Below are 49496 nucleotides of genomic sequence, written 5' to 3' on the forward strand. Positions count from 1 at the left end.
GGCATTGCGCATGACGTGTACCAATATCACGCGGCGCGGCGATAGGCCTTTGGCGCGCGCTGTACGCACGTAGTCCTCATCTAACACCTCTAGCATCGCCGAGCGTGTCATCCGTGCAATCATCGCGAGTGGTATGGTCGATAAGGCAATAGACGGTAGGATAAAGTGTTTGACCACATCCCAAAATGCGCCAGGTTCTCCTGATGTTAAAGAGCCCAATAACCATGATCCATATAAAGGTTTGACGTCTAAAAACTGCGCGACAGATATGACACCAGCGACAGGCAACAGACCGAGATAATGGGCGAATATACCAGTCAGGATAGGCCCCAATAAATAGATGGGCATAGAGTAGCCAGCCAGTGCCCCTGACATTAGAGTATAGTCAATCCATGTACCACGTCGTAGCGCGGCAAAGATACCTAAGCTCACACCGACAACACTGGCAATGACAATGGCACACAAAGCCAGCTCTAAGGTTGGTACAAAATGCGCAAAGAAGTCTTGTAATACCGGAGTACGGGTACGAAAGGATTGACCAAAATCACCGGTCAATATTCCGGTTAAGTAATCCCAATATTGGACAATTAGGGGTTTGTCTAAGCCAAGTCTTTCTAACGCTCGAGCATGTAGCTCCGGATCGACCATACGCTCACCCATCATAATCTCGACGGCATCTCCAGGGACGAGCCGAATTAGGGTGAATGTCGATAGCGTTAAGCCAAGATAGACAGGAATTAGAATGGCAATGCGACGCAATATATAAAGTAGCATGGGCTGCTCAATTCAATAGTTGTGGTTCAATCGTTTTAGATCGATGAGTAGAATGTTGGCAGAGATGAGAGAGTCGGTGACAAAATGCTTAAAAAGTGCTTAATAAGGCGCTTAACTCATATAAATACGGCTGGAGCAGAGTGTCTGACCCAGCCGAATATAAATTAAACAATCATGCATGTCTTACCGGACGTCATCAGCTCAGGTTATTCAACCTTTACACCATCGAAGCGTATTGAGCCAAGCGGACTAATTTTATAATCGACGACGTTTGGTGCGGTGAATACCGTGACCACCGAATGCGCCATTGTCGTCCAAGGCAATTGCTCTTTGAATATCTGCTGAGCTTGTACATAGTCGTTGACGCGCTCATCTTGATTGGTAATCTGACGGGCGTTAGTCACCAAAGTGTCAAAGTCTTTATTACACCAGCGTGAGTAGTTATTGCCACCGACCGCATCACAAGATAGCAACGTACCTAGCCAGTTGTCAGGATCCCCATTATCACCAGTCCAGCCTGCTAGAATGACATCAGGCTCACCTTTAGCAGCGCGGTTTAGATACTCGCCCCATTCATACGTCACAAGCTTGGTATCGACACCAATTTTTGCCCAATCTGCTTGTAGCATTTCAGCCATGAGTTTGGCATTAGGATTGTATGGGCGTTGAACGGGCATATACCATAGATTAATGGCAAGTTTGTCCGCGCCTGCTTCTTTTATAAGGGACTTGGCCTTTTCCACATCATAAGGCGCATCTTTGATAGATTTATCGTAGCCCCATTGTGTGGGCGGCATTGGATTGGTGGCTTTTAATCCTTCGCTTTGATAAACCGCATTGATAATAGCGTCTTTATTAATGGCCATGTCTAATGCTTGGCGAACTTTAAGGTCGCTAAGCTTCGGTTTTTCAACGTTATAGCCGACATAGCCGACATTAAAGCCGGGTTGATCGAGAACGGTGGCCTTACCAGATTTTTTGACAGAGTCAATTTCGGCCGGTTTTGGATAAGCGGACACATGACATTCACCTGCTTGCACTTTTTGCGCACGCACTGCTGAATCTTTGGTGATGACAAACACGAGATTATCGATATGAATATCGTCTTTGTTCCAGTAGTCTGGATTTTTGGTATAACGAATTTGCGCGTCTTTTTGATAAGAAGTAAAGACGAAAGGTCCTGTACCAACGGGTTTGGTGTTGATATCAGCAGCATTACCAGAAGCCATTAACTTTTCTGCATACTCAGCAGAATCGATGTAAGCGAAGGGCATCGCTAGGTTCTGTAAAAATGGCGCATTGGTCTCGCTGAGTGTGATTTTGACGGTAGAGTCATCAACCTTTTCGATATTGGAGATAATATCAGGTAGCCCCATGCCGACCGAATAGGGGAACTCAGCAGGATAGGCTTTATTAAATTCAAACTCTGGATTGGTGATACGCTCCAGGGTAAAGACAATGTCATCTGCGTTGAAATCACGGGTTGGGGTAAAGTAATCGGTCTTACCATATTTAACCCCTTTACGTAGGTTAAAGGTATAAGTCTTGCCGTCTTCACTAATATCCCAGCTTTCGGCTAAGGCTGGCTGAATCTCAGTACCATCTCTTTTGAACTCTACTAAGCCGTTGTAGATGGGAAAGGCGCTCGCATCAAAATCGGTACCTGCAGTGTATTGTGCTGGATCGAATCCAGCCGGACTACCTTCTGAGCAATAAAGTAAGGTTTTGGCTGCTTTAGCATCTGAGCTGGCAGCAGATTCATCGGTGGTTTTGTTGTCGCCGCTACAGGCACTGATGCCTAGAATAACTGTCGCCAACATCGTCAGTTTGAAGAGTGATTTTTGCATTATTACATCCTATGTAATGATAAATAGTCGCCAATAGATTTATAAGATCGTTTTTGACCTATAAATACAATGAGCGTGCTTTTAATTCCCTTTAAAGCAATTGTTTATATCGTGTTTTTGATATGCAAAATAAAAAATATTTCAGGTTGTATTAACCATTATTCAGATTTGCAAAAAATACCGATATAAATAAGTGGTTTAAATATACTCTGTTCAACAGTGGTAATGCAAGACATCCGTAAGCTAATTTGATAGAAAACGTTCTGTTTTAATATCTTCATTGCCGAATTGGTTAGAGTTCCTCCTTATTTTAGAAATGCTGATAAAATAATCACGAAAAAACAAAGGTTAAAATTTTATATAATTCGCTTATTTCCATTTTATTGAATATAAAGTTTTAGTATATAAGCCTCTTAAATAAAAATACTAATTATAAGAGGCATATTTTCCCATGTTTTATGGCGTGACTGGTTCGATATGACCGTAATTTGCTTTGATAAGATCTGCGAGTTTTTCAGCAATCATAATCGTTGGCGCATTGGTGTTACCGCTGATGAGAGTCGGCATGATTGAGGCATCGATGACCCTTAATCCCTTTACACCGCGTACTTTTAATTGCAAATCAACCACGGACTGGTCATCTGAACCCATACGGCAAGTGCCGACAGGATGATAAATGGTATCTGACTTGTTGCGAATATAGCCGAGCATACCGTCTTTTTCGATATAGGGGGCAGGGTAGTCTTCAGTAATATATTTGGCGATGGGTGATTCTTGCATGATGGCGCGCGTACGCTCCGCGCCTGCAATCATATATTCCACATCTTTTGGGTGCGAGAGGTAGTTTGGATCAATCAATACCGCGTCTGAGGGGTCGGCGGAGTCCAGTCTGACCGTACCGCGGCTTTCAGGGCGTAGGTAGCAACTGTGACAAGAGACCGCAAAGCCACGTCTGAGATCACGACCATGCTCAATCACGCGGGATATGACAAAGTGCAGTTGGGTATTTGGCCACTCTTTTGGATCATCACCGACACTAAAGAACGCGCCCGCTTCAGCATAGTTGGTAGACAAGAGGCCTGTACCATCCTTTCTCCACTGCCGAATACTTTTGGTCAATGTCGAAATCGTCGCCATACCAATACCGATGACGTCAGTGGTATTGACCTCGTAATCAAAAACGACGTCCAAATGATCTTGTAGATTACCACCAACATCGGGCGCATCTACCATGACGTCTATGCCATGCGATTGTAGATGCTCAGCAGGTCCAATACCTGACAACATCAGGACTTTGGGTGAGCCAAAAGTGCCTCCAGATAATATCACTTCATGACGCGCCATAACCGCATGCTCGACGCCATCTTTTTCATAAGCGACACCAACGGCCTGTTTGTCTTCAAAGATGACGCGGTTGGCTTGGGCGTGGGTGATGACGGTCAAATTTGATCGGTTTTGTACTGGATGTAGATAAGCGGCCGCCGCAGAGCAGCGTTGACCTTGTTTTTCGCCATGAAAGTGGGTGACTTGATATAGCCCTGTACCGTCTTGCTTTTCGCCATTAAAATCTTGATTATGATCTAAACCATTGGTGATGGCGGCTTCTACGAATGCTTTGGAGATATCACGCGGACTCAGTAAGTTGCTGACATGAAGCGGGCCACTATCACCATGCAGCTTATCACTCCCATGAATATTATTTTCTGCTTTGATAAAGTAGGGCAGTACATCATCAAATCCCCAACCAGTACAGCCTTGTTCTACCCAACGTTCATAATCGAGCGCACTACCACGCGTATAAATCATGGCATTGATCGCAGATGAGCCACCCAAGCATTGACCACGTGGTTGGAAGCCACGACGGTCGTTCAGATGCGCTTGCGGCGTAGTTTGAAAGCACCAATTATTCAGTTTCAGCGGCTTGCCTGGCACCATCAAAATCAGTCCAGCAGGGACACGGACAGCAAGGTCTTTACCTTCACCGCCATATTCTAATAAGCAGACACTAATGTCTGGGTTTTCTGTTAATCGGCTAGCAAGTACGCAGCCAGCTGAACCACCACCCACGATGACGTAATCAAATTTTTTATCAAATTCCATTTTACATTCCTTCTAGCATCCATGCTGAGTAAAACGTGCTCGTTAAAACCCGTTTATTGAAATAGGGTACGCATTACAGTATCTATTATTTTGCTGGAATAATAAAATAAAAATGACTAAGGGGTACTTATCAATCAATATATTGCATGGCAAAACAATACTAGGACGTGAAACCGCTGGTATAGGCTATTTAAACTTATATAGCACATATCTCTGAACGTACGATAAAGCGCTTACCTTCTGGTATTTCAAGCGAAAAACTGGCTCCGCGCCCATCGACCACATCTATCGTTAGATCGGTATGTTGCCAGAGCTTATGCTGAGCTTTACCCATATAAAATGGACAGCCAACCAGCTCGCCGATGAGTACGTCTTGTCCGCCTACTTTAAATTCGTCCAATGGATAACACATGGGTGAACTGCCATCGCAGCAGCCGCCTGATTGATGAAACATCAGCTCACCGTGCTTAGATTTTAGTAAGTCGATTAATGCTTTGCAGGACTCTGTCGCTGTGACGTTCATAATGATTTCCTTATCGTTAGACCCGAACGAATGTCTTTCATAATCATACTGAATAGAAAATAAAGGGTCGCATCATGTTCACTCACATCATTTATCATATGTGGTTGAAAACGATACGACCCTTTACTAATGATTACTCTAGCCAGTCATTGAGACGGTGTTACGAATCTCAAAATATCATAAAGCATGCGGCTACGTAATGGTTGCTACATACTATAGTCAATGACAATGCGACCTTCGATTTTGCCATCACGCATACGATCAAAGATATCATTGATATTTTCTAGTGGCTCAGCGGCAACGGTGGCTTTTACTTTGCCTGCTGCTGCCATGTCTAGCGACTCTTGCAAGTCGAGACGCGTACCAACGATTGAGCCACGAATGGTAATACCGTTTAAAACAGTATCAAAAATAGATACTGGGAATTCGCCCGTTGGTAGACCGTTACAGACCAAAGTACCACCGCGTCGTAACATGCCTAATGCTTGATCAAAGGCTTTTGAAGATACTGCTGTCACGAGCGCACCGTGAGCACCGCCGATTTCTTTTTGTAGATATTCAGCAGGGTCAGTATTTTTCGCATTGACAGTGACTTTGGCGCCCAATTTTTTAGCGAATGCCAGTTTTTCGTCATCAATATCCACAGCAGCAACGTTCAATCCCATTGCAATGGCATACTGAACAGCCATATGTCCCAGTCCACCGATACCTGAAATGACAACCCAATCGCCTGGCTTGGTGTCGGTCATTTTAAGACCTTTGTAGACCGTGACGCCTGCACATAACACTGGTGCAATTTCAATAGAGTCAACGCTTTCAGGAATGATACCGACATAGTTGGCATCTGCTAGGACGTATTCTGCAAAGCTGCCGTTTACCGAGTAACCAGAGTTTTGTTGGCTTTCGCATAAAGTTTCCCAGCCACCTAAGCAATGGGTACAGTGGCCACAAGCAGAGTAGAGCCAAGGGATACCGACTCGGTCGCCTTCTTTGACATGGTGCACATTGTCACCAACGGCAGTGATAAGACCAACGCCTTCGTGGCCTGGGATAAACGGTGGGCTAGGTTTGACTGGCCAATCGCCCTCAATGGCATGCAAATCGGTATGACAGACACCTGATGCCTGCATTTTTACGACGATTTGACCAGCACCTGCGGTTGGAATATCTACTTCTTCAATTTCTAAGGGTTGTCCGAATTCATGCAGCACGGCCGCTTTCATTTTATTACTCACGTTGTAACTCCTTGTCATCGTTCTTTACATTAAGATGCTCAGCGAGCATCGAGGTCGCACTTTACAGTTTTGCCATAAAGTGCTTTGAAAAACAGAATTAAAAGAAGCCCATCGCTTTAGGACTGTACGATACGAGCATATTTTTGGTCTGCTGATAGTGATCAAGCATCATCAGATGGTTTTCGCGGCCGATGCCAGACTGCTTATAACCGCCAAACGCCGAATGCGCAGGATAGAGATGATAGCAATTCGTCCAAACGCGGCCAGCTTTAATGCCACGACCGAAACGATAAGCGCGCGTACCATTACGCGTCCAGACGCCAGCACCAAGACCATATAAGGTGTCATTGGCGAGAGTCATTGCTTCTTCATCGTCTTTAAAAGTGGTGACAGCGAGTACGGGGCCAAAGATTTCTTCTTGGAACACGCGCATATCATTCGTGCCTTCAAAGATGGTCGGCTGCACATAATAACCGTTTGCCATATCGCCATCATGTTTGGCTAGCTCACCGCCCACAAGGACTTTTGCACCTTCTTTCTTACCGATATCGAGATAAGATAGGATTTTTTCTAACTGATCTGAGCTGGCTTGCGCACCAATCATGGTATCGGTATCAAGCGGGTTGCCCATTTTTATCGCTTTCACGCGAGCGATACAGCGTTTCATGAATTCATCATAGATGCTTTCGTGTACGAGGGCGCGTGATGGGCAGGTACAGACTTCGCCTTGGTTGAGTGCAAACATGACCAAACCTTCAACCGCTTTATCTAAGAAGTCATCGTCCTCATCCATGATATCGGCAAAGAAGATGTTTGGACTCTTACCACCGAGCTCTAGCGTTACTGGAATGATATTTTCACTGGCGTATTGCATAATTAAGCGACCAGTGGTGGTCTCACCCGTAAAGGAAACTTTATCGATACGCGGGTTGGAAGCGATTGGCTTACCAGCTTCTACACCAAAGCCGTTAATGACGTTTAGTACGCCTTTTGGTAAAATATCCGCCGCGCCTATGACGTCAAGCATGTATAAAACAGAAGCTGGTGTTTGCTCGGCAGGCTTGAGGACGATACAGTTACCCGCAGCAAGGGCTGGGGCAATTTTCCAAATCGCCATTAGAATAGGAAAGTTCCAAGGAATGATTTGACCGACGACGCCTAGAGGCTCATGGAAATGATAAGCAACCGTGTCTTCATCAATTTGGCTAATGCCGCCTTCTTGCGCGCGGATAACGCCCGCAAAATAACGCAAATGGTCGATGGCGATTGGAATATCAGCGGCGAGGGTCTCACGTACTGGTTTGCCATTCTCATAAGACTCAGCAATCGCGATTGCCTCTAAATTGGCTTCGATACCGTCAGCAAGTTTGAGCAACATATTAGAGCGATCAGTGACACTAGTTTTGCCCCATGCGTCTTTTGCTGCATGAGCCGCATCTAGCGCCGCTTCAACATCGGCAGCTTTAGAGCGCGCAATCTGACAGAAGGTTTTACCATCGATTGGACTTGAGTTGTCAAAGTATTCACCATCGATTGGTGCGACCCACTCACCATTGATGAAGTTGTCATATTTTTTGCGGAATTCAACAGGACTATTTTCAGTATTGGGATAGGCGTATAACATTAACGACTCCTTGTTGTGTATTATGGCTAGTTAAGAACAAACGACTTAAGCATAAATATTTGGCCATCCTGACCAAGCTATGACCCTATCGTACTGAGCTTTAGCGATGAGCGATAATGACTTTTTATAATGATATATTTCGTATCGTATAACTTTAAGTTATGTGGCTTATTAGGGTTAAAGTCGTCCGCAAAACGGATGTAGCTGTTATAATTGTTGGCAGCTTTTTCTCTTATTATTTGCTCTTAAGCTGTTTTTCTTATTACTATTAACTTAATTGGTTTAGATATATGCGTCAATCTTCTGCTCTTGATATCTTAAAAACGGGTCAAAATGTCTTTTTGACTGGCTCAGCAGGTTCAGGTAAGACTTATACGCTCAATCAATATATCGACTACCTGCGCGCGCGCCGTGTGCCTGTCGCCGTCACTGCGAGTACTGGTATTGCTGCCACACACATGAATGGCACAACGATTCATAGCTGGTCCGGCATCGGTATCAAAGATGAGTTAAGCGACCGCGATTTGACTACGTTATCACGCAAGCAGTTTTTGGCAGACCGACTAAAAGACACCGCGGTATTGGTCATTGATGAGATATCGATGTTGCATGCTAAGCAGCTCAATTTGGTCAGCCAAGTACTCAAGCATATCCGCAAAAATGACAAAGCCTTTGGTGGTATCCAAGTGGTCGTGGCAGGGGACTTTTTTCAGCTGCCACCGATTGGTAGTAAGGGTGAAACCAACCGTGAAAAATTTGCCTTTATGTCGGAAGCGTGGCTTGATGCCAAGTTCCATATTTGCTATCTGTCTGAGCAACATCGTCAAGTAAGTGAGGCGGCTAATGGCGGACTTGATTTGGACGATATTCTCAACCAAATTCGTCGTCAGGAAGTCACTTTTGAATCGATTGCCGCGCTGGAGGCGACTTTTGATCAGAATGTCGATATCAAACGTACCCGTCTTTATACCCACAATCTCAACGTTAATAGCATCAATGATAAAGAGCTTGCCGCGTTAGAGGGCGAGATGATGCGCTTTACCGCAACGTCCACGGGCGACAGTAAATTGGTTGAGACGCTTAAAAAAACGGTACGTACCCAAGACGATTTGGTACTAAAAGTCGGTGCCAAGGTGATGTTTATCAAAAACAATACTGAACTTGGCGTGTCCAACGGTACGATGGGTGAATTGATTGGTTTTGCCGCTGTTAAAATTAATGATGATAGCAAAGACAGCAGTGATGATTTAATCGAAGATGATGATGAAAATACTGAAAATGAGACGAATAAGACTGTAAAAGGCAAAGGTAAAAAAGCCATAAAAGAGAAACCCAAAGCCAAAAAGCCAACGACGCAAAAAATGCCCGTGGTTCGGCTCAATTCAGGGCGTGAAGTTGTCGCTGAGCCTGAAGAATGGATTATCGAAGATGAGACAGGAGATGTGCTGGCAAGCTATGAGCAAGTACCGCTTTGTCTAGCATGGGCGATTACCATTCATAAGTCACAAGGCATGACCCTCGATGCCGCAGAGATTGACTTATCGCGCACCTTTGAGCTGGGGCAAGGATATGTGGCATTGTCACGATTAAAATCGCTGGCAGGTCTGCAGTTGCTGGGTATGAACGACATGAGTTTGCAACTTGATCCGCTAGCACGCGGTGCGGACAAACGCTTTTTAGCATTGTCTGATGAGGCTGATGCCAATTATGCGATGCTTGATGAAGAGAGCATGACGCAGGCACATGAAAAATTTATTTTAAAATCGGGCGGTACGCTGAGTAAATCAGTGATTGATGCTTATGCCACTTTGCAAAAAAAGCGCCGCGAGCAACAACAGGCGCAAATAGACAAAAAACAGAAACTGGGCAATCAAGTTTCTGATAAGTCAGACAGTACCTTGCTTGCGACGCGATTATTATTAGAGGAGAGCTTGTCGATTGCAGAAATCTCACAAGCCCGTCAGCTTTCACAATCGACCATCATGCGTCATATTGCTGACCTAAAATCTCAAGATCCAAGTCTCGCTTGTGATCATTTGCGTCCAGAGGATGAGGTGATGACGGCGGTTGGTAATGCCTACGTCGCGATTAAAGTCGCCAATAATCCAAATGATTTCAATGATAATGGCAGTATTAAATTGCGTCCAATATTCGATCATCTTAAGCAAAGTATTGATTACAATGCCATTCGTTTGGCACTTATTTTTATAACGCCCTAATACTGAATGGCGTCTTGATACTGAGTATGACAATTCAGGGTTCAATCATTCACCAAAGCCATTTAGCTTTTATATAACAATCCTTAGAGCCGATTAACAACTTGTTGGTTTTGTCTCATGGTAGCGCTGACTTTGTAGTGCTCAATTTTTTATCCCTTTATAGCGATATCTTTTTATGCCTGATTTTTCGAGCGCCACTTATCAATTAACGTCTGACCCAATAGCAGCAGCGGCGTTTCATACATCTAGTGAGCACACACAGCCACTGAGGATTGCTATCAATGGTTTTGGACGTATAGGGCGCAATGTGTTGCGGGCATTGCTAGAGCGCTTTGAGGTATTAGGCCGTGCGATCCATGTGGTGGCAATTAATGATTTAGCACCAGCGGATATTTTGCTGCATTTATTAAAGTTTGACAGCACGCATGGTCGCCTAAGTCGCCTTGGAGTCAGTGCTGATATTGTGGCGAGTAGCAACGATGAAGCGAGCGATGACGGTAACAATAACAGCGCCACACAGCTTTGTCTGACAAAAAACAATTATACCTACTGTATCAATTTATTCTCGGAACCTAACCCTGCGCAGTTGCCTTGGCAGGCGCTGGGTGTCGATGTGGTGCTAGAGTGTACCGGACATTTTCGCTCTTATGAGCAAGCACAACTGCACATAGTGGCTGGCGCGCAGCAGGTGATTATTGGTGCGGCACCATTCGATGATGTCGATGCTTGTATCGTTATGGGCGTTAATACTGATGAGCTAACACGTGAGCTGCCGATTATATCGAGCGTCTCTTGTACCACGCAGGCCTTGGTTCCCTTGATTGCGACGCTTGATACCGCATTTGGGGTAAAGTCAGCGATGATGACGGAGATTCATGCGGTCACCGCTGATCAGACAGTGCTTGATCAAGCGCACCGTGACCCAAGACGCGCGCGCGCGTCTGGTTATAATATTATCCCAACCACCTCTAGCAGTATCGCGGCGACAGAGCGTGTGCTACCTGCTATGGTAGGCAAGATAAATGGGCATTCGATACGAGTGCCTACCATTGATGTCGCAGCTATTGATGTGACCTTTGTTTTTGATACGCCCGATGTGTCTGTCGAGGCAGTCCGCGAGGCACTCAAATCTGCCAGTCAGGCACATTTGCGTGACATCATGGCTTATACGGATGAGCCATTGGTATCCAGTGATTTTATCCATCAGACTGAGTCTTTGATCATTGATGGTCAGCAGCTCATGCAAGTGGGTAGCCAGTACAAGGTTTTTGCATGGTATGACAACGAATGGGGTTATGCCAACAGACTGCTAGATATGTGTCTACATCTGGCTTCTCATAAAAAAGCTATCGTCAATTCTCTATAAAAAAGTGACCGCGCTAACCTCGCGGCAAGTATCATATATACCTCTGCATGCAGTTGCCTTGACTCTCTTTTAAACTGAATCAACGATAGCATCAAAATAATTTAAATTCGTTCAATTAATTGCTTGCATTCTCATGTTATATCGCTATAATAACGCACAAATGGAGACGTGGCAGAGTGGTTGAATGCACCGGTCTTGAAAACCGACAAGGGTTTGTAGCCCTTCGAGAGTTCGAATCTCTCCGTCTCCTCCAAATTCGAAAAAAGCCCCAATCAGTGATGATTGGGGCTTTTTTTATGCTGGATATTTATCCTATTATTTTATAAATACTCTGCAGCGCTTTTTTATTTCATTAGCGACTCATCAAACTTAATTTCCTGCCCGTTCTCCAATATCAATGTGCCTTTGCTAATCTCGATGGTCAAGTCTTTGGTGTTTTTAATGGCACGCATAACGTTGATGTCTTCAATACTGCTCTCGATGATGATCTTGCCAGACTGCTCTGGTTTAATAGGCGGGTCAAACTGTGTTAGTGGTACGTTAAAGCTTTTGCCCTGCGTCAAGTTAGCATCTTGCATGGTCAGTGTGCCCTTAAAGCTTCGAATGGCGACCTTGCCGTGATTAGAGAGCATAAACTGTAGTTTTACTTGATTTAAGCTGTCACTATCGCTTGTTTTGACTGGTAGTAGAGCGACAGGGTAGTTCTGCGCATTGGCACTATAAGCTGGCTGGCTGCTGACGATGGGGCTTTTTTTACCTGTTGGATTGTTTGGATGTAGTCGTTCGTATTCACGCTGTTGCACAAGGGCTTGCTTGATAGTGGTACGCGGCATCGCCCCCGACTCATAGGCACCGCTGAGTTTCATTCGCAACATGTAGCGGCTGAGTAATTGCTGCTCAGATTCAGGTAACTGCTCAAAAGTGGTGCCGAGTTTTTTCTGCCACTGGTCAGAGTTGGTCGGTATGGTTTTTTTGGTTGGGTCCGCGGTTGGCTGTGAGCAACCAGAAACGATTGGTAGTATCGCTAAGGCAATCGTCAATAACAAAGCTTTATTCAAGCGTTGATGTAAACTCGCCATCGTACACCTCCTTAAAAATCTTTATGGATAATAAAGAATGACAACAAAATAATGAGCGTTTTCTTAATATACCTCGTTTGATGAGAGGTTGTGTTTAATTATCGCTAAATGCTGTATCGCAAGCAAAATAGGCATATTTTTGTTATATGAAAGCAAAAAAGGGCAGGAGACGTACTATTTATAATAATTTCTGACAAGCAATCATGATCGGTATTTTTATTCACAATAGATATTTTTATTACGCCCACAAAAAAAGACTGAGTGCCGTTAAGCAAACTCAGTCTTTTTTATTAACAGCTAACGACTGTTTGAATAGTTAGTCATGAGCTTGGTCATTTTCTTGCAGCTCAGATAGTGAGTGAGTAATATTATTATTGTGGGTCACCACAATAGCCTCATCAATAATACGCTGGCTGACCCCGCGTTTACGCAGGCTTTCGATGAACACCTCATCATGGGCTAGGGTGTAGTCTTGATGATCGCGGTCAAGTCCTTGGCGAATATATAAACGAATAAGCCCTTGGATGCGTTTAAACCCCAACTCTTTTGAAGTGGCTTCTAATAGCGAAATCATCTCTTCAGACAAACGAATACTGATCGGGCGCATGATTTTTTGCGGATGATCAGAAAACTTATTTTTCACACGTACAGGTATCATAATAAACCATTATTTTTAGTGAGTAGGAGTAAAGCACTCAGACAAAAACTAACCCAATCAAAACTATCCTTACCATACAACAAAAACGCCTAAAAGAACACCGTAGCATGCCAATCGCACTAGGGTGTGTCCTCAATTCAATCGATTAACCTCTAAATGGGCTAAAAATGGCTAAATCTTGCCAAACGTTGTCAAATAGCTTATCAGTATCTCGATATTATTTGTGCTACTGTCCTTGTTTGACGGCAATTTATCTCATTTTTGTCACCACTTTTAAAATGAGGACACGCCCTAAGATTGCGGCTATCCTCTTAATTGAAAACGGCAACCATAAAAAAACCTTCATCAAATAATGATGAAGGTTTTTAGTATATGGCTCTCCAACCTGGGCTCGAACCAGGGACACACGGATTAACAGTCCGTTGCTCTACCAACTGAGCTATTGGAGAATAAGTTGGTATAACGATAAGTTAGATAAGCGCTATTGCTTGTCTTGTTTGCGTTATGTGGGGCACATTTTAGCCAAGTTGTTATAGGCTGTCAACCTTATTATGCCATTAATTATAAATATTGTTGTTATCTGTCAAAAATAACCAGTAATCCCTTATAAAGCGGGCTGTTTTGGCAAATTTTGACCGCTAAAATATTATTTTTTGACTAGGGCGTGTCTTCAATTCAATCGATAAATCTCTAAACGGGCTAAAGAATGAGCTAAAAGTGGTCAAAACCCTTATTTATGTAGGTTGGATATAAAATCTAGCGCTAATTTGATTAGACAAGTCGGCTATCTTTTTGAATAGTAAAACAATCTGTACCTCCCTCGAAACAAAAAAGTCATAAACAGTCCTTCACATTGCTAGAATATTTCTATAGAATACCGACCGTATGGTTTCTTTAATGTATATACATTATTAATATGTGATCAACTTGAAACAGGTTACCTAATTATGAGTCCCACCACTATTGCTTACGGTTATCTAGCCATCGCCATCATTTGCGAAGTGGTTGGCACGACCTTTTTAGTCAAGTCAGAGCAGTTTACGCGTTTGGTGCCGACCCTGATTATGGGTGTGCTTTATGCCATCTCATTTTACTTATTGACACAAACCATCAAAACCATACCGCTTGGTATTGCTTATGCACTGTGGGGCGGATTGGGGATTGTGCTGACATCGCTCGTAGGCTTGATGTTTTTTAAGCAAAGTCTTGATACAGCAGCTGTGGTTGGTATCGCTATGATTGTGGGCGGTGTCGTGGTGATGAACTTATTCTCTAATTCTGTGGTGCACTGATATGGAAATGGAAAACGCTTACAAACGTAAAAAACAGCCCGAAGTTGTCCGTCGTGCGCTACTCGATCAGGCAGCGCGAATCACGTTAGAGCAGGGCTTATCAAAAGTGACCTTTCAGGCGGTCGCTGATGCGGTCGGGGTGACCAAAGGCGGGGTGATGCATCATTTCACCACTAAAAATGCACTCATCCTTGAAGTGTTTCATGATGCGATGGCGAGGTTTGAGGCAGAAGTTAATCAAGCCATGGCAGAAGACCCTGTGCGTTATGGCTCTTTTACTCGTGCCTATATCAATGCCACGATTAGCTTAGGCGAAAAAGGGCAGGAAGAGCTCGATAGTCAAGCAACCTTATATGCATTGATGCTAGGCGATAGCGAGTTACGTGAGTTGTGGGCCAAGTGGGCAAATGCACAATTAAAGAAATATCAAGCAACCGACAATACCGAAACATTATGTATGGTGCGTCTGGTGGCTGATGGTATTTGGCTCTCTGATTTTTCGGGGATTAATATCTCAGATAAAACCTCTATTCATAAGCGTTTGATAAAAATGACGCAACCTGATAATGAATAAAACACTGTTCTTAAATGATTGATCAAATAAGCTTTTTTATTAAAAAAGCATTGAAAGACAGGCTTGTAGCAATAGGCTATATAAATTTATTTTAAACATTTAACCCATGACGACATTATTTAGCATTAGCTTGTTTATAAGGCTTTTGCCAGTCGTTAATAGGAGCACCGCATGACAGATTCAAAAACAGACCTCAACAACTTAACAGACATCATCGATTTAAAACAAATACAAACTGCTTATATTAATGGTCGTTACTTAGCAATCGACGAATCGCTTGCTACTTTTGAAGACATCAATCCAGCCACGGGTGAAGTGTTAACTACCGTTCAGCAAACGACCAGTGAACAGATTAATGAAGCGGTAAAAGCGGCACAAAAAGGTCAAAAAGTTTGGGCGGCGATGACGGCGGTTGAGCGCAGTCGTATTTTGCTAAAGGCGGTTGCACTATTACGTGAGCGCAACGATGTACTTGCATTGCTTGAAACCAAAGACACGGGCAAAGCACTCTCTGAAACCAAGTATGTCGATATCGTGACTGGTGCTGATGTCGTTGAGTATTATGCAGGGCTTGCGCCGATGATTGAAGGTCGTCAGATTCCATTGCGTGATACTAGCTTTGTCTATACTCGCCGCGAGCCACTTGGCGTCGTCGCAGGTATCGGTGCGTGGAACTATCCTATTCAAATCGCGATGTGGAAAGCAGCACCAGCGTTAGCCGCTGGGAATGCGATGATTTTTAAACCTTCTGAAGTCACGCCTCTAACGGCACTAAAACTGGCAGAAATATTGACAGAAGCAGGTCTGCCAGATGGCGTATTCAACGTCGTGCAAGGGGATTATAAAGTCGGCGAAGCATTAACCCAGCATCCTGATATCGCTAAAGTCTCGTTTACTGGCGGTGTACCCACTGGTAAAAAAGTGATGGCAAGTGCCGCATCTTCGTCGCTTAAAGACGTAACCTTGGAGCTTGGCGGTAAGTCGCCCTTGATTATATTTGATGATGCGGACATCGATACCGCTGCTGATATCGCGATGATGGCGAATTTCTATAGCAGTGGTCAAGTCTGTACCAATGGCACGCGCGTGTTTATCCCTAAAGCACTGCAAGCCAAGTTTGAAGAAGCCATATTATTGCGTGTCGAGCGTATTAAATTGGGCGATCCGATGGATGAGAGTATTAATATGGGTCCATTGGTCAGCTTCCCACATATGGAAAGAGTGCTTGGCTATATCGAGCAAGGAAAAGCGAGTGGTGCTCGTCTGCTAACAGGCGGCGACCGTGTTACGACTGAAGGGCTTGCAAATGGCGCCTTTGTCGCACCAACTGTATTTACCGATTGTAGCGACGATATGACTATCGTACGCGAAGAAATCTTTGGTCCAGTGATGTCGATATTGACTTATGAGACTGAAGAAGAAGTGATTCGCCGCGCCAATGATACCGAGTATGGTTTGGCTGCAGGGGTCGTGACCACTGATTTGACTCGCGCTCATCGCGTGATTGCACAGATTGAAGCGGGCATTTGCTGGTTAAATACGTGGGGCGAGTCGGCTGCACAAATGCCAGTGGGCGGTTATAAGCACTCAGGTATTGGCCGTGAGAATGGTATTGAAGCCCTTGAGCATTATACGCAGACCAAGTCTATCCAAGTAGAGCTTGGTAAGTTTGAATCGGTATTCTAAGCAGTTGTATGGTTAAAATTTTTAAAAAAGTAAGGTTGGCGTGTTAGGACTAATTTGTCCTTTTGGCACCGCCTTACTGATATGAAATGATGGATTTTTTAATATTATGGAGCGTTTTATGACATCAACCACACCTGAATATGACTACATCATCGTCGGCGCAGGCTCAGCAGGCAATGTGCTGGCCACCCGTTTGACCGAAGATGCCAACATTAAGGTGTTGCTGTTAGAGGCGGGTCGTCCAGACCATCGCTTAGACTTTCGCACGCAGATGCCAGCAGCGCTCGCTATACCGTTGCAGGGCACGACTTATAACTGGGGTTATAAAACCGATCCTGAGCCGTATATGAACAACCGAGTCATGGACTGCGGTCGCGGTAAAGGGTTAGGTGGCTCGTCTCTGATTAATGGGATGTGTTATATCCGTGGTAATGCCTTGGATTTTGACGATTGGGCGAAAATCAAAGGTTTAGAAGATTGGACCTATTTGGACTGCTTGCCGTATTTCAAAAAGTTAGAAAATCGCGATGCTGGTGAAAATGACTATCATGGCGTCGGTGGTCCCGTCGAGATGACCACTTCAAAGCCAGGAGTCAATCCGCTGTTCCAAGCGATGATCGAAGCAGGCGTGCAAGCAGGCTATCCAAGCACGGATGATTTAAACGGCTATCAACAAGAAGGCTTTGGGCCGATGGATCGTTTTGTCACGCCTAATGGTCGCCGCGCTTCGACCGCTCGCGGTTATCTCGACCGCGCCAAACCGCGTAGCAATATCACCATTTTAACGGGTGCATTGACTGACGTGATTTTGTTCGATGGCAAGCGCGCTGTCGGCGTTAAAGTCGCGCATCAAGGTCAAACCAAGAATTTCTACGCGTCTCGTGAAGTGATTGTCTCCTCTGGTGCGATTGCATCACCGCAATTATTGCAGCGCTCTGGTATTGGTCCTGGTCAATGGCTCAAAGATTTGGGTGTCAATGAGATTTTAGATTTACCGGGTGTTGGTAATAATCTACAAGACCATTTAGAGCTGTATATGCAGTACGAATGTAAGCTGCCAGTGTCAATTGCGCCTGCCAATAAATGGTGGAATAAGCCAGCCATCGGTGCCGAGTGGTTGTTCAATGGCACAGGGCTGGGCGCGTCAAATCAGTTCGAAGGTGGCGGCTTCATTCGTACCGATGAGAAATTTACCCATCCTAATATCCAGTACCACTTCTTGCCATTAGCAGTGCGCTACGATGGTCGTAGTGCAGTGAAGTCGCACAGTTTTCAAGCGCATGTAGGCTCATTACGCTCGCCAAGTCGTGGTCGCGTCAAGCTGACCTCAAAAGATCCAAGCGCGCATCCGAGTATCTTGTTTAACTATATGTCTCACGACCAAGACTGGCACGAGTTCCGTGCGGCAATGCGTATCACCCGTGAAATTATGCATCAGCCAGCGCTCGATCCTTATCGTGGTCGCGCCATTGCGCCAACCGATGACTTGGTGACCGATGCGCAGCTAGACGAATATGTTCGTAATCATAGCGAAACGGCTTATCATCCGTCGTGTACTTGTGCGATGGGTGAAGGTAATGATTCGGTGGTCAATGGCGAAGGGCTCGTACATGGTATCGATGGCTTGCGCGTCGTTGATGCGTCGATTATGCCAAATATCATCAGTGGCAATTTAAACGCCACCACCATTATGCTGGCAGAAAAAATCGTCGATAAGATGCGTGGTAAGCAGTTGCCACGCTCGACGGTAGACTATTACGTTGCCAATGGTGCACCGCTTAGAACTGAGCCGATGCGCGCTTACCGCTCTACTGTATAAAGAGCTATATGAGCTATATGAGCTATTAGGCAATGAAATATATAAGCAATTTCAATAAGAAGACCTTTCCACGCAAAGGTCTTTTTCATCAGCGCTAACGTATTAAGTATTTTTAATACTGTTGTGGCTGCCTTTAATTGTCATTTAAATTTTTTATTTACATTGCAGTTTTCATTTATTGGTACTGCTTTGTGCGTCATACAGTCATCAAGTTATGACGGACAAATCAATATCAGACCCTGTTTAATTTACCTATTGAGGTCTTTTATGTACAGCTCGCCATCAAAAGATGCGACGAAACCCCTGACTCTAAACAAGACGGTTTTTTTAGGTTCAGCTATTATTTCTATTTTATTAATTATCTGGACGATTGCGTTTCCAGATTATAGTGAGACATTGTTAAGCTCAAGCATGGCATGGGTATCAGAGAGTTTTGGCTGGTATTACATGCTGGTGGTTGCCGCTTATAGTATATTTGCACTATTTGTTGGTTTTTCTAAATACGGCGATATCAAGCTTGGGCAAGATCACGAAAAAGCACAGTTTCCTTTCCTAGCATGGGCGGCGATGCTGTTCTCTGCGGGTATCGGTATTGATTTACTGTTTTTTGGTGCCTCTGAGCCATTGATGCATTATTTAACGCCGCATACGGGGCTGGAGCCTGCCAGTGCAGAAGCGATGCGCGAAGCACTTGCGCAAACCTTTTTACATTGGGGGCTACATGGTTGGGGTATTTATGCCTTAATCGGTATGGCATTGGCGTACTTTGCGTATCGTAAAAACATGCCGTTGGCGCTGCGTTCACCATTGACGCCTATCTTTGGCGAGCGTTTAATCAAGGGCTGGCTTGGCGATGGTATTGATACTTTTGGTGTTGTTTGTACCTTGATGGGTATTGCGACCAGCTTAGGCATCGGCGTATTGCAAGCCAATGCGGGTTTGACCCATGTTTTCGGTATTGAATCTAGCAAAATGGTACAGAGCCTGATTATCTTAGGGGTGGTTGCTGCTGCGGCTATTTCGGCGATGACAGGTGTGGAAAAGGGCGTACGCCGCTTATCTGAATTTAATATGCTATCGTCGATATTGCTATTAATCGCCATATTGGTGATGGGTAATACAGTGTATTTGCTGAATACCTTTACCCAAAATATTGGTCAATATTTCCAAACTATTCTCTTTAAAACTTTTGATGTATATGCCTATGACGGTACTGCTGGTGCCGATTGGAAATCAGGCTGGACGATATTTTTCTGGGCATGGTGGGTCGCTTGGGCACCGTTCGTTGGTCTATTTATCGCACGTATTAGCCGTGGTCGTACCTTGCGTGAGTTTGTCTTTGGCGTGATGTTTATTCCGCTTGGTTTCATTTTTGCCTGGTTCTCTATCTTTGGTAATTCAGCGATAGACTTGGTTGCTAATGGTGCAACTGAACTTGGTGAAATCGCTGTCAATGATGCTGCCATGGGTATGTTTGCCTTGTTCGAGTATTTTCCTTACAGTGACGTTTTGTCGTTCGCTGGTGTGGTTATTGGTTTAGTCTTCTTTGTGACCTCAGCGGATTCAGGCGCGTTAGTATTAGCGAACTTGAGCTCACGCGGCATGACCAATGACACCGATGCTCCGGTTTGGTTGCGTCTGTTTTGGGCAGCGGCAACGGGTCTTATCACTTTAGGACTATTATTTGCTGGTGGCTTTGCGTCATTGCAGTCAGTATCTGTGATTGCTGGTTTGCCATTCTCGCTTATCCTTGTACTTTATATGGTGTCGATGTGGAGGTCGTTAAAAGAAGAAGGCAATAAACGTAAGGCCAGTACGATTGGTACGGCTAATGTGCTGGATAGTGGTAAGAGCTGGAAAGCACGCTTGCAACGTATCGTCAGTTTCCCTAGACATGCACAAGTTGAACGTTTTTTACAAAATGTGGTTAGACCTGCCATGACAGAAGTTGAAAAAGAATTTGCGGCAGGCGGTCTAAAAACCTCTTTGGACATCCGTAACCCTGAACATATCGGACAAGATATAGATGAAGGCATGGATGAGAGTAGCGGTCAAATAGATGGTCTAAAATTACGGGTTGGACATGGCGATGAAGACGACTTTATTTATGAAGTGAATTTGATCAAAGCTGAGCGTCCTAACTTTACGTTGAGCACGTCAACTAAGAATGCAGAGTACTATTATCGTGCGGAAGTGTTCTTAAGTGAAGGCTCACAAGAGTATGACTTGGTTGGTTACTCCAAAGAGCAAGTGTTGGTCGATATCTTAAATCAGTACGAGCGCCATTTGCAGTATCTACATCTAGAGCGTTAATTGATTTATCAACACGTCCTAAATATTTAAGTAAAAACACTTAAGTAAAAATATCGTAAGAAACAACCCCATAAGTTGAATGCAGCTTGTGGGGTTTGTTTTATGAAAAATAAAATCAGTAGATATAGGGTAAAATATATAAAGATACGTTTCGGATTATCAGTTTCGAAATATTAGCAAAGGATAAGTTTGTGACCACATTAAAGTACATCGCTCATTATTCTGAGCAAGTTCAGACCCAAGCGGCATTGCTGATTAGCGATGGTAAATTAGGCGCATATCTAGAAAAAAAGTATCCCACTCAGCACCAAATAAAAAGTGATAAGGCGCTTTATCAGTATATCAATGAGATAAAAAACCAATATATGCGCAAAGTGGGACAGTTATCGAATGTCAGTTACAGTAGTAAATTAACGGTCCTCAAGCATGCGCTGGGTATTCATACTACCCAGTCTCGCATACAGGGCAGTAAGCTCAAATCGCATAACAGCATCACGGTAGCGAGCTTGTTTCAAGAAGCGCCGCCTGAGTTTTTGCGCATGATTGTCGTGCATGAATTGGCGCATTTTAAAGAGCATGAGCACAACAAAGCATTTTATCAATTATGCTGCCATATGGAGCCTGAGTATCATCAGTTTGAGCTTGATACGCAGTTGTGGTTGCACTGGCGCGAACTGAGTTGATCGCAGTGCTGTATTCTTTTCTTCTCAAAATGAGGACACGCCACAGATTATATTTCTTATCATAACTTTCTTATCATAAATAATATTATACCTTTTATTAATATATTTTAGTGTATAATTTAATAACGATGATTTTAATGATTGTTGATAAATGGAGAAGATGATGAAACGGATAGTTGCTACTGCACTTGCTATAAGCGCCGCCTCACTGATGGTTAGCTGTACAGCGACCAATGCCATGTCACAAAAGAGTGACGTCATTCCAGAGAATAAGAAACCGACGCCATCGATGTTGATTAATGTGACATCAGAGGACGCTCAAGTGCAGCTGATGTCGATGGTACTGACCATGCAATCAGCGCAGCAAGGTGCCAATACTCGAGTATTGCTCTGCGGTCCAGCCGGTGATATGGCACTCCGTGACGCACCCAAAAGTGTGACCACAGCGCAACCGCCTAAAAATATCAGCCCACAGGGTTTGATGCAAATGGTTATGAAAAATACCAATACCAAGGTTGAGGTTTGTGCACTTTATCTACCGGGTAAGGGTATTGACCAGTCGGCACTGATTGACGGCGTGAGTGCTGCTGATCCTGCTGATATCGGAGCGTTAATGGTCGATCAAACCACCAAGATAATGAGCTTTTAGGCAGATAAAAAATAATTAGTAGTTTGATGAATAAAAAGGGTGTGATATCGACTATCGCATCCTTTTTTTGTGTCAGTCATTTTGGCTAGTGGAATTGCGTTATAATCCCAGCTAAGCACTGTTTACCAAGTAATATTCGCCAAGTACTCTTGGCTGAAAAACAAGTACCATAGATCCTAATTCATAAAAGGTTATGAGCAATGATTAATACCAAAATTTATAAAGCAATCTATACCTTAGCTGAAGAGTTATTGGAAGCTGATCGTATAGGCAATCAAGCAGCATTTGATGGGTTTTACGCTGAATTAGAAGCCATTTGTAACGATAATGAAAACACCGATAAAGACCATCCAGAACAGTGGGAAACATTGGCTGACTTTACAGAAGATTTGGATGAAGCCTTAGTTATTTATGATAAGGCCTTAGCCAAAGCGACTGCGATCAATTCAAAAGACCACATGTCATCGATTGCCTTTTCTATGGCGGTTCTACAGATCGAAATGGGTGAAAAGGATGCGGCTATTCTAAATCTACAGAATGCTAAAATTACGGCTAATAAGATTGAAGATAAAGAGTTTAAGGTTGAGATAGACGAGCTGCTTACCAAGTTGTTGGCTGAATAATCTCAATACTGAATAGCTTCAACTAAGCAGGAATGATTTGTTATGCAAAACCTACCTATTGCAATTATCGGTGGTGGCTTGAGTGGCTTATATGCAGCATTTTTATTAGAGCAACGAGGTATTGATTATATATTGCTTGAGGCGCGTGATAGATTGGGTGGGCGCATCGCTGTTGCGAAATCATCAGTAGATCAGCATGCTAGTAGTCACAGTGTCGAGAATAAAAAATCAAACGATGGCTTCGACTTAGGGCCATCGTGGTTTTGGCCGGATTATCAGCCGCAGTTGAGCAGTCTTATTGAAACGTTGAATTTACCACGTTTTGCGCAGTTCGAGGATGGCGACATGATGGTGGAACGTGCCGCCAATGAGCTGCCTGTTCGTACCCAAGGCTATCAAAGCTCGCCACCGTCTATGCGCCTCGTCGGTGGTATGGCATCCTTGACTGACGCTCTGTATGCGCGTTTAAATCCTACGCGCATTATCACGGGGCAAATCGTAAAGCGTGTGATCAAGACTGAGCGCTGTATCAGCATAGAGAGCGAGAGCAGCGCTGAACAGATGACAGCTGATCAAATAACTACTTATCACGCGCAGCATGTGCTCCTTGCGCTACCGCCTCGTTTGGCGGCGAGTAACATCAAGTTTGAACCGACTTTACCGCAGGATTTGGTGGCAGAGTTGCAAGAGACCGCGACATGGATGGCGCCACATGCCAAATATGTGGCGGTTTATGAGTCGCCATTTTGGCGCAATCAAGGACTATCGGGTTCAGCGCGAAGTGCAGTAGGGCCACTTACTGAGATTCATGATGCGTCCTTGGTAGAGGGCAATGGTGCATTATTTGGCTTCTTTGGCGTTCCTGCTCACATACGCCAAAGCGTCTCAGAGATGGAGCTAAAAGCCCATTGCCGCGCGCAGTTGGTACGTTTATTTGGTGCACAGGCAGAGACGCCAACGGCTGAGTATCTGAAAGACTGGGCGCAAGATTCATTGACCGCGACGCCTGCTGATGCCAGTGGCTCAGGTCAACATGCTGTCGCACCGAACGCTAAGCCGAATACAGGGGTATGGCAAGAATGCCTAACGGGCAGCGCTAGTGAATGGTCAGACGCGTTTCCTGGTTATATTGCTGGTGCTATCGACGCAGCACATAAGGCAGTACAAGGTTTAGGTTTAGGTTTGTCTGATGAGCTATCGTCATCAGCGTTACCATCCAATGGGATAGTTGATGAGTGAGTCTTTAGAACAGCAAGCTTCTCGCAACACCAGCACATGGTTCATCCCTTTTGCTTGCTTGTTAGGCGGAGGAGGTCTGATTGGTATTTCTACCAATTTGGCAAAATATGCTGGTGAGATAGGTGTTACACCACTGGCATTTCTCTTTTGGTCCATCACGGGCGCTGCTGCTATTTTATTGATCGTTGCATTAATACGCCACGAATTACCTCCCTTAAATGCGCGTAGTTTTGAATACTATTTTGTGGCGGCGCTCATCAGTGTTGCGGGTTCTAATTTACTACTGTTTTCGGCTATCCCACATGTGGGTGCAGGTTTCGTTGCGCTCATTATCTCGCTTCCACCATTGCTGACTTATCTTGGTGTATTGGCACTGCGGATGGAGCAGTTTAATATCGTCCGCGCTTTGGGTGTGGCCGCGGCGCTTCTTGGTGCAGGAGTATTGGCAGCGCGTAAGTTTTCGACGCCAGACGCCAGTACTTTTTGGATTTTGATCGCGCTTTGCGGGCCAGTATTACTGGCTATTGGTAATATATATCGTACCCTACGCTGGCCTGATAAGGCATCACCTAGCGCACTCGCGCCAGGTATGCTAATCGCGGCGTCGCTGTTGCTGCTGTCATTTAGTGTATTGCCTAATTTTTCAGTTAATATGCCACTAGACTGGGTGCAGCTAGGTTTGATTGGCATACAAGCCGCCGTATTTGCAGGTCAATTCTTATTGTTGTTTTTACTACAAAAAACCGGCGGTCCTGTTTTATTAAGTTTATTAGGCTCGGTCGGCGCAGTTGTCGGTGTGCCAGTGGCTATTTTTTTGCAGGGTGAGATGCCGCCAGAAGGGCTGTTTTTGGGTGCTTCATTGATCGCACTGGGCGTTGGTTTGGTGACATGGGGCGGGGTGAGAATGGCGACCACACCGACAGAAACTACGTAAAGATGACCGTCAGAATATAGCGCTCATAAATACGCTAACCTATAGACTAATGACCCTACTAGAGCATATGTTTGCACTGCAACTATCCAAAAGTGTAGCCATGGAAAAATGTCACTATGTAGAAATGCCACTATGCAACCCTCACAGTGATCATTTTTTATCTAATCCAACCTCACAAAACCTCGTTAGAACGTAAATATTACCGTTACTGCCAATCTATAATTTATTTACAGCCATTTTAGCAATCAGCATGGCTAGGTATGAGTGTTCAACAGAGCATCATAATTGGTTACGATTATCTGAAATCAGTTTTTGTGAGTAACACAAAAAAGGAGTATAAATATCGTGGTTATTCCTATCATGGATTAGGGCGATGCATGCAGCCAAGCGTTATCGATTGTTAAATAATGTCACTATTGTCATTAGTATTATCGGCGTAGCCATTGCTTTATTAGACAGTGGTTTCACGCTGCCGATGTGGTTACAACAGGTTTTCCATATTTTTTATCTGGCGATTATTTTTTTAGGCTTTGTTGTAACGGCAGGGCGTTACTTCTATAGCAAAAAGCCGCTGACTCTAAATAAAGTCGCGGTCTTTGACTTACTGACCAGTATCGCGATTGTCATTTTACTGGTAGCGCATTTCACTGATTTGGTGCGCTCTGGGATGTCGGTCGCTGTTGATGGCTTCGTTGCCATCAAAATTGCCGTCTTTGTGACCTTTATTCGTGAAATATCTGACCATGATTTTAATCTTAATCGTACCTTTCTAAACCCTGCACAGTTTTTTATCTTAAGCTTCCTGTCATTGGTATTGGTCGGTGCATTGCTACTGATGATGCCCAATGCAACGACGCAGCCGCTGTCTTTCATTGATGCGCTCTTTACCGCGACCAGTGCCGTCTGTGTGACTGGTCTCATCGTGGTAGATACGGCGACTTATTTCACAACTTTTGGGCAAGTCATTATCATGGGGCTGATACAGATCGGCGGCTTGGGTATTTTGACTTTTGTGACGTATTTTAGTTATTTCTTTAAGGGCGGGGTCAGTTATGAGACGCAGGCGAGCATCAGTGAGATGTCTTACATGCGCGGCATGGGTGATGTGGTATCGACCCTCAAATCCATCTTATATGTGACATTTGCCGTTGAGGCAGTGGCTTCGGCACTCATTTATATTAGCATTTATGACATACCAGATATGGATTGGTCTGAGCAGTTATTCTTCTCTGTTTTCCATGCGATTTCTGCGTTCTGTAATGCTGGATTTTCTACATTTAGCGCTGGCATGTATGATGACGCGCTACGTTTTAATTACCCATTACAACTGATTATCGCCACGACCTTTATCTTTGGCGGCATGGGTTTTGTCATTGTGGTCAATGTGCTGCGTTATTTGCGTGATCGTGCCGAGCGCCTGATATATCGCCATGATCAGCGTTATATTTATCGACCATGGTTGCTCAATATTAATAGCCGCATAACCTTGATTACGACGGGCGCTTTATTGCTGGTAGGTCTCATCGGTGTGATGATATTTGAATATAATAATGTGCTGGCAGACCATCGCAGTTTTTTCGGTAAGCTTGTCACAGGGCTGTTTACTGCTGCCACGCCGCGAACCGCAGGATTTAATACCATCAACATGGGTGAACTCGCGTTTCCCACGATTATGTTGACGATATTTTTGATGTGGATTGGTGCCTCGCCAAACTCGACGGGCGGTGGTATCAAAACCAGTACGTTTGCGATTGCACTGTTAAATACTTTGAGTTTGGCACGTGGTCAGACCAATGTTGAGGTCTTTAAGCGGCAGATTGCTGACATCTCAATTCGCCGTGCATTTTCTATTATGTGGCTGTCTTTATTGGTCATCGGTATGGGGGTGACGCTCATCAGCTATGATCAACCAGAGCTTGATTTAATCAAGGTGGTTTTTGAGTGTTTTTCAGCTTACAGCACGGTGGGATTAAGTCTGAATTTGACGACAGAGTTATCAGATTTTAGCAAAATGGTGGTATCTGTCATTATGTTTGTTGGGCGCGTCAGCATGTTGACCATCTTTATTGCCCTACTTAAAAATAGACGCCAGCGCAATTATCGCTATCCAACTGAAGAAATCACGATCAATTAAATGGTCGTAAATAAGCCATTTCATCATTAAAAAATACTGAAAAAGGTTAATAAGGTTATGAAATATATCATCGTAGGGTTAGGGAACTTTGGCTCATCGCTAGGCATGGCGTTGACCCGTCAGGGGCACGAAGTGATTGCCATTGACAGCAGCATGCAAAAGGTTGAGGCGTATAAGGAAGTCATCTCTCATACCATCTGTATGGATGCCACGGATGAATATACCGTCAATGGTTTACCGATTGTCGACACCGATATCGTTATTGTCGCAATCGGTGAAGACCAAGGCGCAAACGTCATGGCGACTGCATTATTTAAAACCCTAAAAGCAAAACGTTTGATCAGCCGTAGTATTAATCCACTGCACGAAAAAGTGTTGCAAGCTATCGGTGTGGACGACCTTATTCACCCTGAAAAAGAGGCGGCCAATCGCTGGGCTAAACGGCTGTCACTACGTTATTTCGTCGACTCGTTTGAGCTGAGTGATCATTTCAGTATGGTAGAGATTAGCATTCCCAAGTCGTTGATTGGTCAGACCGTTGATGACTTGCAATTGGAGCAAAAGTTTAATATTCGATTGCTTAGTACCCTGCGCTATGAGTATTATGAAGACAGCTTTGGTCGTACGCAAAGTAAGCCTAGTATTAAAGGTTTGGCTGCGCCTGAGCAAGTATTGCAAGATAAAGACGTATTGGTCATCTACGGTGCTAACAAGCATATCAACGAGTTTCTGCGTAGTGTCGGTGTAAAAATCAAATAAACATTTGCAACAGCCGTGACATGAAAAGGCAAAGGGGAAACTTATGAGTAAGCGCACTATATCCATCTTGTTGCTTGCGACGATGGCATTGTTGTCAGGCTGTGATCAGACGCCGCAAGACCCGAACGTGTTATATTCAGAAAAACATCAAGACCCCATTCAAGAGCTGGAGATGACAACAGCGGTTGATCGTAGCCAGTTTGCCTATAAACAAACCTTTTATGTGCCCATTTATTCTGACATTTATACCGATAGAGACAATCGTAAAGTCTTGCTATCAGCGACTTTGAGTGTACGCAATACCACGCTAAAAAAATCACTGTATATCAATAAAATTGACTACTATGGCACTGATGGAACCTTTATAAAATCCTATTTAAACAAACCGATTGAGCTTCCAGCAATGGCCACGCTCAATTATATCGTCGAAAAAGAAGAGGATAAAGGCGGATCGGGCGCCAACTTTATCATCGAAGTCGAAGGGATAGACGAGACGGTCAAGCCCGTCATTGAGGCGGTGATGATCGGTAATTTTAGCAATAAAGGCTTTGCATTTAGTACAGAAGGTACGCCAGTGGTGCATTGATTAAAGATAATAAAATCCAAGGAAGGGATATGTCTGCAACCAAAGAAGAAGTTGTCACCTTTATGGCGTTGGAATTTCCACAAACCAAATGTGTCATCGAGGCAGTCGGTGACAATCGCTCAACCTTATCACACGATATTGGTATCAATGAATTGCGTCCCGGTGGTACGGTCTCTGGACCAGTATTGATGAGCATCGCTGATGTGGCTCTCTATGTGGCGATACTTGGTAAAATAGGTATTGTGCCATTAACGGTGACGACGAGTTTGACCATTAACTTCCTGCGCAAACCCTCAGCAGAAGCACGTATTATCGCTGAGTGTACGTTGATAAAAGTAGGTCGCACGCTAATCGTTGGCGAGGTTGCGCTTTATTCTGAAGGCTCTCGTGATATGGTGGCTCACGTAGTTGGCACGTATTCCGTACCGCCTCAGCACGTTTAGCTATTTTTAGCCCATTTTTAAAATGAGGATAGGCTCTAAAAAAGCAGTGCTATAAAAATTAATGTCATAAAATTAACGCTGATAAGGACTGCTACTGTTTGGTTGCCTCGACCTGAATGTTTAAATGAAGGTTTTTAGTGACGCCAAACCACGCATATTTATCGATATTCCATTTGGTGCGATCAATCATCGCCGTAAAATCCCCACCACAAATATCTTTTTTGAGCGTAGGGTGTAGATAACAGTCAAACTTAGTCGCTGTTAAGCTAATAGGGTGGGTTTCACCATGCAGCGTTAGATGACCGTCTACTTTTGTGACCATTGGGCGTGATTTGTCTTGGCTAAAATACCATTTGTTAGAATCAAAACGTGCCAATGGAAAGCGCTGCATATCAAAGAAGCTAGGGCCTATCAAAGTCTGGTTAAATGCTTTATTCCCCGTATTTAGAGAGCTGATCGGAATGACTAAGGAGATATTGCCAGTTTTTAGACTTGAGTCATATTGCAGTTGACCTTGGACATTATAAAAGCCGCCCGCAGTGGCAGGGGATTGGAAGCGTTCAATGGCAAAGCGCACATGGGTGCCAGCAGGATTGATGGTATAACTGGCGGCATGGCTGCTATGTGCAGCGCTTATTATTAATAATGGCAGTGTCAATGTCAGTAAAGGGTAGATATGTGATTTTTTTAGAATAAAAGATAGGATGCTCATAGCTACATTTCTTTGCGGGCTATTGATAAATAAAGAACGTCGTCGATGAGCGCAATCCATGCTGTTACTCAATGTTAAGTCAGTCAGCAATAACTATTTATACATTATTTATCAAATACTGAGTAGCTTTATTTTTATAAGACTATCATTCTTAATTTGGCTATTATTCAACAGTTAAGATTGGGTTTTCGACGATTTTTGAAAGCTTGCCGCATCAGGTTTTTTGCCATTAGCATTGATACTGTTGGCTTTATTCGCTACTGGATATTTAAAAAATAGCGTTGCAAGTGCGCAGGTTATGGTCAATGACAGAAGCATCGATACTAATGTATGACTAAAAAAGTGATCACCAAACAGCATCTTATACAGTCCCATCGTCCATCCTACAACCGTGACTATTTCAAATATTCTATAGCGATACTGATGTAGAGTGGGTAAAAATGCCAAGCCATATAGAGAAAATCCGGCACTGGCATGAGCCGCTGGGAAGCACTTGGCAGGCGTGTTAGCGACTATATTTTGCCAAATATTTAGATAAGGCAGGTTGCCACCAAACAGTATTAAATGATTGGGGCAACTGACATGAGTGACACCTTTGAGTAGCGCAATCATACTGGGAACGGCAATTAAAACAAGCAGTAGATAACCTATTTCACGCGTGGATAACGGCGTGAGCAGTTTATCGTACTTAGCATTTTTTATTACCAGATTGATGTCTGAATCCTGTTTATGTCTCAGAATTAGAACGGCTATGAGATAAATGCTAAGCAAGATGAGTAGCAATTTAGGCAAGTCATAAAAAATAAAGGCAAAAGGTTGTGTGCCTTTTTCTAGTAGCCAGTGTCCATTAGTGTAAAAAAGCTCACTAATATGAATGTCTAATTGGCTGTGCTCAAACAGCAGTGTCGCTATGATGGTCAAGCATAGGAGTTTAAGCCAGACTCCATTGGCTGAATATGTTTTCAAAATACAACACTCAATAATGCCATCATCCACAAGATAAATAACAGCAGTAATGCCAAAAATTGCGCCGCAGAGCCGACATCTTTGGCTATCTTTGCCAGTGGATGCTTGGCGGTCGATGTGTGATCGACACTGGCTTCGATTCCAGTATTAATGAGTTCGACAATTAACGATAAGAAAGAAGCGACGACCAGCAGCATTTTGACGCTGACAGTGAAAGGGCACAATATAATCGCCATGAATAATATGAGATTGAGCCAAAATACTTGTCGAAAAGCCGCCTCAAATTTGTAAGCTGCTTTGAAGCCATCCAGAGAGTAACCAGCGGCTTTTATAATACGGTAAAATCCTGTTTTACCCTTGGCGTCACTAGCATAGCTATGAGGTAGCAGTTGTTTTTGCCTGTTATTGGGCTTAAAACCCCACGACTGGCAGACTGGTCTTCAAGATTAATAGGATTTGCTTTATTCATGTCAAATGCTTCACAGTCTATTAATATCAAGGTATGCGATAAATGTTAATCATTTAATCGTGGAAAAAATAAATGGACGAAATAAATCAGCAGATATTAAGTATAAGCGGGCAGGCATTAAGAAAACGTTAAGCTTTTTTAAAATAGAGATCTTCTCTAATGATAATTGATGATAAAGGTGCTGCCACCTAACGGATTGACTTGATGGGTAAGCTGCCAGCCCATATGTGTCATGATACGCTGTACAATACTGAGCCCCAAGCCTGTGCCTTCTACTGAATAATGGGCGTCAGCTGCCGATGACGATTCTGTATCCAATGAGATGTCTTTATACTGCTGCTCTAGACGCTCAAATCTCTCATATAGCAGCGGCATCATCACCTCAGGAATACCTAGACCAGTATCAGTGACGGTGGTTTTTTCAGCATCGATAGTGATGATGACCTCACCCTCATCGGTGTACTGAAACGCATTTTTTATCAAATTACCCAGTGCCATTTTTAGCAGTTCAGGTCGTACGTGTGCGACATACAGCTGTTCTGCGACTATTTTACAAGTAACTGACTTATGGCGAAGCAAGTAATTTAAGCGCTGTACTTCATTTAACGCGATGTCATTGATAGACGTTGGCGGTGCATCCAGTTTTTCAGGAGCACGAGACAGCAATAATAAGGCGCTGATAATCTCCGAGGTTTCTTTGGCGGTCGTACTGATACGAGTGGCAAATGCGCTCAAGTGAGGGTCGTTTTCTAGTTGTGAGGACAATACTTCTGATGCCCCCATGATAATCGTCAAAGGCGTGCGCAGCTCGTGACTGACATCACCAGTAAATAGCTGCTCGCGTTTGAGGTACTGCTCAAGTTTGTGGTTTTTTTCATCGATTGCGCGTGCTAACACGCCAACCTCGGAGGGCAGATGCGTCAATTCCGTCAAGTTGTGATGATCTGTTTCTACGGCTTGCTTTAAGTCTAATAAAGGTTTAATGATTTGCTTGGAGGACAGCGATGAAAATATCGCTGCAATCAATAAGCTCAAAATGACTGCTACTTTTAGGGCGTTGGCAAATATGTCTTCTAAATGCTCGAATATGGCCAAAACAGGGTAATTCCCCATCACCATTTCAGTATTTTCTAAGTAAGTTAAAATGTAGTTTTCTTTGTCTTTTTTATAATTAAAAAAATGTAACTCTGTCGTCGATTGACCCTTTTTAGTGGTGACAGTGACGGGCATCTCTTGTACGGTTTGGGTGGCCAGTTGTTGCAGATTGCTCGGTGCGTTATCGAAGCGATAAATCTTAATACCCGGTTCAGCGGTATAAATAGGCTGATCGCCTTCTTTTTCTTGGCTAAGCTCTAACTGTTGCAATAAGCGAGCTTTGACCAGCTGTTGCTCCATTCTGACTTCGGCATACATGAAGATACTGACGAAAGTGGCACACAGTAATAGGGCAAATAACAAGTAGGAGAGTCGAAACTTATTGGCGATGGAGTCGATATTAAACATGATATTTACTTCGTTGTGAAAGACGATATGAAAGACGTTGAGAGTCAAATAAGGACATCAGACGATGGTTTTTTAGGCTTTATCTGGATCGATAATCTGGTAACCGACACCGGGCAACGTGACTATCATGATTTTATCGAACGGCTTATCTACCTGCGCACGGACCCCATGCATGTGAGTGCGCAGTGCATCACTGCTTGGTATGTCTTCGCCCCATACCTTTTCTTCCAGCTCGGTTTTGCTAACCACGCGCGGCGCCGCACTCATCAAGGTATGTAGTATTTTGAAGCCTGTGGGTGTGAGTTTTAGCGACTTACCTTCACGTGTAATCGTATGCTCACTATGGTTTAAAGACAATGTGCCAACAGTTAAACCATGCTCAAAATGATCATCTTTATGTCGGCGTATGAGAGCCTTAATACGAGATTCTAATTCCACCAATGAGAAAGGCTTAACCAGATAATCGTCAGCGCCACTATCGAATCCTGCCACTTTATCTAAAATCGTATCGCGAGCGGTCAGCATCAATACTGGCGTTTTGTCATGCAGCTCTTCCCTGAGCTTTTTGCACAGTTTAGTGCCGTCCATACCCGGCAGCATGACATCTAACAAGATGACGTCGTATCGATTATTCGATGCGAGCGTTAAACCACTAATGCCATTATGAGCATTGTCTAGCTCAAAGCCTTTCGGCTCAAAAAAAGCATAAATATTGGCGACGATATCTGGATTGTCTTCAATGATGAGTATCTTGTACATGGGTATTATTACCTAAAAAGGCGGAGCGATGATAAAGAATTCAATTAGCCACTTTAAAAAAGGTGGGTGCTGCTTTGGTTTCGTCAGTGGTGATACCAAAAAACTGAAGCAAGGTTGGCGTAATAAAATCATGTGATACGGGCTGATCAATCATGTTAGCAAGGCTGCTTTTAGCAATAGTGCTGCTATCAATGCCGTTCCCAGTCGGTGACCAAATAATCACTGGCACGTGCTTTTGTGCATTTGGCGCAATAGCGTATGGCAGGCCATGCAAGTAAATATTGTTTTCGCCCAAACTTTCTCCATGATCACTAATATATACCATCACCACCTCATAATCTTGCTCATAGGGTTTTAAGGTGTCGATCACGCTATTTAAAAAATAATCTGTATAACGAATGGCATTGTCATAACCATTGATAACCGACTGGTTGTCGCATTTTGATAGCTCATTGGTCATACAGACGGGCTGATATTCTGCAAAATTTTTAGGGTAACGCTTAAAATAGGCGGGTCCATGATTGCCCATTTGATGCAGCAAAATAAGTGTGTCTTTAGGTGTCTCTTTCTGTGAGCTGCCTGACTTAACCAGTTTATCAAAATCATTAAGCATGCCTATGTCTCGACACTCAATATCACAATCTGGATTGAGCGCGGCTGTTTTATAATCCTCAAAAGTTACGCGGTCAGCCACCCCTTTGGCGCTAGAGTTATTGTCTCGCCAAATGACATTGACGCCTTGTTTATGTAGCGTATCAAGCACGTTTTCATTATAGTTGGCGCTATCAGGATCATAAGTTTTTCTATTGGCGTAGCTAAACATGCAGGGTACTGAATAGGCGGTGGATGTGCCGCATGACGAGGCGTCTTTAAAACTATAGATGTCTGATTGTTTTGAAAGCAAAGGCGTGGTGTTGCGCTCATAACCGTTTAAGCCAATATGGTCAGCGCGGACGGTTTCTCCTACTACAAATACCATCAACTTAGGTTTTACAGCGCTGTTGCTAGTGTTAAAAGAAATGCTGCGTTTTGCATCTGTGGCATGGGGGATTAGCGTATCGGGACGACGGCGCTCAGCGATATAATCAGTACCCAGTTTGATGACAGAATAAACAGGGGTAATAGGATTGACATAACTACGGACTATTTTGTGCTGACGAAAAAAGCTGGCGTATTGGTCACCAAATGGCACCAGACACACCGCTATCAATACGATAGATGATAATAGGGTGACTGATTTTTGAAGGGTTGCTTGTTGCCAAGATAATCGCTTTAGACGAATGTTACCAATCATAAAAGCAGGCACTATACCTAGTAAAAACAGGCGAATAAATAGACTGGGTGCCATTAATCCCATGGCTTCTGCTTGATCGGTTTGTAAGCCGTTAATGAGCATATCACGATTAAATATCGTCCCGTAGGCGTCGGTAAAGTAACCACAGATGGCTGCAATCAGCACCATTATGATGAGCACTACTTTTGCCGTTGAGCGATAACACAGCAGTGACAACACCAACCATGTCAGCCCAAACAATAAGCCTGTGATGGAAAAAATAAAGCCCGTGTTTGTGCTCAATGGATAAACGCTGAGTACCTGCTCAAAAAAGCCAATATTCGCCGTCGCTACTAAGTACAGAGCAACAACTATGATCAGATGATTGAGATTAATCTCGCGATTATAGAGCTTGCTTAAGGAGCGGCTTTTTATATTGGCTTTGGGCGCATCTATTTTGGCGGCTTGAGATATTGACATACAAGTACTTCTCAACAGGATGGTAAGGAGTGTAATGCCTTACAGTAACAAGTACGCTGTTAAGAAGATGTTAAGGTGGTTGAATTCAATAAGATATTAGGACATATTAGGGTCTGTTGAACATTCAGAAATAGGCACTGCTGATTGATCAAATCGTTTCAGACAAGGCGCAAATTGAAGATAATGCTCGTGCCTTAGCTAGACTTGCAACACAGTATGAAGCGATTTTAACATCAGCTCAAAGAGACAGGACTCTTTTTTGCCGCTTCGTCATTAAAAACATCCGCTTAGAACGACTAAACTAGATATTTTTAATCTAAAATCGACTAAAAAATAGTCACTGTCAGTGCCGTGGTCGAATGTTCAACAGACCCTAATAACCTACACGATGACACGTCCTAATTTAAACCTGTGCGAAAGAGCGTGCCAACGACAACAAAGGCGACAGAAAACAAAGTGACCAATATGATATTGATTGAAAACCCTTTCAGGGTCTGAACAGACAGTCTAGGTATTCGATAAAAACGAGCGTGCAGGGCAACCAAAACAGTCATTAGCAATAATAGTAATTTGAGACTAATAAGAATACTAAAATCATTATCAAGTTTAAACCATGCAGCAATGTTGGGTAATAGCTGGTAGGCCATCCAAAGTCCAGTGATTATTTGCAGCACCAAAGCTGGCATTCCAACCCTCTCAAACAGCTGCTCAAATTGCATCAGACCATCAATATTTCGGGATGATAGCGCTTTTGGTAAGACCACCAAGGTCAAAATCAGATGACCACCTGTCCAGACAGTAGCGCCTAACAAGTGTAGTATGAGTATATAGTTAAGCATAGATAAACATCCTTAAATGCCACTTACATAGGGCTTTATGTCGATTAACTGAGGTACTTAATCATGAAACGCGCCGCACAATTACAACCATTATCTCGTCAACATCATCTAGGTCTAAATCTATCTCGCCATGCTAAAGAGTGTGCTGATGAACCTAACGCAATTGCCGAGCATTGGCTAAATATCACGTCTTATATTAACGAGATGCAACAGCATTTTCAGATTGAAGACAATCTAATGGCTCATGCCTTACAGCCTCATAGCAGCTCCAAACCTGAGGTGGCATCGATACTAAATACACTTGATGCGCAGCACAAGTCCCTGCATGCACTCATGGCAGAGGCTCAAGATTTGCCGCACTCTCAAAGCAATCACGTCACCGTTGGACAAGTCAAAGAACTCGCCACCTTGCTATACGATCATATTCGTTTTGAAGAACGAGAATTGTTTCCTATCGTTGAGCGCTATCTGACAACAGAAGAATTAGAGGCTATTTATGATGCCAGTCCAGACAGTATCAAACGCTCCGATGAGAACCGCTAGAGCACGTTTTTATCAAAATTTTTTTAATCTATAGCGAGATATCCTGCGTCAGAAAAATACTGTTGTCCAGCAGGCGAGCGCAGATATTTTGAAAAATCTGTCGCGGCAGTAGTCTCACTAATCACCAACCCGTCTTGCAAAATAGGAGGATAAGCGTCTGGCGCTAACGTATAGAACTGCTCAGGCGTGGCTTTAATCGCTGTCAGTTGTGATTGAGCGACAAAGCCATAATCGACATTACCAGTGTGCGCATATTGAAACGCTTGCCCGATATTCTCAGCTTGAATAATGCGACTTTGCTCAGTGAGCGTGTCAAAGATTTTTTGTGTTTGTAGATAGGCTTGTGCCGACTTGCCATAAGGGGCGAGTTCTGGATTGGCAATGGTGATTTTGCTATCAGATTCAGACATCAATAATGCATTTAAGGTAGTAGGGTTGAGTCCTTTAAGGGACTTGTTAACACTATAAAGTGCCAGCTGACCTTGGGTATAAGTAAAGGGCTCGTGGGTTGCTTCGTCAGCAGATTTTGCGTTATCTAGTTTTTCTTTGGCAAGCTTGGCAGGAAATTCTTGATTGGCGGATAAAAATATATCGTAAGGTGCGCCAGAGGTAATCTGCGCATATAACTTACCTGAAGAGGCATAAGTCACGTCAATCGCTTGTGCAGGCGGGGTTTTATCCGCTTGATAAGCAGCAATAATCTCAGGCAATACATCTGATAAGTTGGCAGCCGCTGCGATGCGCAGTGTTTGACTTTGCTCAGTGGCATTGTTGGCGTCCGATTGAACAAGCTCAGCGGTTTGCTCTTTGCTACAAGCGGTTAGCGTTAACACTAAGCAAGCTGATGATATGGTTATCATTTTAATCATTATTATAAAACCTTCTTATTATTGCTCTCCAGTGTCGCTCACTGTTATTGCTAAAGGTTAGCTATCGCTTTGAGTAGCCATTATTACCCATTATTACTAAGCCATTTAGAGGAATCGTCTTGGTAATATTCTTGCTTCCAAACTGGAATGTCGGCTTTAATCGTATCTAATATCCAGCGACAAGCATCAAAGGCAGGATAGCGATGGGCGGAAACCACGCCAACCCAAATAGCGACATCACCAATTTCTAATGCACCGATACGATGAATGGCAATGGCATGGGTAATCTCAAAGCGCTTTTTGGCTTCTTCGATAATAGCGCGACCTTGATTGATGGCGAGGTCTTCATAACCATAATAGGTCAAACGATTGACGCTACTGGCATTATTATGATTGCGTACCCGTCCTTCAAAGCAGACAAACGCGCCGCAGCTGTCATCATCAAATGTGCTTTTAAGCCGACTTTCATCAATATCGGTATCTAATAGCGCAAAACCATCACGTTCAGCGATGAGGTACGCCTCATCAATGGTACGTTTAATGCTCATCGATTGACCGTGTACATTGTCTGTCATAACCATTTTCTCTTATTGTTTTTAAGATTCTTAGTGATACAGATGATAGTTAAATGGTTTTAACCACCAGCCACTGGGGTGATAAAAACCACACTATCACCCTCATAAATCTCATCTGTCCACTTAGCAAAGTAATCATTGACTGCCACGCGTAGCTCCGACTGCGGACGACTGAAGCGATGTTTTTGGCGTAGTTGTTCGTACAGTTCGGTCAATGAAGTCGACTGAGGTACAGTGATTTTTTCTTCGTGACAATCGGCTTCATCAGCTAAGCTGGCAAAGTATAAAATATTGATATTCATCGTGGTGTCTAACTTAGAATTTGTATTGCTTTCTATTAAAGTGCTCATAGCAATCTCCCTTATTTATGAACTGCTTAACTTTATAGTTTTCAAATTACTTTCAGGCATGTTGATAGTTGGATTTACCGCCGGTTTTTTTCATGAGATGGATATTATCAATCACAATGTCATGCGAGATGGCTTTGGTCATGTCATAAATGGTCAAGCAAGCGACACTGACAGCGGTTAATGCTTCCATTTCTACCCCAGTTTTATGGGTGACTTTGACGGTAGCGGTCACAGTGATACTGTTTTGGGCATCGTTATATTCAAAGCTTAAGCTGATTTTATCTAAGGGCAGAGGATGGCAAAGTGGAATCAGGTCATGGGTGCGTTTGGCAGCCATAATGCCAGCGATATGAGCAGTCTGAGTGATGCTGCCTTTTTTGGTCATACCGTCAGCGGCTTTGATTTGCGTATAAATGTCTGCAGGAAAAACCACTTGTCCGCTTGCATGTGCTTCTCTGGTGCTAGCCGTTTTGCCACTCACATCAACCATGGTGATATCACCGTCGCTATCTAAATGGGATAAGCCAGATTGATTGTTTTTTTTATTGTTGTTTACTTGGTCGCTATTCATTTTTCATTTCTCTTAAATGGTCCGTTTTTATCAGATGGTCAGCTTCTCTCAATAAACCTTTTTATAAGTCGTTTAAAGCTAAACAGGCATGCTCAAAATCTTTAGGCGTATTAAAATTGGTCAAATACTGCCAATCTCTTGCGAAAGGGACGGGCTGCACAAGCGGTTTAATAAACTTCATCACTTGCCGCTGCTCATCGTCAATATAATGCTTCAAATCAGGCTCCATATCCAAGCGGTATAGACCTAACAATGGATATAAATGACTGTCATCGGTCAGGCAAATAACAGTTTTGTCAGGATTTTTCGTCATATAAGGTTGCAGTTTTTGCCATAAATCGGTGACAGGAATCAAGCTATCACAGCTAATAACCAGCAGCCAAGAGGATTGTATGTCTGGCATTTCGGTTAGTTCAGGCGCATTTGCTAATATCTTCAATGACTGCAGTGCTGCTTCAATCGCTACCAACGCGCCGCCGGTTTCAATCGGTTTATTATGACTACTAGAAAGTTCATTGCTAGAGATATTGTTAACCGAAATATTATTAACCGAAAGATAGTCAGCAATATGAAAAATTGGCGACTGCGGGTTTTTTTCGATCAAATCGTGATTGACTGTAAAGTTAAGCCCATTATCCGCAATCATGATAGGTAGATTGCTCATCATCGCGGCACTTAATTCAAGCGCCTGCCTAACATGATAATCAAGCAAACGCTCACCTGTTGGCAAGATAAGCTCAGCTTTTGGCGTTCCCATACGTTTGGAGGCGCCACCTGCCAAGATAACGATACCTGCTAAATGATTGTATTCATCTGTTTGGATTAAGCTATCCGCCACCTCAAGCATGAATCAATCATGACCTGGATTGGTGCGCATAAAGTGCGGCACAAAGTTACAAGGACGCGTGCGGCTGTCGAGCTGCTCTTGTAAGATACCTTCCCACGCAGTGCGGCAAGCGCCTGATGAGCCGGGTAAGCAAAAAATGCCCGTGCCATTTGCCATGCCAGCCACAGCGCGAGATTGGATGGTAGACATGCCGATATCGTCTTTTGAGATTAAGCGGAACATCTCACCAAAACCATCGACCGATTTATCAAACAATACGCCAACCGCCTCTGGCATGCTGTCTCTAATATAAAAGCCAGTACCGCCAGTGGTGATAATAGCGTGCACATCTGGGTCGGCAATCCAACCGCTGATGACGGCTCTGATTTTATAAATATCATCAATAATCAGCTGACGATCAGCCAGCTGATGACCTGCTGTGGTCAGTTGGTCAACCAAATACTGCCCTGAGGTATCTTCTGCAAGAGTACGACTATCAGAAACCGTTAAGATGGCGATATTAAGCGGGGTAAAGGGTGCTTGCAGCTTACTCATGAATAATCCTTAATAAATACGCTTGTTATGGAAATAGAAGTTTTTATTATTGGTAAATTATTGATTTTATCCACCAATCATCGACAAATTATTCATCATGCCGCTGTTTGATTCGTGAAGATGATGATGTTCAGGTTTGATTGGCATAAAGCTATGGAGGATATTAACAAGTCCTGCCACATCATCTTGCTCTAGATACTGACGAATATCGTAATTACCTTGGTCAAATAGGCATAAATGTACTTTGCCTTGACTGCTAACCCGTAAGCGATTGCAGCTATCACAAAAATGAGCAGCATAAGGGGCAATCATGCCAATACGCCCTTGATAATCTGGATGGCTGTATTCTATCGCTGGTCCATCGTTGCTACCACGTATATGAGTTTGCCAGCCATTTTTTAATAAGTAATTGGTAATAATATCGGACTGTGCATGCTGCGCAAAAAATAAATCGCTATTATCACTGGTCTGCATAAATTCAATAAAGCGATAAGTGACCGCTCTGTTTTTGATATATTCGATAGCATTCATCAAATTTTCAAAAGCAGTCTCAGCCATTAAAATACTGTTTATCTTTAGCTTAATATCTGTGGTCGCAAGCAAAGTATCCATATCAGCCAAGAGCTGTGGCAACATATCAAAGCCAGTCATTTTATGGAAGGTCGCGGCATCAAAGCTGTCCATACTGATATTAAGCTGATTCAGCCCAGCGGCTTGCCAGTTAGCTAAGTGCTTACCAAGCTTATACCCATTACTGGTCATGGCAACCGTTTCAATGCCTTCGGTATTTTTGATGGTTTTAATAATATCTACCACATCACGGCGTATAGAGGGTTCACCGCCAGTAATCCTGACTTTTTTGGTGCCAACTTCGGCAAAGCCGCGGATTAACGTGGCAATTTCAGTGACGCTAAGCTCGTTTTGTGGGGGTTTGCCTTGATAGCCATCTGGCAGGCAATACTCACAGCGGAAATTACAGAAATCAGTAATCGATAGACGCAAATAGGTGAGACGTCGTGCGAAACCATCGGTTAACGGTTGAGAGAGCGTGACCGGAAAATACGTCGACGTGCTAGCAGCTTTCGTTGCAACGTTCGATGATGAGTCACCATCAAAAATAACGGGTGCAGCGGCAGGCGCATACAATTGCGCATTACCTACGGTAGGGGCAAGATGGTTCATAGATGATTACCATTAATATTAAGTATAGTGTGTACTTTTAGGCGTTGCCTCAGGTTGTGAGTGGGAAATTCTATTTAGGTATGATTATGACAGTTTACACGCAAATAACCATTCACCGTAAGTGACCCAAAAACTACCACTAAAGTAGTAGATGCTACTTGGTTGTGATTTTTAAAATCAACATACGCCCCAAGCAGTTTCTCATGATTCATGGCTAATCAACAGTATAAAGAATGATTAACTGTGTAACGCTTGATACCATTGATTAGCCATGCAGCTTTTTAGCTATACCGTTATTAATGATTCAATTATTTAGATGTTGTTTAGCTATTATTCAGCTATGCAACCAAGGGAAAGGTTGCACTTTTACGGTTTCACCAGCGGCTACATTGCCAGAATCTTGTGCTAAGACAATAAAACAATTGGCGTGGCTAAGCTGTTTGATACGGTGCGATTGTTGCTTGCTAAAGCTCTCAACATGAAATTCGCCAGCGTCATTCTGCGACACAATTCCTCTTTGGAAATCCATCCGTCCTGCTGATTTTTTAATATCGTTTTTAAGCGTTGCGGTTAGGCTTAACTGCATGGGTCGCTCTTGTGGCGCAGCGCCTGCCATTTGCCACAAGGCTGGGATTACAAATTGTAGGCTACCAACGATGGTCGATAGCGGATTGCCGGGTAAGCCAAAATATAGCACGGGCTTGGCAAGATCTTTAGTCAGCTCGCCAAAGACAAACGGCTTACCGGGTTTCATGGCGACTTTATAATGATTAATTTGCCCAAGCTGCTCAATGACGGTGGTTAAAAAATCATAATCGCCAACCGATACGCCAGCCGTAGAGATAAGCACGTCGCACTCTTGCATCGCTTGGGTTACGGCAGCAATTGTTTTGTCTAAATCATCAGCAATGATGCCATAATCACGAATAGTGATAGGCAAATCAGCGAGTAAGCTTTTCAAAGTAGGGGTGTTGGAGTTATAGATTTGCGCCAAGCTGGTCAGCTCATTGCCTATCGCCACCAGTTCATCACCCGTTGCCAGTACCCCAACGATTAAAGGTTGATATACCTTTATTTTATCAAAGCCTAAATTAGCCAGTAAACTGATATCAGCAGGATTTAAGCGCTTACCTGTTAATAAAACCGCTTCGCCAGTTTCAATCTCTTCGCCTTGCTTGCGGATATTGTCATCAGGTTTAGCGTCTTGACTGAGGGTAATAGCATAAGGCTGTGATTTATCAATGCTGTCTTTTATGGCGGCAAAGTTGGTGTTTTCTTGCATAATGACCGTATCACAGCTATCAGGAACGACAGCACCGGTAAAAATACGCACCCCTTGTCCTGCTGAAATGTCGCTACTATAAGGACTGCCTGCTTGTGATTCACCGACGATATCAATCGTGCTGTCTGCTGAGAGTGTGCTGTCTTTAGCAATCGCATAACCATCCATCGCCGATAGGTTTTGCCTTGGTATCGCAAAGGGCGAGACGATATCTTCTGCCAATATATGATGACGGCTGTCTAATAAATCGTAACTTGCGACGTCTCTTTTATGTAGCGGATAGTCGTTAGTATTATAAGTTTCTATGCGCTGCTGTATTTCAGAGATTAGCTCTGCAACCGTAATCATAAACGTCTACTCATTTTATTAATATTGAACTGTGTTATTGATATTGAACGACACATAGTATAAAAAGTGTGTTGTATCACAAGAACCTTTATACCATAGCAGCTACTTTATAACATAAGAATTAAGTGACCGACAGCGGACTGCTTAGCCACGGAAGATATTTTCTTGCTCAAGCGTCATCTCGATACCTTGGATATCAGCTTCATGCGCTAAGGTAAACAAGTAGTCGCATAATGATTGGTGAAAGGCTTGTTGGCTCAGTTTATTATGGATCGCAGGGCTGACTTGCTCATAAGTCATCTGTATCCCAGGTTCCTTATTGAGCACCTCAACGATATGAAAACCGTAACGGCTTTCGATAGGGCTTGGCGCAAGTCCTTTATCTAGCTTAAATAATACACCTTCAAATTCTGGTACGGTTTGACCTTTGCTAATCACACCCAGTTCGCCACCTTGCTCTTTTGAAGGGCAAGCAGAATGCTGGCGTGCTAACTGGATAAACTCGGCATCAGGATTGGCGTTATTTTTAATTTGTTCAATAAACTCGTAAGCGGTCTTTTTAAGTTTTAAGCGCTCATCGCCATCTTCAGGCGGGCATGCCAATAAAATATGGCGTACAGTCATGATGGGATCAGTCTTAAAGTCAGTCATATTCTGCTTATAATAGCGCTCACAAGTTGCCATATCTGGCATCGTTGCTTGAACGTTTTTGTCTATTAAAGTAGAAATGGCTTGCTCTTCGTCGTTTTCCCACGCCGCTTCACCAAGGCTTGGCTCATCTAAAACCGCCAATCTCAGTAATTCGCGCACAACCAGCGCTTGCGTCGCTAAAAAGACGGCGTCTTCTTTGTTTTCTGCTGGATGATATTGCAGCTCTTGGGCGATATTGGTTCTATCTATCATCACCCCATTGACCGTCACTGAAGGCAGCTCATCACGGCTAGAGGCAATCAGGTTTTTATGGTTACTGCGCTCTTCTGCCATTGCTTTTTCGATGAACTCTTGGTCAGAATGCGGTTTTTGCAAATCAGACAAGGTTGGCATTACTCTAAGAATATCATCACCGCGACCAGTAGGAGTGTGATCGGCATGACTGTGACTGTGACTGTGACTGTGACTGTGACTGTGACTGTGATTGTCATTATCATGGCTGTGATGTTTACCACTGTGCACATGAGCGTTTTGGTTGGTCGCATGGTCGGCTGGATTGTAGGTACTGACAGTCATGGCTTTGCTCCACTAAGGATTCTGGTAATAGAAATTCTAAAATATAGCGCGTGTTGATTCATCGTCAAAGGTAGGGTAAAGAGCAATATCTAGGTGAGGATAGGGTTAAAAATGCCATTCCATTTAGATACGGCTCTATAGCCTTACTGAGAGTTCTTTTGTCTGACAATTTGATAGCGACGGCCGAAATACCAAATTGGTGCGCTAATGATATGAATAAGCCGTGTAAACGGAAATATCGCAATCAGGGTGATGCCGAGCGCCATATGCAGCTGATAAATTAAGTCAGTTTGCTCAATGCGCGCCGCTGCCTGCAAAGGTCTTAAGATTGTGATGTCCTGTGCCCAGCCTGCCAAATTCATCATGGTATAGCCATCTAAATGTTTCACTGACGTAAAGATGGACAGCAGACCTAAGTTCAGTTGGATAAATAACAGCACCAGTACCAGCTTGTCTGAGAACGATGAGGTGTTTGAGATACGGTCATCGGTAAAGCGTCGCCACATGAGCATGACCAAACCGAACCAACAAAACACCCCTGCGATACCCCCAACGACCACCGCTAATATCTGCTTATGCCCAGCGCTGATAAATCGATCATAAAGAAAATGCGGTGTCAACATGCCAAATAAATGACCCAGCAAGACCACGATAATGCCAACGTGGAATAAGTTGCTGGCAAGGCGCATGTTTTTGCTTCTGAGCATCTGCGTCGAGCCCGTCTTCCATGAATACTGAGATAAATCAAAACGTACCCAAGTACCAATAATAGCGATGGTCAATGCCACATACGGATAAACGCCAAAAAGGAAAATTTGTAGCCAGTTTAGGTTGGCTAAAGACTGCACACTAGGATCTGCGATATTCATGTCCTTTCTCCTTATTATGATTTAACCGGCTGGTTGGTTTTAAAATCTACCCAGTGCACTGGAGCATCGACCGCATTTGTAGCAGAGGCATTTTTTATACCAGCTTTTGCTGCAAGATTTTGTGTACTTGTTTTTGACGGGCAGCGCTCTTCTTGTTGCGCATCCAAAAACGTCACCACTTCTTCTTCCCATTCTTTGTCTAATGCCTCAAAGCTGTCATCACGCTTCTCTTTGCTGATTTTTTCTTGATACTCTTCAACGATATCGAGCGGTTTACCAGCGATTTGCAATAGCGCATTGAAGCAGCCTTTATACAAGCTACCGCGACCCTCTAATCTGGCGGCAAGCAAAGCGAGGATATGGCTCACATCAGCGATATCCATACGAATTTGAATGTCGTCTTCAATAATGGTTGCTTGATACGCTAAAAATTCAAGATACAAAGGCAGATAATCAGGCAGCTCTTTGACACTAATCTCAAAACCCGCTTCTTGATATTGACCCATCAAATCGACCATCGCTTGACCACGGTCGCGCGATTCGCCATGTACATGCTCAAACAACCATAGTGATAAAGAACGACCGCGCTCAAACAAACCGTCATAACGCGCTTGCGCCTCAAGAGAGCCGGTATCAATTAAATCTTCAATCAAGTCGATGATTTGCGTCCGTACTTCTGGGCTAATCAGCGTTGATTTGGCGACAATCTCTGTGCAATCGGCAAGCGTATCACCGAGAAACAGCTCATTACTTGGATAATCGATAAGTAGGCTGAGTACCTTGAGTAGTTTTAAGTCTGAATGGCCGATGGTTGGTTGGGTAATTGGCTCATGCACTGAAGTGCTGTTATTAAGTTGAGTAGTTTGCATCTTATGACTCCCACTTTTGGACAGTATCGATGAAATCGCGGCGATTGGTTTTGCGTTGTCCAAACATGCTATTGTCCGAATGTCCTGAACAGCCTTCGCCAAAGGTGAATCCGCAACCATTGCGTTCAGCAAAAGCGTCACTCAATGCTTCTTCACGATGCGCCGTTGGAATTACAAAGCGATCTTCGTAGTTAGCAATAGCCAAGTAGCGGTACATCTCTTCCACTTGCAGCTTGGTTAAGCCAACATCATCTAAAATACTTTGGACTTCTTGTTTTTCAACCAATTGCATACGCTTGTAGCTACGCATAGCCAGTAGGCGCTTCAATGCCAAACGTACTGGCTCTTCATCGCCTGCGGTAAGCATGTTTGCTAAATAGCGCAGTGGAATACGTAAGCTGTCGACATCTGGAATCAAGCCATCCATACCGACTTTGCCTGCTTCAGCAGCATTTTGAATCGGTGATAATGGCGGTACATACCAAACCATCGGCAGCGTGCGGTATTCAGGATGTAGTGGTAGCGCAAGTTTCCAATCCATCGCTAGTTTATAAACTGGTGAGCGCTGGGCTGAATCAATGACCGATTGCGGTACACCGTCTTTTAATGCTTGGGCGATAACCGCAGGGTCATTTGGATCTAAAAATACGTCTAGTTGTGCTTGATAAAGGTCTTGCTCGTTAGGTGTGCTTGCTGCTTCAGCGATTTTGTCAGCATCATAAAGCAAAACGCCCAAGTAGCGGATACGACCAACACAGGTTTCGGAACAAACGGTTGGCAAGCCGGCTTCGATACGGGGATAACAGAAGATGCATTTTTCAGATTTCCCCGACTTCCAGTTGTAGTAAATCTTTTTATACGGGCAGCCTGAGATACACATGCGCCAGCCGCGACATTTTTCTTGGTCAATCAAGACAATGCCGTCTTCTTCACGCTTATAAATCGCGCCACTTGGGCATGACGCCACGCAAGTTGGGTTCAAGCAATGCTCGCACAGACGTGGCAAATACATCATAAAGGTGTTTTCGTACTCGCCATAAATCTCCGCTTGAATATTGTCAAAGTTCTTATCTTTGCGACGTTTTTCAAACTCTGAGCCGAGGATTTCTTCCCAGTTAGGACCCCATTCAATTTTTTGCATACGCTTGCCAGTAATGGCTGAGCGCGGGCGGGCGATAGGTTGATGATTACTGATAGGCGCGGTATGCAGATGTTGATAATCGAAATCAAACGGCTCGTAATAGTCATCAATCTCTGGCAGGTCAGGGTTAGCAAAGATATTTGCCAATACTCTAAATTTACCACCGATACGCGGATTGATAGTGCCGTTGGCATTACGTATCCAACCACCTTTCCATTTAGTTTGGTTTTCCCATTCTTTGGGATAACCGATACCGGGTTTTGATTCAACGTTGTTAAACCACGCATATTCCATACCTTCGCGGCTGGTCCAGACGTTTTTACAGGTGACTGAGCAGGTGTGACAACCGATACATTTATCAAGGTTAAGCACCATGCCGACTTGCGAACGAATTTTCATGGATCTGTGCTCCAAATAATAGTAAAAAAGCAGCTTTATGTTCTTCCTAGATATCCTGAAATCAGGATATCTTTTCGATAGAAGAAACAGCTTTACCCTTCAATGCTGGTTGGTAATGGACGTGGCAATTCGTTATCGGGTTTGTCTTCTAGCCAGTCGATTTTTGACATTTTACGAATCACGACAAATTCATCACGGTTACAACCGACGGTGCCATAATAGTTAAAGCCGTAAGACTGCTGGGCGTAGCTGCCAATCATATGCGTCGGTTTCAAAATCGTCCGAGTGACCGAGTTATGGATACCGCCACGCGTGCCTGTTTGCTCAGAGCCTGGAATGTTGACCAATTTCTCTTGGGCGTGATACATCATGGTCATGCCTTCTTTAACGCGTTGGCTGACGATGGCACGGGCAGTGATTGCCCCATTAGCATTGAACAGCTCAATCCAGTCGTTATCGACGATGCCGGCTTTTTTGGCATCGATTTCTGACATCCAGACACAAGGTCCGCCGCGACTTAGTGTCAGCATCAGCAAGTTTTCAGAGTAGGTACTGTGGATGCCCCATTTTTGGTGCGGTGTTAAGAAGTTCAGTACGATCTCTTTATTGCCATTTGGCTTAGCGTCTTTGAGCAGCTCAGTGGTCTTGGTGTCGATAGGTGGACGATACTGCTGCATTTGCTCACCAAACGCCTGCATCCAAGGATGGTCTTGATAAAACTGCTGACGACCAGTAATCGTGCGCCAAGGAATCAGCTCATGGACGTTGGTATAACCGGCGTTATAACTGACCTGATCCGACTCAATGCCTGACCATGTCGGGCTTGAGATGATTTTTCGTGGTTGGGCGACGATGTCTTTAAAGCGGATTTTTTCATGTTCGCTAGATTTGGCAAGATGAGTATGGTCGCGACCAGTAAATTCTGAGAGTGCAGCCCAGCCTTTTACGGCGACATGACCATTGGTCTCAGGCGCGAGCATCAAAATCATTTCAGAAGCATTGATAGCGGTGTTAAGACTTGGTCGACCTTCAGAAATACCGGGATCAGTCACTCTATGATTTAAATCACCGAGCTGTTTGACCTCGGTTTTCATATCCCAATTCAAGCCTTTTGAGCCATTATCCAGTTTTTCTAAGGCAGGACCCATAGAAGTGAACTTTTTATAAGTGCTCGGATAGTCACGCTCAACCACTTTAATCATTGGGCAGTTTTTACCCGGTACAGGTTTTTCGCCCGCTGTTTTCCAGTCAGTGCCACCAAATGGTTGTGCCAATTCACCTGGGGTGTCATGTTGCATCGGCAAGGTGACAACGTCAGTTTCAACACCTAAATGACCTTTTGAGACTTCAGAGAAGCTCTTGGCAATGCCTTTATAAATTTCCCAATCTGTCTTAGATTCCCACGCAGGGTCAGTCGCGGCGGTTAATGGGTGAATGAATGGATGCATGTCTGAGGTATTCATGTCATCTTTTTCGTACCAAGTTGCAGTCGGTAGCACGATGTCAGAATACAAACAGGTAGAAGACATACGGAAGTCTAACGTGACAACCAAGTCTAATTTACCAGTTGGGCCTTTTTCGACCCAATCGACTTCTTTTGGTTGTAGGTGACCTTCGGCATTTTCTTTATTGAGCAAGCCGTTTTTGGTGCCCAAAAAATAATGCAGCATATATTCATGACCTTTACCTGATGAGCCCAATAGGTTTGAGCGCCAGATAAACATGTTGCG

At 43.8% G+C, this 49496-nt stretch carries 46 protein-coding genes and 2 tRNA genes; 18 read left to right on the forward strand and 30 right to left on the reverse strand.

Features of this window, described 5'->3' with window-relative positions; all coding sequences use genetic code 11:
* From B2575_RS02020 to B2575_RS02045, 6 genes are all read right to left on the reverse strand, one after another.
* Positions 1–774, reverse strand: a 774-nt coding sequence (locus tag B2575_RS02020; RefSeq protein WP_296239991.1) for an ABC transporter permease, incomplete at its 3' end; no start/stop codon positions are given.
* A 206-nt stretch (positions 775–980) separates the two neighbouring features.
* The gene (locus B2575_RS02025) at positions 981–2621 is read right to left on the reverse strand and encodes an ABC transporter substrate-binding protein (RefSeq protein WP_060491626.1); all 1641 of its coding nucleotides are present in this window, start codon (positions 2619–2621) and stop codon (positions 981–983) included.
* 456 nt (positions 2622–3077) lie between these two features.
* Positions 3078–4721, reverse strand: coding sequence for a GMC family oxidoreductase (locus B2575_RS02030; protein WP_296239994.1), 1644 nt, complete (start codon positions 4719–4721; stop codon positions 3078–3080).
* A 196-nt stretch (positions 4722–4917) separates the two neighbouring features.
* Positions 4918–5244, reverse strand: coding sequence for a DUF779 domain-containing protein (locus tag B2575_RS02035; protein WP_201560332.1), 327 nt, complete (start codon positions 5242–5244; stop codon positions 4918–4920).
* A 206-nt stretch (positions 5245–5450) separates the two neighbouring features.
* Positions 5451–6479, reverse strand: a complete 1029-nt coding sequence (adhP, locus tag B2575_RS02040) for an alcohol dehydrogenase AdhP (RefSeq protein WP_201560331.1) — start codon at positions 6477–6479, stop codon at positions 5451–5453.
* 97 nt (positions 6480–6576) lie between these two features.
* Positions 6577–8103 carry an aldehyde dehydrogenase family protein gene (locus B2575_RS02045; RefSeq protein ID WP_201560330.1) on the reverse strand — a complete coding sequence of 509 codons (1527 nt, stop codon included), beginning with the start codon at positions 8101–8103 and terminating at the stop codon, positions 6577–6579.
* Positions 8104–8393: 290 nt separating this feature from the next.
* Here B2575_RS02045 and B2575_RS02050 point away from each other — a divergent pair, with 290 nt between their 5' ends.
* The 3 genes from B2575_RS02050 to B2575_RS02060 all read left to right on the forward strand — a co-directional run bounded on the left by B2575_RS02050 (position 8394) and on the right by B2575_RS02060 (position 11941).
* On the forward strand, positions 8394–10322 hold the full coding sequence (locus tag B2575_RS02050) for an AAA family ATPase (RefSeq protein WP_296239996.1): 1929 nt from the start codon (positions 8394–8396) through the stop codon (positions 10320–10322).
* Positions 10323–10497: 175 nt separating this feature from the next.
* Positions 10498–11688 carry a type I glyceraldehyde-3-phosphate dehydrogenase gene (locus tag B2575_RS02055; RefSeq protein WP_227675991.1) on the forward strand — a complete coding sequence of 397 codons (1191 nt, stop codon included), beginning with the start codon at positions 10498–10500 and terminating at the stop codon, positions 11686–11688.
* Between the two features lie 162 nt (positions 11689–11850).
* Positions 11851–11941, forward strand: a tRNA-Ser gene (locus B2575_RS02060).
* 91 nt (positions 11942–12032) lie between these two features.
* Here the strand turns inward: B2575_RS02060 and B2575_RS02065 are convergent.
* The 3 genes from B2575_RS02065 to B2575_RS02075 form a co-directional block, all read right to left on the reverse strand.
* Positions 12033–12767, reverse strand: a complete 735-nt coding sequence (locus tag B2575_RS02065; protein WP_296239997.1) for a hypothetical protein — start codon at positions 12765–12767, stop codon at positions 12033–12035.
* A gap of 316 nt (positions 12768–13083) precedes the next feature.
* On the reverse strand, positions 13084–13425 hold the full coding sequence (locus tag B2575_RS02070) for a hypothetical protein (protein ID WP_055125114.1): 342 nt from the start codon (positions 13423–13425) through the stop codon (positions 13084–13086).
* A 373-nt stretch (positions 13426–13798) separates the two neighbouring features.
* Positions 13799–13874: transfer RNA gene (locus B2575_RS02075), tRNA-Asn, on the reverse strand.
* 498 nt (positions 13875–14372) lie between these two features.
* Between B2575_RS02075 and B2575_RS02080 the strand changes: the two genes are divergently transcribed.
* The 14 genes from B2575_RS02080 (at position 14373) to B2575_RS02145 (ending at position 29159) form a co-directional block, all read left to right on the forward strand.
* A complete protein-coding gene (locus tag B2575_RS02080; RefSeq protein ID WP_055125113.1) occupies positions 14373–14717 on the forward strand; it encodes a DMT family transporter in 345 nt (114 codons plus the stop codon).
* A gap of 1 nt (position 14718) precedes the next feature.
* The gene (locus B2575_RS02085; RefSeq protein WP_201560327.1) at positions 14719–15291 is read left to right on the forward strand and encodes a TetR/AcrR family transcriptional regulator; all 573 of its coding nucleotides are present in this window, start codon (positions 14719–14721) and stop codon (positions 15289–15291) included.
* A 171-nt stretch (positions 15292–15462) separates the two neighbouring features.
* Positions 15463–16977, forward strand: coding sequence for a betaine-aldehyde dehydrogenase (gene betB / locus B2575_RS02090; protein WP_201560326.1), 1515 nt, complete (start codon positions 15463–15465; stop codon positions 16975–16977).
* A gap of 118 nt (positions 16978–17095) precedes the next feature.
* Positions 17096–18796 (forward strand): choline dehydrogenase, encoded by a 1701-nt coding sequence (betA, locus tag B2575_RS02095; RefSeq protein WP_296239998.1) that lies wholly within the window; start codon positions 17096–17098, stop codon positions 18794–18796.
* Positions 18797–19063: 267 nt separating this feature from the next.
* A complete protein-coding gene (gene betT, locus B2575_RS02100) occupies positions 19064–21109 on the forward strand; it encodes a choline BCCT transporter BetT (protein WP_201560324.1) in 2046 nt (681 codons plus the stop codon).
* Between the two features lie 191 nt (positions 21110–21300).
* Positions 21301–21792 (forward strand): M48 family metallopeptidase, encoded by a 492-nt coding sequence (locus tag B2575_RS02105; RefSeq protein ID WP_201560323.1) that lies wholly within the window; start codon positions 21301–21303, stop codon positions 21790–21792.
* A 160-nt stretch (positions 21793–21952) separates the two neighbouring features.
* Positions 21953–22441, forward strand: coding sequence for a hypothetical protein (locus tag B2575_RS02110; RefSeq protein ID WP_201560322.1), 489 nt, complete (start codon positions 21953–21955; stop codon positions 22439–22441).
* A gap of 200 nt (positions 22442–22641) precedes the next feature.
* Entirely contained in the window at positions 22642–23064 is a 423-nt protein-coding gene (locus B2575_RS02115) for a tetratricopeptide repeat protein (protein ID WP_201560321.1), read from the forward strand.
* 42 nt (positions 23065–23106) lie between these two features.
* The gene (locus B2575_RS02120) at positions 23107–24303 is read left to right on the forward strand and encodes a flavin monoamine oxidase family protein (RefSeq protein ID WP_201560320.1); all 1197 of its coding nucleotides are present in this window, start codon (positions 23107–23109) and stop codon (positions 24301–24303) included.
* Positions 24296–25237, forward strand: a complete 942-nt coding sequence (locus B2575_RS02125) for a DMT family transporter (RefSeq protein ID WP_201560319.1) — start codon at positions 24296–24298, stop codon at positions 25235–25237. Before B2575_RS02120 ends, B2575_RS02125 begins: the two co-directional genes overlap by 8 nt.
* Positions 25238–25610: 373 nt before the next feature.
* The gene (locus B2575_RS02130; protein WP_296239999.1) at positions 25611–27371 is read left to right on the forward strand and encodes a TrkH family potassium uptake protein; all 1761 of its coding nucleotides are present in this window, start codon (positions 25611–25613) and stop codon (positions 27369–27371) included.
* A 57-nt stretch (positions 27372–27428) separates the two neighbouring features.
* Complete coding sequence (locus B2575_RS02135) at positions 27429–28130, forward strand: potassium channel family protein (protein ID WP_045447178.1); 702 nt, start codon at positions 27429–27431, stop codon at positions 28128–28130.
* Between the two features lie 43 nt (positions 28131–28173).
* Entirely contained in the window at positions 28174–28716 is a 543-nt protein-coding gene (locus B2575_RS02140; RefSeq protein ID WP_087814475.1) for a DUF3124 domain-containing protein, read from the forward strand.
* A 29-nt stretch (positions 28717–28745) separates the two neighbouring features.
* A complete protein-coding gene (locus B2575_RS02145) occupies positions 28746–29159 on the forward strand; it encodes a PaaI family thioesterase (protein ID WP_201560317.1) in 414 nt (137 codons plus the stop codon).
* Positions 29160–29250: 91 nt separating this feature from the next.
* Here B2575_RS02145 and B2575_RS02150 read toward each other — a convergent pair whose 3' ends face one another.
* The 8 genes from B2575_RS02150 to B2575_RS02185 form a co-directional block, all read right to left on the reverse strand.
* On the reverse strand, positions 29251–29871 hold the full coding sequence (locus tag B2575_RS02150) for a YceI family protein (RefSeq protein ID WP_296240000.1): 621 nt from the start codon (positions 29869–29871) through the stop codon (positions 29251–29253).
* A gap of 174 nt (positions 29872–30045) precedes the next feature.
* Positions 30046–30837, reverse strand: a complete 792-nt coding sequence (locus B2575_RS02155) for a PAP2 family lipid A phosphatase (protein ID WP_227675990.1) — start codon at positions 30835–30837, stop codon at positions 30046–30048.
* Positions 30834–31226 (reverse strand): diacylglycerol kinase, encoded by a 393-nt coding sequence (locus B2575_RS02160; RefSeq protein WP_227675995.1) that lies wholly within the window; start codon positions 31224–31226, stop codon positions 30834–30836. Before B2575_RS02160 ends, B2575_RS02155 begins: the two co-directional genes overlap by 4 nt.
* A complete protein-coding gene (locus B2575_RS02165; protein WP_296240001.1) occupies positions 31166–31306 on the reverse strand; it encodes a hypothetical protein in 141 nt (46 codons plus the stop codon). Before B2575_RS02165 ends, B2575_RS02160 begins: the two co-directional genes overlap by 61 nt.
* A gap of 156 nt (positions 31307–31462) precedes the next feature.
* On the reverse strand, positions 31463–32809 hold the full coding sequence (locus B2575_RS02170) for a sensor histidine kinase (protein WP_296240002.1): 1347 nt from the start codon (positions 32807–32809) through the stop codon (positions 31463–31465).
* 72 nt (positions 32810–32881) lie between these two features.
* On the reverse strand, positions 32882–33568 hold the full coding sequence (locus tag B2575_RS02175; RefSeq protein ID WP_045447165.1) for a response regulator transcription factor: 687 nt from the start codon (positions 33566–33568) through the stop codon (positions 32882–32884).
* A 40-nt stretch (positions 33569–33608) separates the two neighbouring features.
* Positions 33609–35321 (reverse strand): phosphoethanolamine transferase, encoded by a 1713-nt coding sequence (locus tag B2575_RS02180; RefSeq protein ID WP_296240003.1) that lies wholly within the window; start codon positions 35319–35321, stop codon positions 33609–33611.
* Between the two features lie 398 nt (positions 35322–35719).
* Positions 35720–36160 (reverse strand): CopD family protein, encoded by a 441-nt coding sequence (locus B2575_RS02185; protein WP_296240004.1) that lies wholly within the window; start codon positions 36158–36160, stop codon positions 35720–35722.
* Between the two features lie 63 nt (positions 36161–36223).
* Between B2575_RS02185 and B2575_RS02190 the strand changes: the two genes are divergently transcribed.
* Positions 36224–36703, forward strand: coding sequence for a hemerythrin domain-containing protein (locus tag B2575_RS02190; RefSeq protein WP_296240005.1), 480 nt, complete (start codon positions 36224–36226; stop codon positions 36701–36703).
* Between the two features lie 23 nt (positions 36704–36726).
* Here B2575_RS02190 and modA read toward each other — a convergent pair whose 3' ends face one another.
* From modA to B2575_RS02255, 13 genes are all read right to left on the reverse strand, one after another.
* On the reverse strand, positions 36727–37572 hold the full coding sequence (gene modA / locus B2575_RS02195; RefSeq protein ID WP_296240006.1) for a molybdate ABC transporter substrate-binding protein: 846 nt from the start codon (positions 37570–37572) through the stop codon (positions 36727–36729).
* Between the two features lie 83 nt (positions 37573–37655).
* Complete coding sequence (locus tag B2575_RS02200; RefSeq protein ID WP_296240007.1) at positions 37656–38147, reverse strand: molybdenum cofactor biosynthesis protein MoaE; 492 nt, start codon at positions 38145–38147, stop codon at positions 37656–37658.
* A 59-nt stretch (positions 38148–38206) separates the two neighbouring features.
* Positions 38207–38497, reverse strand: a complete 291-nt coding sequence (locus tag B2575_RS02205) for a MoaD/ThiS family protein (RefSeq protein WP_201560309.1) — start codon at positions 38495–38497, stop codon at positions 38207–38209.
* 52 nt (positions 38498–38549) lie between these two features.
* On the reverse strand, positions 38550–39068 hold the full coding sequence (moaC, locus tag B2575_RS02210; protein ID WP_201560308.1) for a cyclic pyranopterin monophosphate synthase MoaC: 519 nt from the start codon (positions 39066–39068) through the stop codon (positions 38550–38552).
* A gap of 61 nt (positions 39069–39129) precedes the next feature.
* Positions 39130–39915 carry a molybdenum cofactor guanylyltransferase gene (gene mobA, locus B2575_RS02215; RefSeq protein WP_201560307.1) on the reverse strand — a complete coding sequence of 262 codons (786 nt, stop codon included), beginning with the start codon at positions 39913–39915 and terminating at the stop codon, positions 39130–39132.
* Between the two features lie 3 nt (positions 39916–39918).
* Positions 39919–40449 carry a molybdenum cofactor biosynthesis protein B gene (gene moaB / locus B2575_RS02220; protein WP_201560306.1) on the reverse strand — a complete coding sequence of 177 codons (531 nt, stop codon included), beginning with the start codon at positions 40447–40449 and terminating at the stop codon, positions 39919–39921.
* A gap of 66 nt (positions 40450–40515) precedes the next feature.
* Positions 40516–41631 (reverse strand): GTP 3',8-cyclase MoaA, encoded by a 1116-nt coding sequence (gene moaA, locus B2575_RS02225; protein WP_296240008.1) that lies wholly within the window; start codon positions 41629–41631, stop codon positions 40516–40518.
* A gap of 334 nt (positions 41632–41965) precedes the next feature.
* Positions 41966–43261 carry a gephyrin-like molybdotransferase Glp gene (gene glp / locus B2575_RS02230; RefSeq protein ID WP_296240009.1) on the reverse strand — a complete coding sequence of 432 codons (1296 nt, stop codon included), beginning with the start codon at positions 43259–43261 and terminating at the stop codon, positions 41966–41968.
* Positions 43262–43405: 144 nt separating this feature from the next.
* The gene (locus B2575_RS02235; RefSeq protein ID WP_372862747.1) at positions 43406–44305 is read right to left on the reverse strand and encodes a peptidylprolyl isomerase; all 900 of its coding nucleotides are present in this window, start codon (positions 44303–44305) and stop codon (positions 43406–43408) included.
* A 326-nt stretch (positions 44306–44631) separates the two neighbouring features.
* The gene (narI, locus tag B2575_RS02240; protein WP_045447153.1) at positions 44632–45357 is read right to left on the reverse strand and encodes a respiratory nitrate reductase subunit gamma; all 726 of its coding nucleotides are present in this window, start codon (positions 45355–45357) and stop codon (positions 44632–44634) included.
* A 14-nt stretch (positions 45358–45371) separates the two neighbouring features.
* Complete coding sequence (gene narJ, locus B2575_RS02245; RefSeq protein WP_296240011.1) at positions 45372–46226, reverse strand: nitrate reductase molybdenum cofactor assembly chaperone; 855 nt, start codon at positions 46224–46226, stop codon at positions 45372–45374.
* Between the two features lies 1 nt (position 46227).
* On the reverse strand, positions 46228–47766 hold the full coding sequence (gene narH, locus B2575_RS02250) for a nitrate reductase subunit beta (RefSeq protein WP_055125087.1): 1539 nt from the start codon (positions 47764–47766) through the stop codon (positions 46228–46230).
* Between the two features lie 92 nt (positions 47767–47858).
* The coding region (locus B2575_RS02255; protein WP_296240012.1) for a molybdopterin dinucleotide binding domain-containing protein at positions 47859–49496 on the reverse strand (1638 nt) is incomplete at its 5' end.

Source organism: Psychrobacter sp. UBA6739, assembly GCF_002453835.1.
Lineage (GTDB): Bacteria > Pseudomonadota > Gammaproteobacteria > Pseudomonadales > Moraxellaceae > Psychrobacter > Psychrobacter immobilis_A.

What these genes read in the sequence shown, in the direction of transcription:
- B2575_RS02025 (WP_060491626.1), bottom strand. Translation starts at nt 2,621, where the DNA reads ATGCAAAAATCACTCTTCAAACTGACGATGTTGGCGACAGTTATTCTA.
- B2575_RS02030 (WP_296239994.1), bottom strand. Translation starts at nt 4,721, where the DNA reads ATGGAATTTGATAAAAAATTTGATTACGTCATCGTGGGTGGTGGTTCA.
- B2575_RS02035 (WP_201560332.1), bottom strand. Translation starts at nt 5,244, where the DNA reads ATGAACGTCACAGCGACAGAGTCCTGCAAAGCATTAATCGACTTACTA.
- B2575_RS02045 (WP_201560330.1), bottom strand. Translation starts at nt 8,103, where the DNA reads ATGTTATACGCCTATCCCAATACTGAAAATAGTCCTGTTGAATTCCGC.
- B2575_RS02050 (WP_296239996.1), top strand. Translation starts at nt 8,394, where the DNA reads ATGCGTCAATCTTCTGCTCTTGATATCTTAAAAACGGGTCAAAATGTC.
- B2575_RS02055 (WP_227675991.1), top strand. Translation starts at nt 10,498, where the DNA reads ATGCCTGATTTTTCGAGCGCCACTTATCAATTAACGTCTGACCCAATA.
- B2575_RS02065 (WP_296239997.1), bottom strand. Translation starts at nt 12,767, where the DNA reads ATGGCGAGTTTACATCAACGCTTGAATAAAGCTTTGTTATTGACGATT.
- B2575_RS02070 (WP_055125114.1), bottom strand. Translation starts at nt 13,425, where the DNA reads ATGATACCTGTACGTGTGAAAAATAAGTTTTCTGATCATCCGCAAAAA.
- B2575_RS02080 (WP_055125113.1), top strand. Translation starts at nt 14,373, where the DNA reads ATGAGTCCCACCACTATTGCTTACGGTTATCTAGCCATCGCCATCATT.
- B2575_RS02085 (WP_201560327.1), top strand. Translation starts at nt 14,719, where the DNA reads ATGGAAATGGAAAACGCTTACAAACGTAAAAAACAGCCCGAAGTTGTC.
- betB (WP_201560326.1), top strand. Translation starts at nt 15,463, where the DNA reads ATGACAGATTCAAAAACAGACCTCAACAACTTAACAGACATCATCGAT.
- betA (WP_296239998.1), top strand. Translation starts at nt 17,096, where the DNA reads ATGACATCAACCACACCTGAATATGACTACATCATCGTCGGCGCAGGC.
- betT (WP_201560324.1), top strand. Translation starts at nt 19,064, where the DNA reads ATGTACAGCTCGCCATCAAAAGATGCGACGAAACCCCTGACTCTAAAC.
- B2575_RS02110 (WP_201560322.1), top strand. Translation starts at nt 21,953, where the DNA reads ATGATGAAACGGATAGTTGCTACTGCACTTGCTATAAGCGCCGCCTCA.
- B2575_RS02115 (WP_201560321.1), top strand. Translation starts at nt 22,642, where the DNA reads ATGATTAATACCAAAATTTATAAAGCAATCTATACCTTAGCTGAAGAG.
- B2575_RS02120 (WP_201560320.1), top strand. Translation starts at nt 23,107, where the DNA reads ATGCAAAACCTACCTATTGCAATTATCGGTGGTGGCTTGAGTGGCTTA.
- B2575_RS02125 (WP_201560319.1), top strand. Translation starts at nt 24,296, where the DNA reads ATGAGTGAGTCTTTAGAACAGCAAGCTTCTCGCAACACCAGCACATGG.
- B2575_RS02130 (WP_296239999.1), top strand. Translation starts at nt 25,611, where the DNA reads ATGCATGCAGCCAAGCGTTATCGATTGTTAAATAATGTCACTATTGTC.
- B2575_RS02135 (WP_045447178.1), top strand. Translation starts at nt 27,429, where the DNA reads ATGAAATATATCATCGTAGGGTTAGGGAACTTTGGCTCATCGCTAGGC.
- B2575_RS02140 (WP_087814475.1), top strand. Translation starts at nt 28,174, where the DNA reads ATGAGTAAGCGCACTATATCCATCTTGTTGCTTGCGACGATGGCATTG.
- B2575_RS02145 (WP_201560317.1), top strand. Translation starts at nt 28,746, where the DNA reads ATGTCTGCAACCAAAGAAGAAGTTGTCACCTTTATGGCGTTGGAATTT.
- B2575_RS02150 (WP_296240000.1), bottom strand. Translation starts at nt 29,871, where the DNA reads ATGAGCATCCTATCTTTTATTCTAAAAAAATCACATATCTACCCTTTA.
- B2575_RS02165 (WP_296240001.1), bottom strand. Translation starts at nt 31,306, where the DNA reads ATGAATAAAGCAAATCCTATTAATCTTGAAGACCAGTCTGCCAGTCGT.
- B2575_RS02170 (WP_296240002.1), bottom strand. Translation starts at nt 32,809, where the DNA reads ATGTTTAATATCGACTCCATCGCCAATAAGTTTCGACTCTCCTACTTG.
- B2575_RS02175 (WP_045447165.1), bottom strand. Translation starts at nt 33,568, where the DNA reads ATGTACAAGATACTCATCATTGAAGACAATCCAGATATCGTCGCCAAT.
- B2575_RS02180 (WP_296240003.1), bottom strand. Translation starts at nt 35,321, where the DNA reads ATGTCAATATCTCAAGCCGCCAAAATAGATGCGCCCAAAGCCAATATA.
- B2575_RS02185 (WP_296240004.1), bottom strand. Translation starts at nt 36,160, where the DNA reads ATGCTTAACTATATACTCATACTACACTTGTTAGGCGCTACTGTCTGG.
- B2575_RS02190 (WP_296240005.1), top strand. Translation starts at nt 36,224, where the DNA reads ATGAAACGCGCCGCACAATTACAACCATTATCTCGTCAACATCATCTA.
- modA (WP_296240006.1), bottom strand. Translation starts at nt 37,572, where the DNA reads ATGATTAAAATGATAACCATATCATCAGCTTGCTTAGTGTTAACGCTA.
- B2575_RS02200 (WP_296240007.1), bottom strand. Translation starts at nt 38,147, where the DNA reads ATGACAGACAATGTACACGGTCAATCGATGAGCATTAAACGTACCATT.
- B2575_RS02205 (WP_201560309.1), bottom strand. Translation starts at nt 38,497, where the DNA reads ATGAGCACTTTAATAGAAAGCAATACAAATTCTAAGTTAGACACCACG.
- moaC (WP_201560308.1), bottom strand. Translation starts at nt 39,068, where the DNA reads ATGAATAGCGACCAAGTAAACAACAATAAAAAAAACAATCAATCTGGC.
- mobA (WP_201560307.1), bottom strand. Translation starts at nt 39,915, where the DNA reads ATGCTTGAGGTGGCGGATAGCTTAATCCAAACAGATGAATACAATCAT.
- moaB (WP_201560306.1), bottom strand. Translation starts at nt 40,449, where the DNA reads ATGAGTAAGCTGCAAGCACCCTTTACCCCGCTTAATATCGCCATCTTA.
- moaA (WP_296240008.1), bottom strand. Translation starts at nt 41,631, where the DNA reads ATGAACCATCTTGCCCCTACCGTAGGTAATGCGCAATTGTATGCGCCT.
- glp (WP_296240009.1), bottom strand. Translation starts at nt 43,261, where the DNA reads ATGATTACGGTTGCAGAGCTAATCTCTGAAATACAGCAGCGCATAGAA.
- B2575_RS02235 (WP_372862747.1), bottom strand. Translation starts at nt 44,305, where the DNA reads ATGCCAACCTTGTCTGATTTGCAAAAACCGCATTCTGACCAAGAGTTC.
- narI (WP_045447153.1), bottom strand. Translation starts at nt 45,357, where the DNA reads ATGAATATCGCAGATCCTAGTGTGCAGTCTTTAGCCAACCTAAACTGG.
- narJ (WP_296240011.1), bottom strand. Translation starts at nt 46,226, where the DNA reads ATGCAAACTACTCAACTTAATAACAGCACTTCAGTGCATGAGCCAATT.
- narH (WP_055125087.1), bottom strand. Translation starts at nt 47,766, where the DNA reads ATGAAAATTCGTTCGCAAGTCGGCATGGTGCTTAACCTTGATAAATGT.